This window comes from Candidatus Eisenbacteria bacterium, assembly GCA_013140805.1.
In the GTDB taxonomy this organism is placed as follows: domain Bacteria; phylum Eisenbacteria; class RBG-16-71-46; order RBG-16-71-46; family RBG-16-71-46; genus JABFRW01.
Genome location: JABFRW010000031.1, coordinates 1 through 52,098, shown reverse-complemented (window position 1 = coordinate 52,098; position 52,098 = coordinate 1). Strand labels below are relative to the sequence as shown.

Annotated in this window: 37 protein-coding genes; 23 read left to right on the top strand and 14 right to left on the bottom strand. The window is 65.6% G+C overall.

Translation table 11 applies throughout. The annotated features are described in order from the left end of the window. The 3 genes from HOP12_03325 to HOP12_03315 all read right to left on the bottom strand — a co-directional run. Positions 1–693 (bottom strand): hypothetical protein (locus HOP12_03325; protein ID NOT33181.1); only part of this gene is annotated, 693 nt, incomplete at its 3' end. Further along, a complete protein-coding gene (locus tag HOP12_03320) occupies positions 690–2,072 on the bottom strand; it encodes an MATE family efflux transporter (protein NOT33180.1) in 1,383 nt (460 codons plus the stop codon). The genes HOP12_03320 and HOP12_03325, both read right to left, overlap by 4 nt. A gap of 13 nt (positions 2,073–2,085) precedes the next feature. After that, a complete protein-coding gene (locus tag HOP12_03315; GenBank protein ID NOT33179.1) occupies positions 2,086–3,135 on the bottom strand; it encodes an NAD-dependent epimerase/dehydratase family protein in 1,050 nt (349 codons plus the stop codon). A 116-nt stretch (positions 3,136–3,251) separates the two neighbouring features. Here HOP12_03315 and HOP12_03310 point away from each other — a divergent pair, with 116 nt between their 5' ends. Continuing rightward, positions 3,252–11,831: a hypothetical protein gene (locus HOP12_03310; protein ID NOT33178.1), complete on the top strand. Its 8,580-nt coding sequence runs from the start codon at positions 3,252–3,254 to the stop codon at positions 11,829–11,831. Positions 11,832–11,894: 63 nt separating this feature from the next. Next, positions 11,895–15,218 carry a hypothetical protein gene (locus tag HOP12_03305; GenBank protein NOT33177.1) on the top strand — a complete coding sequence of 1,108 codons (3,324 nt, stop codon included), beginning with the start codon at positions 11,895–11,897 and terminating at the stop codon, positions 15,216–15,218. A gap of 4 nt (positions 15,219–15,222) precedes the next feature. On the opposite strand, the gene HOP12_03300 is transcribed toward HOP12_03305, so the two are convergent. Continuing rightward, positions 15,223–15,984, bottom strand: coding sequence for a response regulator transcription factor (locus HOP12_03300; GenBank protein NOT33176.1), 762 nt, complete (start codon positions 15,982–15,984; stop codon positions 15,223–15,225). Next, the gene (locus HOP12_03295) at positions 15,981–17,093 is read right to left on the bottom strand and encodes a sensor histidine kinase (protein NOT33175.1); all 1,113 of its coding nucleotides are present in this window, start codon (positions 17,091–17,093) and stop codon (positions 15,981–15,983) included. The genes HOP12_03300 and HOP12_03295 overlap by 4 nt, the downstream gene beginning before the upstream one ends. A gap of 142 nt (positions 17,094–17,235) precedes the next feature. Here HOP12_03295 and HOP12_03290 point away from each other — a divergent pair, with 142 nt between their 5' ends. Genes HOP12_03290 through HOP12_03280 form a run of 3 tightly spaced genes read left to right on the top strand, consistent with a single transcriptional unit; the run spans position 17,236 to position 20,864 of the window. Continuing rightward, complete coding sequence (locus HOP12_03290) at positions 17,236–17,937, top strand: ABC transporter ATP-binding protein (GenBank protein ID NOT33174.1); 702 nt, start codon at positions 17,236–17,238, stop codon at positions 17,935–17,937. Beyond that, the gene (locus HOP12_03285; protein ID NOT33173.1) at positions 17,934–20,318 is read left to right on the top strand and encodes an FtsX-like permease family protein; all 2,385 of its coding nucleotides are present in this window, start codon (positions 17,934–17,936) and stop codon (positions 20,316–20,318) included. The genes HOP12_03290 and HOP12_03285 overlap by 4 nt, the downstream gene beginning before the upstream one ends. A 60-nt stretch (positions 20,319–20,378) precedes the next feature. After that, a complete protein-coding gene (locus tag HOP12_03280; GenBank protein ID NOT33172.1) occupies positions 20,379–20,864 on the top strand; it encodes a hypothetical protein in 486 nt (161 codons plus the stop codon). 54 nt (positions 20,865–20,918) lie between these two features. On the opposite strand, the gene HOP12_03275 is transcribed toward HOP12_03280, so the two are convergent. Genes HOP12_03275 through HOP12_03265 form a run of 3 tightly spaced genes read right to left on the bottom strand, consistent with a single transcriptional unit; the run spans position 20,919 to position 25,173 of the window. Continuing rightward, a complete protein-coding gene (locus tag HOP12_03275; GenBank protein NOT33171.1) occupies positions 20,919–21,818 on the bottom strand; it encodes a glycosyltransferase family 2 protein in 900 nt (299 codons plus the stop codon). Then, complete coding sequence (locus tag HOP12_03270; protein ID NOT33170.1) at positions 21,815–23,074, bottom strand: FAD-dependent oxidoreductase; 1,260 nt, start codon at positions 23,072–23,074, stop codon at positions 21,815–21,817. Before HOP12_03270 ends, HOP12_03275 begins: the two co-directional genes overlap by 4 nt. A 26-nt stretch (positions 23,075–23,100) precedes the next feature. Then, complete coding sequence (locus HOP12_03265) at positions 23,101–25,173, bottom strand: M13 family metallopeptidase (GenBank protein ID NOT33169.1); 2,073 nt, start codon at positions 25,171–25,173, stop codon at positions 23,101–23,103. Between the two features lie 370 nt (positions 25,174–25,543). Here HOP12_03265 and HOP12_03260 point away from each other — a divergent pair, with 370 nt between their 5' ends. Continuing rightward, positions 25,544–28,315, top strand: a complete 2,772-nt coding sequence (locus HOP12_03260; protein NOT33168.1) for an insulinase family protein — start codon at positions 25,544–25,546, stop codon at positions 28,313–28,315. 74 nt (positions 28,316–28,389) lie between these two features. Here the strand turns inward: HOP12_03260 and HOP12_03255 are convergent, their stop codons facing one another. Beyond that, positions 28,390–28,533 (bottom strand): hypothetical protein, encoded by a 144-nt coding sequence (locus HOP12_03255; GenBank protein NOT33167.1) that lies wholly within the window; start codon positions 28,531–28,533, stop codon positions 28,390–28,392. Between the two features lie 353 nt (positions 28,534–28,886). On the opposite strand from HOP12_03255, the gene HOP12_03250 reads away from it, so the two are divergent. Together HOP12_03250 and HOP12_03245 are read left to right on the top strand one after the other, a co-directional pair. Continuing rightward, complete coding sequence (locus tag HOP12_03250) at positions 28,887–29,933, top strand: BON domain-containing protein (protein ID NOT33166.1); 1,047 nt, start codon at positions 28,887–28,889, stop codon at positions 29,931–29,933. 140 nt (positions 29,934–30,073) lie between these two features. Further along, positions 30,074–31,717 carry a phosphatase PAP2 family protein gene (locus HOP12_03245; GenBank protein ID NOT33165.1) on the top strand — a complete coding sequence of 548 codons (1,644 nt, stop codon included), beginning with the start codon at positions 30,074–30,076 and terminating at the stop codon, positions 31,715–31,717. A gap of 84 nt (positions 31,718–31,801) precedes the next feature. Here the strand turns inward: HOP12_03245 and HOP12_03240 are convergent, their stop codons facing one another. Next, complete coding sequence (locus HOP12_03240) at positions 31,802–32,107, bottom strand: YtxH domain-containing protein (protein NOT33164.1); 306 nt, start codon at positions 32,105–32,107, stop codon at positions 31,802–31,804. A gap of 369 nt (positions 32,108–32,476) precedes the next feature. On the opposite strand from HOP12_03240, the gene HOP12_03235 reads away from it, so the two are divergent. The 4 genes from HOP12_03235 (at position 32,477) to HOP12_03220 (ending at position 36,853) form a co-directional block, all read left to right on the top strand. Continuing rightward, a complete protein-coding gene (locus HOP12_03235) occupies positions 32,477–33,055 on the top strand; it encodes an outer membrane beta-barrel protein (protein ID NOT33163.1) in 579 nt (192 codons plus the stop codon). A gap of 224 nt (positions 33,056–33,279) precedes the next feature. Beyond that, positions 33,280–34,977 carry a hypothetical protein gene (locus HOP12_03230; GenBank protein NOT33162.1) on the top strand — a complete coding sequence of 566 codons (1,698 nt, stop codon included), beginning with the start codon at positions 33,280–33,282 and terminating at the stop codon, positions 34,975–34,977. Then, positions 34,974–35,417, top strand: coding sequence for a response regulator (locus HOP12_03225; GenBank protein NOT33161.1), 444 nt, complete (start codon positions 34,974–34,976; stop codon positions 35,415–35,417). Before HOP12_03230 ends, HOP12_03225 begins: the two co-directional genes overlap by 4 nt. Positions 35,418–35,431: 14 nt before the next feature. Then, complete coding sequence (locus HOP12_03220) at positions 35,432–36,853, top strand: sigma-54-dependent Fis family transcriptional regulator (protein NOT33160.1); 1,422 nt, start codon at positions 35,432–35,434, stop codon at positions 36,851–36,853. A gap of 10 nt (positions 36,854–36,863) precedes the next feature. Here HOP12_03220 and HOP12_03215 read toward each other — a convergent pair whose 3' ends face one another. Next, the gene (locus HOP12_03215) at positions 36,864–37,736 is read right to left on the bottom strand and encodes a hypothetical protein (GenBank protein NOT33159.1); all 873 of its coding nucleotides are present in this window, start codon (positions 37,734–37,736) and stop codon (positions 36,864–36,866) included. Positions 37,737–37,783: 47 nt separating this feature from the next. On the opposite strand from HOP12_03215, the gene HOP12_03210 reads away from it, so the two are divergent. The 5 genes from HOP12_03210 (at position 37,784) to HOP12_03190 (ending at position 42,114) form a co-directional block, all read left to right on the top strand. After that, the gene (locus HOP12_03210; protein ID NOT33158.1) at positions 37,784–38,347 is read left to right on the top strand and encodes a TOBE domain-containing protein; all 564 of its coding nucleotides are present in this window, start codon (positions 37,784–37,786) and stop codon (positions 38,345–38,347) included. 50 nt (positions 38,348–38,397) lie between these two features. Then, positions 38,398–39,165, top strand: coding sequence for a molybdate ABC transporter substrate-binding protein (modA, locus tag HOP12_03205; protein ID NOT33157.1), 768 nt, complete (start codon positions 38,398–38,400; stop codon positions 39,163–39,165). A gap of 8 nt (positions 39,166–39,173) precedes the next feature. Beyond that, positions 39,174–40,028, top strand: coding sequence for a molybdate ABC transporter permease subunit (gene modB, locus HOP12_03200; protein ID NOT33156.1), 855 nt, complete (start codon positions 39,174–39,176; stop codon positions 40,026–40,028). Further along, positions 39,994–41,073, top strand: coding sequence for an ABC transporter ATP-binding protein (locus tag HOP12_03195; protein NOT33155.1), 1,080 nt, complete (start codon positions 39,994–39,996; stop codon positions 41,071–41,073). The genes modB and HOP12_03195 overlap by 35 nt, the downstream gene beginning before the upstream one ends. Before the next feature lie 135 nt (positions 41,074–41,208). Then, positions 41,209–42,114, top strand: a complete 906-nt coding sequence (locus tag HOP12_03190; GenBank protein ID NOT33154.1) for a pirin family protein — start codon at positions 41,209–41,211, stop codon at positions 42,112–42,114. A 57-nt stretch (positions 42,115–42,171) separates the two neighbouring features. On the opposite strand, the gene HOP12_03185 is transcribed toward HOP12_03190, so the two are convergent. Beyond that, a complete protein-coding gene (locus HOP12_03185) occupies positions 42,172–43,218 on the bottom strand; it encodes a choice-of-anchor D domain-containing protein (protein NOT33153.1) in 1,047 nt (348 codons plus the stop codon). A gap of 415 nt (positions 43,219–43,633) precedes the next feature. Here HOP12_03185 and HOP12_03180 point away from each other — a divergent pair, with 415 nt between their 5' ends. Both HOP12_03180 and HOP12_03175 read left to right on the top strand, forming a co-directional pair. Continuing rightward, a complete protein-coding gene (locus HOP12_03180; protein NOT33152.1) occupies positions 43,634–44,176 on the top strand; it encodes an outer membrane beta-barrel protein in 543 nt (180 codons plus the stop codon). 12 nt (positions 44,177–44,188) lie between these two features. Then, positions 44,189–44,755 carry a hypothetical protein gene (locus tag HOP12_03175; protein ID NOT33151.1) on the top strand — a complete coding sequence of 189 codons (567 nt, stop codon included), beginning with the start codon at positions 44,189–44,191 and terminating at the stop codon, positions 44,753–44,755. 59 nt (positions 44,756–44,814) lie between these two features. Here the strand turns inward: HOP12_03175 and HOP12_03170 are convergent, their stop codons facing one another. Further along, the gene (locus HOP12_03170) at positions 44,815–45,720 is read right to left on the bottom strand and encodes a copper chaperone PCu(A)C (GenBank protein NOT33150.1); all 906 of its coding nucleotides are present in this window, start codon (positions 45,718–45,720) and stop codon (positions 44,815–44,817) included. A gap of 218 nt (positions 45,721–45,938) precedes the next feature. Between HOP12_03170 and HOP12_03165 the strand changes: the two genes are divergently transcribed. Genes HOP12_03165 through feoB form a run of 3 tightly spaced genes read left to right on the top strand, consistent with a single transcriptional unit; the run spans position 45,939 to position 48,917 of the window. Continuing rightward, positions 45,939–46,490 carry a metal-dependent transcriptional regulator gene (locus HOP12_03165; protein ID NOT33149.1) on the top strand — a complete coding sequence of 184 codons (552 nt, stop codon included), beginning with the start codon at positions 45,939–45,941 and terminating at the stop codon, positions 46,488–46,490. A gap of 32 nt (positions 46,491–46,522) precedes the next feature. Then, positions 46,523–46,747: a ferrous iron transport protein A gene (locus tag HOP12_03160; GenBank protein ID NOT33148.1), complete on the top strand. Its 225-nt coding sequence runs from the start codon at positions 46,523–46,525 to the stop codon at positions 46,745–46,747. Further along, the gene (gene feoB, locus HOP12_03155; protein NOT33147.1) at positions 46,731–48,917 is read left to right on the top strand and encodes a ferrous iron transport protein B; all 2,187 of its coding nucleotides are present in this window, start codon (positions 46,731–46,733) and stop codon (positions 48,915–48,917) included. Before HOP12_03160 ends, feoB begins: the two co-directional genes overlap by 17 nt. A gap of 253 nt (positions 48,918–49,170) precedes the next feature. Here feoB and HOP12_03150 read toward each other — a convergent pair whose 3' ends face one another. Next, a complete protein-coding gene (locus tag HOP12_03150; GenBank protein ID NOT33146.1) occupies positions 49,171–49,530 on the bottom strand; it encodes a hypothetical protein in 360 nt (119 codons plus the stop codon). Between the two features lie 272 nt (positions 49,531–49,802). Here HOP12_03150 and HOP12_03145 point away from each other — a divergent pair. Continuing rightward, the coding region (locus tag HOP12_03145) for a DUF11 domain-containing protein (protein ID NOT33145.1) at positions 49,803–52,098 on the top strand (2,296 nt) is incomplete at its 3' end.

The following is a 52,098-nucleotide window of genomic DNA, read 5'->3' as shown; positions in this document are numbered from 1 at the left end:
GTCATCGAGGGTCCGCTCGAGTTCGGCGAGTGATGCATCCCACTCACGGCGTTTCTGCATCACCAGTGCTCGACCCAGGCGCGCTGCGGCCCGAGCGCGACGGATCGATGAGGAGTCGCCCGTCGGCAGCGCCCCGAGGGCGCGGTCGAACAGAGATTCGGCGCGCGCGTGCTCCAGCATTTCGTGTGCTAGCCGCCCGGCCGCGAGCAGTTCCGGTACTACGCCAGAATCCCCGCCCGCGAGCCGCGTCCGGGTGAGCGAGTCGATGGCCGCCGACGCATCGCGCGCGCGCTCCCACGCGTATCGAGTGTCCCGCGCGTCCGGTGAATCGAAGTCCGCAAGTCGCGCCATGAGCGGTTCGAGCGCCGTGAAGTCCTGGATCGCGAGCCGTGCGCGGGCGCGCGCGACAACGGACGCCTCGTCCTCGACTCCCAGCCTGGTGGCTTCGCGCGCGGCCTGATCGGGCTGTCCGGAGTCCAGAAGCAGCCACACGCGCTCCGGGCTCGGTCGGACGGCGGGCAGGGCCGCCAGCAGTGCCCGTTGAGCTTCGAGCTGAGCGGCGACTGGGGAGAACAGTCCGGTGTCGGGCAGCGCGACCGCGACGGAGCGAGTCGCGGCTCGAGCGGCCACCGGGACGGTGGCGGCGCCCTGGAGCAGCGCATACGTGAAGATTGCGAGCGCGGCGCGCGTCATGAACCCGCGGCGATCGGGATCACGGGCGACGGCACGTTGACGGGACTGGAGAGTTTGCGCACGAATTCACGACGCAGCAACAGCAAACTGAGGATCATCTGCACCGTCACCGCGGCGACCGAGAGGTACCAGATCCAGTAGAGCTGGAACCCGTCCATGCGAGACAACAGGAGGCCCGGCACCACGAGCACCAGCAATCGTACGAACGAGCTGATCAACGATGGAATCGTGTTGCCGAGCGCCTGGAACATGCTCGAAACCACGAACACGATGCCGGCCGCCACGAAATTCCACGACACGATGCGCAGGTACTCGTCTCCCACCGCGACGACCTGCGGGTCGGATGAGAACAACCGGATCATGGCGGCCGGCGCGACATGGCACAGCAGCGCGAACACGGCCATCACGGCGATCGAGAGCAACACCGCCGAGCGAAACACTTCGCGCACCCGATTCAGATGATGTGCGCCGAAGTTCTGTCCCGCCACCGGGGCGACCGAGAAGCCGAGTGCCACGACGGGCATGAAGCCGGCCTGCATCACGCGCATTCCGATCCCGAACCCGGCCTGAGCGGCGGCACCGAACGGGCGGCTGATCGCATAGATGACGAATAGATAGACGGCCATGAGTGCGAACTCGGCGCCGGCCGGAAGCCCGATCTTGAGCAACTGTCCCCACAGGGCCAGCTGCGGCTTCCAATCGGCACGCATGAAGCGCAAGTAGGACTCGCGCGGAATGAAGTAGGTCAGCAGCCACGCGGTTCCGATCGCGATCGCAATCAGTGTCGCCAGCGCCGCCCCGGCCACACCCATGGGTCGATCCGTGAACCAGCCGAAGATCAGAAACGGCGCGAGGATCATGTTGAGCACCACGGTCGCCGACTGAACGATCATGCCGGGCATGAAGTTGCCGGTGCCGCGCAGTGCGGCAGCCATCGACACCATGGCGAACTGGAGTGCGGTCGCGGGGATGAACCACCGCAGGTACTCGTCCGCGAGGCGCGCGGTCTCGGCATCGGCGCTCAGATTGTCGACGTACACGCCACGCCCCAGCATGGCGATTGAGAAGAAGGCGATGCCGACGAACACCGACAGCACCTGCGACTGGTTGAAGACCAACAGCGCTCGATCGGGTTCCTTGCGCCCGGCTGCATGCGAGATCAGCGTGGTGGTCCCCACCCCCAGCATCTGAGTCATCGCGAGCACGACGAACATGAGATTGCCCGCCACTCCGACGCCGGCCACGGCTTCCTTGCCGAGCCTCCCCACCCAGTACAGATCGACGAGGAAGTAGAGCGTCTGAAACAGCATGGTGACGAGCATGAAGCCGCTGGTCTGCAGCAGATGCCGCGTCACCGAACCTGTGGTGAGATCTTTCAAGAGCCGGACTCCGCTAGAAGAACAGCCTGGCGATTCCGAGCGCGCCCTGTTTCCACGGCACCCGGTGTGAGACTCCCGAGCGGTTGGCGAACTCGCTTCGGTGAGCCAGATACCACTCGAAGTTGCGAACCAGCGCCTGCCGGTTGGAGTACTGAGATCGATAGCCCAACAGTCGCTCGGCCTTCTCGATCGAGACGAACGAGTCCTTACTGGCGGTCTCGTACACCCATTTGTAGAGCGGAGAGAGTCGCAGCGCGTCGAGGACCCGCAACGTCCAGATCAGCGGAGCGGACGGGAATCCGCGCACCCGCTTGCCGAACCCCGCGCGGTCGAGCACCGCCTGGTAGTCCTCGCGCATGGTCAGGAACTCCCGCGCACCGATGTTGAAGGTGTCGTTGACGATCGCGGTATCGAGCGTCAGGCAGCGCTCGATGGCCTGACACAAGTCGGCGACGTCGAGCAGCTGATAGCGATTCTTCCCGTTTCCGATCATCGGGAAGCTGCGCCCTTCCTGCGCCCAGTCGTATAACAGCGCGAATACGCCGAGTCGCTCGGGCCCGATGAAGCTCTTGGGGCGCAGAATCGGGACGCACATCCCCCGGGCGCGAAACTCGTGGCACACCGACTCGGCTTCGACCTTGGCCTTGCCGTAGGGACCCACGCCATCGAGTCGATCCGTCTCGAGCAGTGGATGGTGGTCCGGAATCCCGTAGACCGCAGTCGATGAGATGTGGACGAAGCGCTCGACTCGATTCCGTTCCGCGCTCTCGAGCAGCCGACGCGTGCCGTCGATCCCGGTGGTGAGGATTTCGTGCGAGGGGTAGAGCGGCAGCGCCATGGCGCAGTGCACGACCAGTCGAACTCCGCGCATAGCGGACTCGACGGTCTCGCGGTCGCGAATGTCGCCCTGGATCGCCTCGATGCGATCGCGACAATCGACGTAGTCGAACGACAGCAGGTCGAGCGAGCGCACTCGGTAGCCGCGCTCGAGCAGATGGCGGATCAGATTGATGCCGTTGAAGCCCGAGCCACCAGTGACCAAGATGAGCGGAGCGTCGTTCATTGCCGTGCATGTTGCCACACCGCTGGCCCGTCGACGAAGCCGGCCTGATAGTATGCGCAGGCCTCAATCCTGCGGCCGTGCCCACCACGGTCATCTCGCGGAAGGAGCGCACACCGTTGGCAGCGAGCCCTGCAACGAGCGAGCCTCACCTTCGTCCGATCGGTCTCGACTCGAGCCCCCTTCACGGGGAGCTGCTCGGCGTCGAGCGCCTCGAAGAACGCGCCCGCGCACTGGCGGCCGGGTTCACGTTGTCGCGCCATCCGCGGCGCGGGCCCTTGCTGCTGCGGCAACTCGATGCCGATGCTCGGGTGCTGCGCGATGCCTATCGCCGAATCGCCGCCGACGTGCGACATGGCGAGGCGATCGCGCCGGGCGCCGAGTGGTTGCTGGACAACTTCCATCTCATCGAGGGCGAGATCCGCGAGATCCGCCACCACCTCCCGACTCGCTACTACCAGGAACTGCCCAAGCTCGCGGCCCGTGATCGCGCGGGAATGGCTCGCATCTTCGCCATGGCGGTCGAGTTGCTGCGGTACAGCGACGCGCGACTCGACGCCCGCCGGCTCGATCGCTTCATGAATGCGTTTCAGACCGTTGCAAGCATCAGCATCGGCGAACTGTGGGCGTGGCCGAGCATGCTCAAGATGGCCCTGATCGGCCACTTGCGACGATTGGCTGAGGAACTGCTGGAGAGCCGTGACGGACGCCGAAGCGCGGACCGGCACTTCGCGGCATTTGAGCGTCATCACGGATCCGAACGGCCTGCCCCGCTGCCACGGCAGCTCCATGTCGCGTTCGTCGATCAGCTGCTGCAGCGGATGCGCGAGTACGGCGCGGCGGCGGCCGAGCTTCGATCGCAGCTGGAAGAGCGGCTCGGCCGGGGCGGCGTCACCGTCGAAGAGGCCGTGCGAGCCGAGCATCAGCGACAGGCGATGGGCAGCGTGTCGATGGGCAATTGCATCACGAGCCTGCGGCTGTGCGCGACGCTCGACTGGAATCAATACTTCGAGAGCGTCAGCCTCATCGAACAAATCCTCATGCGGGATCCGAACGGCACCTATGGCCGCATGGACTTCACGAGCCGCGACCGCTACCGGCACGCCGTCGAGGAGTTGGCCGAACCGACCGGCGAAGCTCAGGTTCGCGTCGCGCTGCGTGCGATCGAGAGCTCCCGCGAGGCCGCGGAAGCCAATGGCTTCGGATCACTCGCCGCCCACGTCGGCTATCACCTGATCGGTGGCGGGCGGCGCGGCTTCGAGGTCGATGTTGCGCACGCACCACGACTTCGCCTCCGATTCACTCGCGCGATTTTCGGGCACGCGACGACGTTCTATCTCGGAACCGTCGCCTCGTTGACCCTGCTGGGAGTCGCGCTCGCCGTCTGGGGCGCCCAAGCACAGGGCGCCGCCACCTCGAGCTTCGCGTGGGTGGCCGCGATCGCATTGCTGCCGGCCGCGAGCTTCGCGGTCGCGACCGTTCATCGCGTCGTGCATCGCATCGTCAAACCGCGACGCCTCCCGCGTCTCGACCTTCGTGATGGCATTCCCGTCTCGGCCCGCACGATGGTGGTGGTCCCGACCCTGCTCGCCTCGGTCGACGGGGCGCGCGCGCTGGTCGAGCATCTCGAGGTGCACGCGCTCGGGAACAACGATCCGAGTATTCACTTCGCGCTGCTGACCGATTTCGCCGACGCCGACGCCGAACACCTCGCGGGCGAACAGGAGACGCTCGAAGCGGCCATCGCCGGCATCGAGGCGCTGAACGTCCGCTACGGGGCGGGCCGAAGTGACCGCTTCTACCTGTTCCATCGCGCGAGAAGGTGGAACGCGAGTGAAGGCGTGTGGATGGGCTGGGAGCGAAAGCGTGGGAAGCTCGAGGAATTCAATCGCCTGCTGCGGGGAGCGACGGACACCAGCTTCGTGATCACGCGCGGCGAGCTCTCGATCCTCCCCCAGGTGCGCTACTGCATCACGCTCGACAGCGACACGCGGCTGCCGCGCGATTCCGCGCGTCAGTTGATCGGCGTGATCGAGCATCCGCTCAATCGCGCCGTGTTCGATCCCGCCCTGCGCCGTGTGGTGCGGGGATACGGCATGCTGCAGCCGCGCGTGAGCGTCACGATGGCGAGCGCCGCGGGATCCCTGTTCGCGCGAGTCTATGCAGGACACACCGGGATCGATCCCTACACCACCGCAGTCTCGGACACCTACCAGGACTTGTTCGGCGAGGGCACCTTCACCGGCAAGGGCCTCTACGACGTCGATGCGTTCGCCGCCGCACTCGAAGGGCGAGTGCCGGAGAACGCGATTCTCTCGCACGATCTGTTCGAGGGTCTGTATGCGCGTTGCGCGCTGGTGTCGGACGTCGAGCTGGTCGACGACTTCCCCTCCAGCGTCCTGGCGCACGCGCGGCGTCAGCATCGGTGGGTCCGCGGCGACTGGCAGATCCTGTTGTGGCTGCTGCCGGTGGTTCCGACGCGTCGCGGGCTCGAACGCAGCCGCCTGCCACTCATCAGCCGCTGGAAGATCCTCGACAACCTGAGACGCAGTCTCGAGGCTCCGGCGATGCTTGCGTTTCTGGCCTCCGCGTGGACCTGGATGCCGGGCTCTCCCCTGCCGTGGACGCTCGCGGCACTCGCAGTGCTCGCCTTCCCGATGTTCCCGGTCGGATTGCACTTCATTCGCGGTCCTCGGCCGCAGCAGCCTCTCGGCGTATTCCTGCACGACGTCTGGGCGGAGTTCCAGACGGCCGGTGCACAAGTCCTGCTCGAGATCGCGCTGCTCGCGTATCACGCCTACGAAATGCTGCACGCGATCGCCCTGACGCTGATTCGAATGGTGATCACGCAGCGTCGTCTGCTCGAGTGGGAAACCGCCGCGACGACCGCCGCGCGCGCGGCGCATCTTCTGGCCCGCGAGGGACGGCGCGCTTTCGTCGCCGAGATGTGGGCCGGGCCGGCGGTCGCGATGGTGGCGTTGCTCGGCCTCCTACCGTTGCGAGCCAGCGCGCTCCCGGCGGCCCTGCCATTTCTGCTGCTGTGGCTCGGCTCGCCGCTCGTCGCGTGGTGGTTGAGTCGGCCGGTCGTACCGCGGCGACTCGCTCCCAGCCCGGAGGATATCGCGCTGTTGCGACGCATCGCACGTCGCACCTGGCACTGGTTCGATCGCTTCCTGCACGAGCGCGATCACTGGTTGCCGCCCGACAACACCCAGGAGGATCGCGAGCCTCGCATTGCCCACCGCACTTCACCGACCAACATCGGGATGGGCCTTCTTTCGACGCTGGCCGCACACGACCTCGGCTATGTGCGCACGGCCCAACTGATCGAGCGGCTCGAGCGCATGCTCGGAACGGTCGAGAGCCTCGAGAGTCACGAAGGGCACATCCTCAACTGGTACGACACCGAAAACCTCGCTCCGCTGTTGCCGCGCTACGTCTCGACCGTCGACAGCGGCAATCTCGCCGGTGCGCTCATGACGCTGGCCGCCGGCCTTCGCATGCTGGGCGATGGCGCCGACGACGAGGAGCGCGTGCGATCGGGCGCTGCGGATGGTGCTGGGGTGCTGGTCGAACTGCTCACCTCGCTGCGGCGCGAGTCGCAAGGCGTGAAGGCGGCGCTGCAGTCGAGCAGCACTGCGCTGGGGATCGTCTACACGCTCCAGCAGCGCCTCACCCACGACGCGGAGGCGCATCGAACGACGTCGCACTCCGCAGAACTGAGGTCATTCGATCGCGAGTTGACCGCGGCGCTCGACGAAGTGGTGCGCTGGGGCGTTCCGGGTTCGACGCGGGACCAGATCGCGGAGTGGGGTGCTTCGCTCCACGAAGCGATCGAGCGCTGCCTCGAACCGCCGGGTGCGGGCGGCGCGGTACGCGAACGGCTCGAAGCACTCGCGGCGCGGTGTGATGCGCTGGTCGACCGGATGAGCTGGAAGTTTCTCTACGATCGCCCGCGCGGCATGTTCTCGATCGGTTTCCGGCTCGCGACTGCGGACGGCCCGGGGCGGCGAGACGCGTCGTTCTACGACCTGCTCGCTTCCGAGGCGCGACTCGCGAGCTTCATCGCGATCGCGCGTGACGAGGTCCCGCAGGAGCACTGGTTCCGCCTGTCACGCGCACTCCTGAGCGTCGAAGGGCGTGCGGCACTGGTTTCGTGGAGCGGATCGATGTTCGAGTACCTGATGCCGCTGCTCATCATGCGCAATCACCCGGACACGCTGCTCGAGAACACGCACCGTGCGGTGCTGCGCGCGCAGATCGCCTATGCCCAATCACAGCGCGTGCCGTGGGGCATCTCCGAATCGGCGTTCGATCTGGTGGACCAGCACGGCAACTACCAGTACAAGGCGTTCGGTGTCCCGGGACTGGCGCTCAAGCGCGGTCTGGCGGAGGACCTCGTCATCGCGCCGTACGCGACCGCGCTCGCGGCGATGGTGGATCCCGCGGCGGCCGCCGCGAACTTCCGAAGGCTGGCGCGCGAGGGTGCTCAGCGATCGTTCGGCTTCTACGAAGCGCTCGACTTCACGCCTCGTCAGCGTCCCGTCGACACGCCCCACGCCGCCGCCGTGACGGATCGTGTCCGTCTGGTGCGCGCGTTCTTCGCGCATCATCAAGGCATGAGCCTGGTCGCGCTCACCAACGCGGTACTCGGCAGCCCGATGGTGCGCCGCTTCCACTCGGATCCGCGCGTACAGGTCACCGAGCCGCTGTTGCAGGAGCGCGTGCCGCGCTACGTACCGGTCACGCGACCTCGCCCCGCAGAGTCCACACGCGTCGGGCCCCCCACGCTCGAGGCGGCACCGCGACGATTCCGGTCACCGCACACCAGTTTCCCGAGCGCGCACTTCCTCTCGAACGGCCAGTACACGGCGGTCGTGACGCACGCCGGTGGCGGAGCGAGCAGCTGGCGCGGGCGTTCCGTGACGCGACAGCGCGAGGACGCGACGTGCGACGCGGGCAGCCACTTCATCTACCTGCGGGACGTGCGCAGCGGCCTGCTGTGGTCCGCCGCGTATCAGCCGGTGTGTCGAGAACCCGAACGCTATGAGGTGCGCTTCCTCGCCGACGAAGCGGTGTTCCACCGCTCCGACGACGGGATCGTGACGCACCTCGAGATTACGGTGTCCCCGGAGGACGACGTCGAAGTACGACGCATTTCGCTCGTCAACACGACGGATCGGCTGCGCGAGATCGAGATCACGAGCCTCGTCGAGGTGGTGCTCGCACCTCCTTCCGAGGACCTCGCGCATCCGACCTTCCTCAAGCTGTTCCTCGAGACCGAGTATCGGCCGGAGTGCGGCGCGATCCTGTGCGGAAGACGGCCCCGCTCGCCCGACGAACCGGCACCGTGGGCCGTACATGTGCTCAGCGCCGAAGGCGGTGTGCATGGCGCGGTCGAATGGGAAACCGATCGCTCGCGCTTCGTCGGTCGCGGCCGCACACCGGCGAATCCACAGGCGCTCGACGGCCGGCCGTTGTCTGGAACGACTGGCGCGGTGCTCGATCCGGTGCTGAGCCTGAGGCGTCGCGTCCGAATCGCTCCCGGTGGACAGGTGCGACTCTCGTTCGCGACCGGTGTGGCGCTCAGCCATGCCGCCGCGATCGCCCTGGCGGAGAAGTACGACGATTCCGCGTCGGCATCACGAACGTTTGCACTCGCGACGACCCAGACCCAGATGCGACTCCGACATCTCGGGCTCTCGACCGATGAAGCGCAACTCTACGAACGACTGGCTTCGCGAGTGCTGTGGACCGATGCGTCGCTGCGTGCGGCACCGACCTTTCTCGAGGCCAATACGCTCGGGCAGTCGGGACTGTGGGCCCATGAGATCTCGGGCGATCTTCCGATCCTGCTGGCGCGTGTCGTCGAGGAGAACGATCTCGGACTGGTGCGGCAGGTGTTGAGAGCTCAGGAGTACTGGCGACTCAAGGGCCTCAACGCCGATTTGGTCATTCTGAACGATCATCCGGTGAGCTACCTGGACGAGATGCACGAGCGCTTGCAGGAGCTGCTGGAGAACGGCCCGTGGGCGGCGTGGAAGCATCGCCCGGGCGGCGTCTATCTGCTGCGGGGCGACGGCATGTCCGACGCGCAGCGCATTCTGCTCATGGCCTCGGCTCGCGCGGTACTGAGCGGAGAACTCGGCGAGCTGGCCGATCAGCTCGATCTGCCGCGTCCGATCCCCACGCTGCCCCGCGTCAAGTTCGCAGCGAAGGCGGAAGAGTCGACGCCGGTGGAATCGGACACCGAGATCGAGGCGCCGGTCTTGTCGCACTCGAACGAATTGGGCGGATTCGTCGCGAACGGTCGCGAGTATGCGGTGGTGTTGTCCGGCGATGCCGACACGCCTTTGCCGTGGGTCAACGTCATCGCCAATCCGAACTTCGGCACCGTGGTCGGTGCGACCGGTGCCGCGTGGACGTGGGCCGAGAACAGTCGGGAGAATCGCCTCACGCCGTTCGGAAACGATCCCGTCAGCGAGTTCAGCGGTGAAGCGATCTTCCTGCGGGACGAGGACTCGGGCCGCGTTTGGGGCGCCACTCCTGGCCCGCTTCCACGCTCGCCTCAGGGTGGGCGCTGGGTCACGCGACATGGCGCGGGGGTGACCCGTTTCGCCCATCGCGAACGCGGAATCGAGTGCACAACGGAAGTGTTCGTGCACCCGACCGAGTCGCTCAAACTCACGCTCATCACGCTCACCAACCACGGCGCGTCCGCGCGCAAGGTGGCCGTGTTCGCGTACAACGAGTGGGCACTGTGCCCACCGCGGGCGGGCGAGCAGCGCTTCGTGATCACCGAACGCGATCGGGAAAGCGGGGTGATCCTGGCTCGCAATCCCTACAACACCGACTTCGCGAGTCGGGTGGCCTTCGCAGCCTCGCATCCCGCCGCCACCTCCGCGACCGGCGATCGCCTCGAATTCCTCGGCCGCAACGGCTCGCTGCAACGGCCCGCCGCCCTTACGCGTGAGCGATTGGGTGAACGATTCGGCGCTGGCCTCGACCCGTGCGCGGCGCTCCAGGTACCGGTGGCGCTCGCCCCGGGCGAGTCGAAGCAAGTCGTACTGTCGCTCGGTCAGGCTCCATCTCGGGAGCGCGCGATGGATCTCGCGCGTCGCTTCGCAACCCCCGCCGCTGCGGTAGAGGTGCTCGCGCAGGTCGGCCGCGCATGGGACGAGATTCTCGACACCATCCAGGTTCGAACTCCAGACGATTCCTTCGATCTGTTGATGAATCGGTGGTTGCTCTATCAGTCGCTGGGCTCACGGGTGTGGGGACGCACCGGCTTCCATCAACCGGGCGGAGCGTTCGGCTTCCGCGACCAGCTTCAGGACCTGATGGCGTTCACGTTCGCCGGTCCCGAGCTGTTGCGGGCCCACCTCCTGCGCGCCGCCGCGCGTCAGTTTGTCGAGGGTGACGTGCAACATTGGTGGCACGACCACTCGGGGCGAGGCGTTCGGACCCATTGCTCCGACGATCGGCTGTGGCTTCCGTTCGCGGTTTCCCATTACCTCGCCACCGTGGACGATCCTGCGGTGCTCGACGAACGGATCGCGTTTCTCGAAGCGCCGCCGCTCGGAGCGGGTGAGCCGGATGCTTATGGACAGCCCGAGCGATCCGCGCAGAGCGGTTCGCTCTACGAACACTGTGTGCGCGCGATCGAGCGTAGCCTTACCATGGGCGCACACGGCCTGCCCCTGATCGGTAGCGGGGACTGGAACGACGGCATGAATCGCGTCGGGCATCGTGGCCGCGGCGAGAGCGTTTGGCTCGGCTGGTTCCTGTCACGGGTCCTGCGTGAGTTCGCGGCCGTCGCTGAAGCGCGCGGAGACGCCGAACGAGCGGTGAGATGGCGCGGAGAGTGCGAATTGCTCGGCCGCGCACTCGAGCAGGCCTGGGATGGCGAGTGGTATCGGCGCGCGTACTTCGATGATGGCTCCCCGCTCGGTTCCGCGCAGTCGGCGGAGTGCCGGATCGACGCCATTTCGCAGAGTTGGGCAGCGCTCTCGGGCACCGCTCCCACTCGCCGCGCGGAACGCGCGATGGATGCCGTGCGCATGCAGTTGTTGCGGCGTGACGCCGGTGTGATTCAGCTCCTCACGCCGCCGTTCGACCGCGCGCCGCTCGACCCCGGTTACATCAAGGGGTATCTGCCCGGAGTACGCGAGAACGGCGGACAGTACACACACGCCGCCTTGTGGACGGTGATGGCGATGGCGCGCCTTGGCAGCGGCGACGAGGCCGTCGAACTGTTCCACATGATCAATCCGATCAATCACACGCGCACCCGGGCCGACGTCGATCGCTACAAAGTCGAGCCGTACGTGGTTGCCGCCGACGTCTACACGCATCCCTCCCACATGGGCCGCGGGGGCTGGACCTGGTACACCGGCTCCGCGGCGTGGATGTATCGCCTCGGGCTCGAGTCGATTCTCGGCATCGAACGCCGGGGCTCAGCATTCGCCATCGCTCCGTGCATTCCAGCCGCGTGGGACGGCTTCTCGGTCGAGTGGCGGTACGGCACGGCCCGCTACGACATTCGCGTCGAGAACCCGGCACACCGCAACCGCGGAGTCGCGGAGGTCGAGTTGGACGGCGTCGCGGTGAACGCAGCCGCGATCCCGCTGGTTTCGGATGGTCGAACTCACCACGTCCGTGTCGTTTTGGGAGAGCCGGTCCCGGTAGGAAGTGTATAGTCGGTCACCGCGAAGCGGGCTATGAGATTCGCTCCGAGGCTGCGACACCCGAGGTCAGGTCACATGCGCCGGAATCTCTCGCATCATTTGCTGTCTCTGGGCTTCGGCACTCTGCTGGCCGTGCCCCTGTTGATCGGAGTGCTCGGCCGCGAAGCGTCCGGCGCGCCGGTGTTCTCGCGCGCCGCGCCGGCGAGCCGAACTCGTCTCGCTGCGGACGCCGAGTCGAACGGTCGAGACGTCACGATTCTGAATCTGGATCTTGCCGAGCTGACCGCGTTTCGAGGCGCCGGAGGCGGTCGGCTGAGCCTGCCGACGAATGCCGGCGAAGTGCGTCTCGTGTTGAAACCATTCGATGTATTGGGCGGCGGGCAGGTGACGTTGAGCGGCGCGACCGGCACTCGTCCGGCGGGCGCGAACGTTTCGTTGTTTCGCGGCCAGGTCGATGGAGATGCGGATTCCTGGGCCGTGATTGCCATGTCGCCGACGGGAGTCAACGGCACCTTCGAGTCCAACGGGCGCCGCAGGGTGCTGGCGCCGCTCGGAGCGACCGTTGCGGGAGCCGCGCCGCAGCTGGTACTGGCCGACGACACTCGTGATGAGTCCCTCAGCGCGGCGCGCTGGCAGTGTGGCGTCGAGGGCGCCGACGCCGAGCGAGCGCTCCGAGATCCCGCCCGAGCGGGGCGTGATCGATTGCGACTTCCCGGCGCCGAGGCGCTGGCGACCAGCAGTCGCCTGCAATTGAAGATCGCGGTGGATTGCGACTTCGAGATGTTCGCGAAGCTCGGCGGCGAGCCCACCGCTGCAGCGCGCTACATGCTCGTCGTGCTCGGTACCATTTCACTGATCTACGAACGAGACGTGAACTGCAATTTGATCTTTCCGTATCTCAACTTTTGGACCGACTCGAACGATCCTTACACGGCCAGCACGACCCAGGCACAGCTCCCGCAGTTCCGGAACTACTGGAACGCCAATCGCAGCGGTGTCAGCCGCTCGCTCGCGCACCTGGTATCGGGTCGCAATCTGGGTGGCGGCATCGCGTATCTCGATGTCCTGTGTGGTTCTTTCGGATACGGAGTGAGTGCGATCGACGGCAACTACACCTATCCGAACAACGCGACCACCTGGGACATCGAGGTCATCGCCCACGAACTGGGTCACAACTTCGGCTCGCCACACACACACAGCTGCGATTGGCAGGCGGGCGGCTTCGTCCCGGTCGGCGCCCTGCTCGACACTTGCAACACCGCGGAGGGCTCCTGTAATTCGGCTTCACCTCGTGTGCCCCCCGACAAGGGGACGATCATGAGTTACTGCCACCTGCTGTCTGCGGGGATCAGTAACATCCGGCTCGATTTCCATCCGGCATGCAAGACCGTAATGCGCATGGCGGCCGAGGATGCGACGTGCGAAACCGTCGTGGCGCTGCAGCCCCCCACGGAGCTGATCGGTACTCCGACCTCGACCGGAGTCCAATTGAGCTGGACGCCGGGCACCACGAGCGGCGTGACGTCCTACGACGTGCACCGCAGCCGCTATCAGCTGGACGTCGCAAGCCCGAAGCGCGGCAGCACGAGCTCTCTCGGTTTCACGGACGAGGGATTCGGCACCTATTTCTACCGCGTCCGTTCGATCGGAGCAGCCGATTCCTCGCAATTCAGTGGCGAGCTGAAGGTCACGGCGTGCGGACTCGCAACCGCCAGCTCATTTCCGACCGGCGGTGGACCGATCGCTGCGACGCGAGGCGACTTCAATGAGGACGGAATCGAGGACCTCGCGACTCCGAACTTCGTGGACGGCACGGTCTCGGTCCTGTTGGGCGAGGGAGTCGGCGGAGTCGGTGCCGGATCATTCGCCTCTCCGCTCACCTATTTCGCCGGAGCGTTGCCCTCGTGTGCGGTGAGCGGGGACTGGAACGGAGACGGCATCGCCGATCTCGCAATCGGCAACAATGGAAGCTCGAACGTGTCGATCCTGTTCGGCAAGGGCAGCGCCGGGATCGGCAATGGACAATTCATGTCGAGCTCGACGGTGTCCGGCGTGAGCGCGCCCATGGACCTCGCCAAGGGCGACTTCAATGAGGACGGCATTCTCGATCTGGTCGCGGTGGGAGGCGCGAGCACCGCGACCCTCCTGTTCGGCAATGGAGCGTCCGGGGTCGGCAATGGCACGTTCAGCGTCGGGCCGACGCTCACGGATCTCATTTCACCGCGCGCCGTCCAGGTCGCGGACTTCGACGAGGACGGCATCTGGGACCTCGCGATCGCCCACGATCCTGGCGCCCGTGTGTATCGGGGCGCTGGTACCGGTGGTAAGGGCAACGGCACGTTCGGGCCCGGCACCACCTACCCGTGCGGCGTGACGCCCTTCAGCATCGCCGCGTCCGACTTCGACGCGGACGGCATCGTCGATCTGGCGATCGGAAACATCACATCGAACAACATCTCGATCCTGATCGGTCAGGGGAACGGCGGCATCGGAACCGGAGCGTTCGTCGCGGGCGGCAGCTTCCCGGCCAACGATGCGCCCTACGGCGTGAAGGTCGCCGACTGGAGTGGAGACGGCATCGTCGATCTGGTGGTCGCCAACAACACGTCGGCGCGAAGCGTATCGATCCTGGTCGGCGGCGGCTCCGCAAGCGTCGGCGACGGCTCGTTCGACGCCCCCACCACGTTTGCGACGACCGGCCCTCCTCGCAACACGCAGGTGGGAGACTTCGATGAGGACGGCGCGACCGATGTCGTGTCGGTCAACGCCTCGAGTTCGAGTGTGAACCTGCTCGAAGCCTCATGCCTGCCGACTCTGACTCCGAGCCTCGCGCTCGTGCAGCCCGACGGCGGCGAAGTGTGGCTGACGGGCGAGGAGCGCGAGATCCAGTGGGCACTGGGCCCGGGCGTGGTTGCGGTCCATCTCGAAGTTTCGAGAGATGGCGGCGTCAACTGGCAGCGCATCGCCGAACACCTGATCGGCACCTCCTTTCCGTGGACCGTGACGGAGCCGTTCACCAGTTCGGCCCGCGTCCGTGTGGTCGATGCCGTGTTCGCGAGTCGATCCGACGCGAGCGACACGACGTTCACCATCGTTTCGCCGGCCGCGGTCGCGGCTCCGACGCCACCGCGACCGCGACTTGCGCTCGCCGGCGCGTGGCCGAACCCCGCTCGGCGGCAACTGACGGTTGCGATCTCGCTGCCGGACGGAGCGCCGGCCACACTCGAGCTGCTCGATCTCGCGGGCCGTCGCCTCGCCGGTCGCTCGGTGGGTGGCCTCGGTGCCGGCACTCACCAGGTCAGTCTCCTCCCCGAACGCGTGTTGCCTCAGGGCGTCTACCTGTTGCGACTCGCGCGCGCAGGCGAAACGCGTTCCTGCAAGGTCGCATTCGTTCAGTAGGTCGTCAGGCCAGCAGCCTCGAACGAAAGCGGCGGCTCAGTTTGAGCGTGGTGCCGTCGTCCAGCACCACGTCGTAGTCGCCGTGGCTGGCTGGAATCACTTCACGAACACAGTCGACGCGCACGATCGTACCGCGATGAATGCGCGCGAATCGTTCCGGATCGAGTCCGCGCTCCAAGTCCGAGAGTGTCGTGCGCACCAGGTGCGAGTGCCCTTGCAGGTGCAGTTCCGCGTAGTTCGATGCTGCGCCGATCCAGCGCACTTCCATGGCGGGCACGATCACGAATCGATCGCGGGTTCGCACCGCGAAGCGATGAATCTGACGTCGGCCATCGGCCGTGGCCGCTCCTCGAACGTGGTCGAGCAGCGCAGAAAGTCGCCCCGGTCCCTCACGCGCTTCCCCGCGTGCCAGTTCGAGACGGGCGCGTTCGAGTGCCTGGCGAAATCGCTCTTCGCGTACCGGTTTGAGCAGAAAGTCGACTGCGGCGAGATCGAACGCTCGCAACGCGTGGCGCTCGTGAGCGGTCACGAACACGACTTCGGGAAGATGTTCGCCACCCACGGCTTCGATCACGTCGAATCCATCTCCCTCCGGCATCTGCACGTCGAGGAACAGCAGGTCCGGCTGCTCACGTAGCACCATGCGAGTCGCATCCGCGGGCGTGCCGGCTTCGCCGACGATCCGCACGTCGGGCTCGCTGGCCAGCCACAGCCGCAGTCCTTCGCGGGCAACCGGTTCGTCGTCGACGATCGCGACCCGGATCACGTCGCAATCTCCGTGCGATCGACGGTGCGCCACGGAATGCGAACGCGCACCCTTCCCCCGCCTGCGGGCGCGTCCCCACACGTGAGTTCCCCGGCCGCCCCGTAGAGGAGTTGCAGCCGTTCGCGGATGTTTGCGAGCCCGATCCCACTCGCGTCGGCGGCCATCGCGGCGCCGAATCCGGGTCCGTCATCCGCGACCTCGATCTGCAGCACCCCGGCGTCGCGCCGCGCCGAGATACGCAACCGCCCTCCGCGGGCGGTCGCGAGCCCATGCTCCAGGGCATTCTCCACCAGGGGTTGCACGAGCAAGGCCGGAACGCGGGCGTCGAGTGTCTCCGCGTCGATCTGCAGGTCGACCGCCAGTCGGTCGGGGAAGCGGAGCCGCTGAAGACTCAAGTAGCGTTCGACGAATGCGATCTCTTCGGCGAGCGAGAGTTCGTGGCGGCCCGGCGATTCGAACGAAGCTCGAAGCATCGCGCCGAGGTCGCCGATCGCCCGATCGACCGCCGGGCCGTCACCGCGGCGCGCCAGCACCGCGAGGGTATTGAGCGTGTTGAACAGGAAGTGCGGATGAATCTGCGCCTGAAGGCTTTCGAGCCGCGCGGCGGTGACGGACTGTGCCAGGCGGGCGGTTGCGACTTCGCGCTCGGCGGCCTCGCGACGCGCCTGCAGAAGCAACAGCACCATGACGATCGCGGCGTAGACGCTCATTTCCATCCCGACGTAGAACGCATACATGTGGAGCAATCGATGGCCGGTCGGCAGATCCACGATCGCGTTGGAACCGAATCGCGCATTCGCCATCACCCAGTGGAACAGCAGAATCAGGCTCAGATGCAGCGCCACGAACACACCCGCGCCTCCGAAGTGGGCGAACAGGGTGCGGGCGGTGCGGCCCGGCCGGAACGGGAAGCGTGAGGTCATGAACGCACACCACGGCGAGGCGATCACCACGGTGACCCACATCGGAATCACGCGATGCAGAAACTCGGGACCGGTCGCCGGGTTGCCCTCGAGGATGCGGGTCAGCGTGGTGCGGAAGAGCTCGAGTAACGCGAGCAGCGCGGCAATGGACAGCGCCGTGGCGGTGGTGCGAAGGGGTTGACGCATGCAACCCGATCCTAGCATCGGTGCCGATCCGCACCGCGCGGTCGCAATCCCGCTCGTCCCCGTGCCGATCCCGCCCATCCCGACGCAGTAGCCGCAGCCGGCAGAGGCCATCACTTTGAGCGACGCCACCACGCGTCGACCGATGCGCGCGAAGGCATCCCTTTCGTGGAGGAACACCGTGATCGCCGTTCGCGACCTCACCCGTCAGTTCGTGACGCCGGCTGGCAAGTTTCAGGCATTGAGCGGCGTCACGCTCGAGGTCCGGGCCGGGGAGTTCATGGCGATCGTCGGCCGATCCGGGAGCGGAAAGTCGACACTCCTCAATCTGATGGCGGGCCTCGATCGACCGACGTCCGGAACCGTCTCGATCGGAGGCAATTCGATTCACCAGCTCTCGAATGATCACCTCGCGCGCTGGCGAGGGCGGACGGTGGGGGTGGTCTTCCAGTTCTTCCAGCTCCTGCCGACGCTCACGGTGGCAGAAAACGTAATGCTGCCCATGGACTTCGCCGGCACGCATCCGGGCGGCATGCGGCGCGCGCGCGCCCTCGAGTTGCTGAGCCGCGTCGGCGTCTCGGATCAGGCGGACAAGCTTCCGGCGGCGCTATCCGGCGGGCAGCAGCAGCGTGTCGCGATCGCGCGTGCGCTCGCGAACGACCCTCCTCTGATCCTCGCGGACGAACCGACGGGGAATCTCGATTCGGCGACCAGCGCCGCGATCTTCGGCCTGTTCCGAGACCTCGTGGAGGCTGGAAAGACCATGGTGGTGGTCACGCACGAGCGCGAGGCCGTATCGGGGGTCGGTCGTACCCTGACGCTGGCCGACGGATGCGTCGCCTCGTGAGTGCGCCGCGATGGAAAAAGGTGTGGCGGGATTTGTTCGGACGACGCGGGCGCTCGGTGCTGGTGATGCTGGCGCTCGCCGCCGGGATCTTTCAGATCGGCGTCATGCTCTACAAGTACGCGGTGCTGCAGCCGGAACTGGGCGCCATGTACAGCCGCACCCAGCCGGCCTCGGCGACCTTCGTGGTCGACTCCCTCGACGATGCGCTGATCGCCGCGGTCGGTGCGCTTCGCGGCGTCGCGCTCGCGGAAGCTCGTCCGCTCGTGATCGCGCGGATCCGGGTCGGCCCCGACGAATGGATTCCCGCCATCCTTCAGGTGGTGCGCGACTTCGATCGACTACGCATCGACACCTTTCGTCGCGACCAGGGACGCTGGCCGCCCGCGGCGGGCGAGGTCCTGCTCGAGCGCAGCGCGCTCCAGGTTGCGAAGGCCGCGATCGGAGACTCCGTGGCGATTCGTCTCGACGGAGGCGACCAGGTCTCGCTGACGGTCGCGGGGACGGTTCATGCCGAGGGCCTGCCGCCCGCCTGGATGGAACACATGGTGCCGGGCTTTGTCGGCTGGGACTCGGCGGTACGCGGCCGGACGCACGGCGAGTCCTCGCAGCTGCGCATCGTCGTCGCCGAGCACCCGCTCGACGAAGGCTACGTCCGTGAGGTCGCCGATTCGGTCAAGGCGCTGCTCGAACGGAGCGGGCGCACCGTCGAACGTGTCACGATTCCGACTCTCGGGCGCCATCCTCACGCCGATCAGATGCAGGCGTTCCTCTACCTGCTCCTCGCGTTCGGCATCCTGAGCTTCGGGCTTAGCGCCGTGCTGGTGACCTCGATGGTGCACGCCCACATGAGCGAGCAGCTCCGCCAGATCGGTGTCATGAAAGCGATCGGCGCAACTTCCCGACAGATCGCCGGCCTCTACCTCGGAGAGGTCGCCGTGCTGGCCCTAGGCTCGCTCGCGGTCGGCGTCCCGCTCGGCATCGTGGTCGGAAGGGCCTACGCCAGCTTCGCTGCCGGAGTGCTCAACGCCGACATCTCGCGTGCACCCTTCCCCTACTGGGTGATCGCGATCGAGATCGGCGTCGGCGTGCTGATCCCGCTGCTCATCGCGTGGGTCCCGGTGCAGCGCGCCGCCCGCATCACCGTTCTCGAGGCGCTGAATGACGCTCCGGGTCGGAGGCCGTTCGGAACCCGCCGCTCGGATCGATGGCTGATGCGCAGCACCTGGTTGCCTAGGGCCTTTCTGCTCTCGATGCGCGGCACCCTCGTTCAGCGAGGCCGTCTCGCCCTGACACTGGGCATGCTGGCGATCGGTGGCGCGGCCTTCATCTCCGCGCTCAATGTGGCCGAAGCGTGGACGCGAGCGGTGAATGATGATTTTCGAGTGCGGCGCTACGACCTGGCGCTCCGGCTTGCGCGCCCCACCTCGGTCGAACGAGTTCGCACCCTGCTTGGGGAACTTCCGCTCATCGAGCGCGTCGAGTTCTGGCTCGGAGCCGGGCCCTATCTGATCGGCCCGAGCGGAGTACCCGGATCGACACTCGCGCTTCTCGGACTTCCCGCCGGCTCGACGATGCTGGCGCTCCCGCTGGTGGCCGGGCGGTGGCTGGAGTCCGGCGACTCGCTCGCGGCCGTCGTCAACAACGGCGTGCTCGCGCGCCATCCCGGCCTGCAGATCGGAGATCAGGTGCGACTCCGACTCGCCGGCCGCACACTGGAGTTGCCGATCGTCGGCATCGTCAAGGAACTCACGCCGATGGCGACCGTCTATGCGCCGCGCGAGCTGGTTCGCGACGCGATCGGGCAACCGGATTCCCTGGTGCGACTGATTCAGGTCGTCACCCGCGCGCATGACGACGCCACTCAGCGAAGCGTCGCGCGCAGCATCGAAAGTGCCGCCGAGAGTCACGGCATCGAGGTCGCCGGGATGCACCGCATGCTGGACGTACGACAGGGCATCCTCGATCACCTCGTGATCATCCTGAGTGTTCTGACGATGGCATCGCTGGTCGTGGTGCTGGTGGGCGGCCTCGGCCTCGCCTCCTCGATGACGCTCCAGGTCGTTCAGCGCACTCGGGAGTTCGGCATTCTCGGCACGATCGGCGCCACGCCCTCGACCATCGCGCGACACGTCTGGTTCGAGAGCCTTCTGGTCGCAGTCATCAGCTGGGTCTTCGCGATGCTGCTGGCGGCGCCGATCAGCTATGTGCTCGAGGCCGCATGCGGAAACATCTTTTTCAAGTCCCCGCTGAACTTCCACCTGTCGCTCGTCGCGCCGCTGTGGTGGTTGCTGCTGCTGCTCGTCGTCGCGTCGCTGAGCAGCTTCTATCCGGCTCGCCGTGCCGCCCGGCTCACGGTGAGAGAGGCCCTGACCCATGCCTGACCCGCCATCCTTGGCGATCACTCGATGCGATCGCCGACCGCTCAACACGGAGGATCGATCATGAGATGCATTCGCTTCACGGCTCTGGTCCTGTCACTGCAGTGCCTCGGCGTCGCGGCAGTGGCCGCTGCACCGCCTTCGACCTCCGGCAAGGCCGTGACGTCAGCCATCGAGGATCGCGAGGGCTGGCCGGACACACGTGCCGCAGAGCGCGGCCGCCGCTGGGTGCGCGCGTTCTCGACCGGCGAGGCGGCCATGCGTGAATTCAATACGCGTGAGCTCGCCAGGGAGAGCATCAAGGCAAAGGGCGTCGAGGCCCGCGTCGAGAGCTATCGCAATCTTCGGGAACGATTCGGAAAGCTGGTGCTGGGATCGGTGGTCGAGTCGACTCCGTATCGGATCACGGTCAAACTGCTCGCGTCCGACGCCACCTCGCACGAATTCATCTTCACGGTCGAAGATCGCACGCCCTTCAAGCTGAAGTCGGTCGGCATGCGTGAGCCCGGGCACGGTGGGCACGGCCTCAAGGACTGGTTTCACCACTGATGATGCGGACGCGACACACGTGCGCCGCGGCAATCACCCGCGTGCTACCTGCACTCATCTGCCGAGCTGTTCGGGAACCGGCGCCGCGGGGCGCAGTCCGAGTCGACGCAGAGCGCTTCCCGCCGCTCGGCGAACCTTGCGCCACATCCGATTTCGCACCACGTCCGTGAGCGCCAGCGAGACGGACCACTTTTCGCGAGTGGTGATCCCGCTCTCCCACACTGTCGCGAGCGCCGACTCCGTCACGGCACTCCACGACCGCACTCCGAAGTCCCAGCTCCGCGACAGACTGCGTGCCTGGTAGATCTTCGTGACGAGCGGACCGGGCACCCGTACGAATTCTCCGAGCAGGCTCATGTGAATCAGCCACGGCCAATCGGCCGAGAATTCGCCACCGCGGTGGCGCCTGAGGCCCCCGATGGTGGTGGCGGCGCTCGCTCGAAACACGCCGCGATTCGGAATCCACCACGATCCTTCGATGCGTGCGATCGAACGCGCCCGCTCCGCGCGGCTCGTCGCTCGCTCGAGTGCCAGGTAGCGCTTCTCCGTGCGGCTGCCATCCTGCTCGATCAACTCCACGTCCGAGTAGGCGAGAATCGCGGTCGGATGTGACTCGAGTGCGGCGACGCACTCTTCGATGTAGGTCGGCGCGGGCAGGTCGTCCTGAAAGGCAAAGGTCAGATAGTCAGCCCGTGCCGCCTCCAGCAGCGCGTTCACGTTTCCGACCCAGCCCAGATTGCGAGCCTGACGCATCACCCGAAAGCGTGGGTCGCGTGCCGCGAATCGCTCGCAGATCGCAGCGGTTGCGTCAGGTGACGCGTCGTCCGAGATCAGGAACTCGACGTTCGGATAGGTCTGCCGGGCCAGCGTCTCGAGCGTCTGCTCGATGAACTCCTCGGCGCTCCAGGTGGGAATCAGTGCCACCACGCGCGGCCGGACGCCGATGTCCGTCATTGCGACCCGGCGCCGCGGCGTGTCCGCGCCTCAACGCGGTTCGCGACCTCGACGGCGAACAGCGGCGCAGTGGTCAGCTTGCCGGTATTCACCGAATGGTAGCCATCGTCAGACTCGACTCCGATGCGGGTGCGATCGTGCAGCGCGCTCGCGGCGTCGTCCACGTCGCTGCGGCCGATCGCGACGATTGCGCCCGCGTCGACCCGCAACGTCTCGGAGTCAGCGACACCGGGAAACCAGGCATCGATTCCCGCGAGAATCTGATCGCGGATCTCATTCGCGAGCGCCGTCGGAGTCTCGCCGCGGCACGGTGCGTCCCAATCCTCCGGGGGAACGAGTTCGTGGCTCCAGCCGCGCAGCCCCGCCGGATACCACGAGAGGAAGGCGGCACCACCGCGGCGAACGACGATGTCTCCGTAGCGTCCCAGCACCATCGAGACCGAAGGCGCGCCGTGCAGTCGTGTCGGCAATTGCGCGATCACGCGATACTTGAGGCGATGGAGCAGATCCGCGGGCGGCGCGACGCCGAGCTGGCGATCGAACGCGAGGCGGTGCTCCCAAGTCGCGTTCACGACCTGCTCCGAGTCGATCCGCCACGTCCCGCTCGGGCTCTCTCCCTCGACGCGAAAGCCGTGGCGACCGCGCGTGATCGAGCGAGCGAGGTGCGCGGGCAGGAACGTCACGAGCGGGGAGTCGGCGAGTGAGCGTCGAACGTGCATGGCCAGCACGTCGGTGTCGATTGCGAGCTCCGCGGTCGCGAAACCCGCTTCGAGTCGGCTCGGTTCGAAGAAGGCGGCCAGCTCCGTAGCGGCGAGCGGACGTACCAGCTGATCGAGCCGAAGGCCGAGGTAATCGAGCCCCTCGTCCCCTCGCAGCCACTCGTGATGGCGCGCCTCGACCGCGGCGTAGTGGGAAGCCAGGTCATGCGCCGCGACGACCGAGTCCGCGGCGACGAGATACTGAAACGGCGTCGAGCGTTCGAGCCAGTCGTCGGATCCGTTCATCCAGCTCGCAACGATGCGACGAAACCGCAACGCGCCCTCGAGCTGCAGATCGGCGGTTGCGAGTGAGCGATCGTTTGCGTAGATGAATCCGAGGTGAATCTTGCCTTCGTTGCGAAGGCTCGCCCGATGAATGGCGCAAGCGTCACGTTCGATCAAGGTGCTCGGAAGTCCGCGACGTGCGAGCTCCAGGGCAACCCCGGCGCCCTGGAGCCCGGCGCCGAGCACGATCGTTGAGGCACGAGTCCCGACCATAGGACTCGCACTCTACTCCGTGCCGTTCACCACACCCGAACGCGGGCTTCGGCGGGGCGCCACATCGGGTCGCCCTCCCGAATCCCGAATGCCTCGTAGAACTCCGGCAGATTCGCCATCGGCCCCAGCACTCGCCACTTGGCGGGCGCGTGCACGTCGCTGAGAAGCCGAGCCCTCAGGCGTTCCTCTCGTTGATGCGACATCCAACCGAGCGCGTAGCCGAGAAAGTAGCGCTGAACGGGCGTGAGACCGCCGATCGATTTCCCCTCACGATACTGACGCGTCTTCTTGAACGCCTGCAGCCCCAGCACTACCCCGCCGAAGTCGGCGAGGTTCTCTCCCAGCGACGCTCGCCCGTTGATGTGCAGGCCCGGTAGCGGTTCGTAGAGATCGAACTGCCGCGACATCACTTCGGCGCGCGCCTTGAAACTGCTCTCGTCGGCCGCCGTCCACCAGTTCGAGAGATTGCCGGCCACGTCGTACTGACGTCCGTCGTCGTCGAAGCCGTGGGTGATCTCGTGGCCGATGGTCGACGCGCCCGCGTAGCCATAGACCAGCGCGTCGTCGGCTTCGTCGTCCTTGAGGCCGGGAATCAGAAAGATGCCCGCCGGCAGTACGATCTCATTGTTCGATGCGTTGTAGTACGCGTTGTATGTCTGAGGAGTCATGACCCACTCGGTGCGGTCCACCGGTTTTCCGAACTTGCTGACGGCATCGTCGAACTGCCACACGATTCCCGCCCGAACGTTGGCGGCATAGGAGTCGCGGTTGATTCTCAGCGTCGAGAAGTCCTTCCATCGCGCCGGATATCCGACCTTCTTCGTCATGCGATCCAGCTTCTCGGTCGCTCGCCGTTTGGTCACCGCGCTCATCCACTCGAGCCCTGCGATGCGCTCCCGATAGCTGTCACGGATGACTTCCACGAGCTTGTCGTAACGAGCCTTGGTTCGTGGCGGAAAATAGGCGCTCACGAACAGCTTCCCCATCACCATGCCGAGCGCGTCCTCCTGCGCGTCGAGGGCGCGTTTCCAGTGGGGGCGCTGAGTCGTGCGCCCGTCGAGGATCGTGCCGTAGAACGCAAAGTTCTGCTGGTCGAGTGCGTGGCCAAGATAAGGCGCGTACGTCGAAAGCAGCTGGTAGCGAAGGTAGTGCCGGAGATCCGCAACCGGCGTCGCCATGACGAGGCTGTCCAGCGCGGTCAGGAACTCCGGTTGGCGAATGATCAGGGTGTCGACTTTCGAGAGCCCGTAGCCATCGAGGATCGATCGCCATGCGATGTGCGGAGTGAGCCTCGATGCGACTTCCGCGACGCTTCGTTTGTTGTAGTTCTTGTAGGGGTCGCGTCGATCCTCGAGCTTGCGGCTCGCCGTGGCGAGTGCAGTCTCGAAACTCAGCACCGCGGCCGCTCCACGCTGCGCTTCGCCTGGTTCTGCACCGGCCAACTCGAGCATGCGCGCGACGTGTTTGGGGTATTCGGTGCGAGCCCTGACGACTCCGGCCTCGGGATTGAAGTAGTAGTCGCGATCGGGTAGTCCGAGGCCACCCTGCGATACGAACACCGCGATCACATCGCTGCGCATATCGTCCTGGCCGATGCCGAATGACCACAGGCACCCGGCTCCCTGGCGATTGAGGAACGCGGCGACCTCGACCACTTCGACACCAGAGCGTATTGCGTCGATGCGTCTCAGTTCGCGTTCGAGCGGGGCCGCGCCAAGCTGATCAGTGCGAAGCGTGTCCATCGCCGCAAGCCAGAAGTCGCCGATCTTCTGTGAATCGGAGCCGGGCACCGCGCCTGCACCGGCGGCCGTCTCGCTGATCGAGCGCTTGCGAAGGTAGAGCTCCTCATTGACCTGATTGCCGATTCCCCACGCCGATTCACTGGCGGGAATGGGATGCCGTGCGAGCCAGCCACCATTGGCGTACTGAAAGAAGTCGTGTGCGGGAGACACCGTGGTGTCGCGATTGGCCGCCAGAAGATCCTGGCTCGACGTCGCGGCGGACGCCCCATGGATCGCAACCGCACCCAGCAGCATCACGGCCGCTGCCGCGACGCACGCACTCCATCCGACAGGCTTCGACTTCGACTCCGATGTCATGGCGCCCTTTCGTCGTGACGGCCGGCTTCCTCGCGCTCGGATCGAGCGACGCGGCGCAGCCCCCTCCGTACCCCTTCGATCCTCAGCATAGCCGCACGTCAGGCCGTCACCTCGCGCACGCCGTCACAAGTGCGGTGGATTCGCGACCGAAGTCGGAAAACGGCCGGCGAGCGTGAGAGGTCGCGAATCACGGCGCGCAACCTGCGCTTGCCTGCGCCTGTCGCCCTGCCGCCGCGCCCGGCAGGTGAGGTTGTCGCGCGTTCGGCGGAGGGGCGAAACTGCGGGCTCGTGATCACCCCGCACTTCCTGGAGACCTCTCATGCCTGCATCGTTGCCTATCTCCGTGGCTCGTTTCACTCGCGCGGCCCTCTTGATCGGTTGCATCGCCGCGTTCGCCGGTTGCGACCCGGCACCGAGCAGCGGACCGCCTCACGTCGCTCTCGCGTTCGAAACGTACACCTTGCCGAATGGTCTCGAAGTGATCCTGCGTCGCGATGCGCGGCTACCGATCGCCGCGGTCAACCTCTGGTACCACGTCGGACCGGCGAACGAAGCCGCGGGCCGAACCGGGTTCGCTCATCTGTTCGAACACATGATGTTCCAGGCCTCGGGGCATGTTCCGGAAGATCAGTACTTTGCGATCCTCGAGGGTGCGGGATCCTCATTCGTGAACGCCACGACGGACTTCGATCGCACCAACTATCTCGAGGACGTGCCTTCGAATCAGCTCGAGCTGGCACTGTGGCTCGAGAGTGACCGCATGGGCTTCCTGCTCGATCGGCTGGACGCTGCAAGCCTCGCGAATCAGCAGGACGTGGTGCGCAACGAACGTCGTGAAGCCGTCGAGAACACCCCGTACCAGCTCGCAGAGGAGCGATTGTTCCAACGGTTGTTCCCGAAGGAGCATCCGTACTACGCATGGGTGATCGGCTCCCATGACGACATTCAGGCCGCGAAGCTCGAGGACGTGCGTGAATTTTTCCGCAGCTTCTACGGGCCCAACAATGCGAGCCTCGCAATCGTCGGCGACATCGACGTCGCGCAGACCAAGCAGTGGGTCGATAAGTATTTCGGCACCCTTGCGCGAGGCCCCGAGGTTGCGGTCCCGACCGCGAAGGCGCCGGTGATCACATCCGAGGTGCGTGACACGGTTCCGGATCGGATCGAATTGCCGAAAGTGCTGATGGGCTGGATCACGCCGAATGCATTCCAGCCCGGCGACGCCGAGGCGATCGTCACTGCGCGGCTGCTCGGAGGCGGCAAGTCGAGCAGGCTCTATCGGTCACTCGTCTACGATCAGAAGATCGCTCAGAGTGTCAGTGCTTCGCAGCAGTCGCTGAGCCTCGGGTCGGTGTTCGAGGTCACCCTGACGGCAAAACCAGGGCACTCCGCGGCCGAGTTGGAGCAGCAGTTCGATGGCGAGCTGGGGCGCTTTGCCTCGGAGGGACCGAGCGCAGCCGAGCTGCGCGCAGCCAAGACCGCGCTCTATTCGCAGATGGTCGAACAGCTGCAGCACGTCGGCGGGCTCGACGGAGTCGCGAATGCCTTCAATCGCTACAACCAGTACGTTCAGGACCCGGGATTCCTTCAGAAGGATCTCGAGCGTCTCGACGCCGTCACCGCGAGTGGAGTGAAGCGCTTCGTGACCGAACAGCTCGCTCGCGACCGCCGCGTCGTCATTCACTGCATTCCAGGCGAGAAACGACTTCCTCCCGGACCTCCGACGCCCGCGGCACCAGCGAAGAGCGATCAAACCATTGTGTCGGCGGAACCGTGGCGCAACGAACGCCCGAAAGCCGGCGCGCTCTCGACCACGCCCTTGCCGGCGCCACTGCAGTTCCAACTCGAAAACGGCCTCACGGTGCTGCTCGTCGAACAGCACGGACTGCCGGTCGTCGCAGCCGAACTGGTCGTGCGTTCAGGAAGCGCCGCAGACCCGACGGCCCAACCCGGCCTCGCCGGCTTCACGGCGTCGATGCTCGATGAAGGTGCGGGCAAGCGCGATGCGCTCGGAATCGCACGCGAACTCGAGGCCCTGGGTGCCAGCCTCGGCACCATCGCCTACACCGACGGCAGCGTCGCCTCGGTGAGTTCACTCAAGGGTCAGGCTGCGGCCGCACTCGGCATCATGGCCGACGTGGTGACCTCGCCGACCTTCCCCGCCGGCGAAGTCGATCGGGTGCGCAACGACCGGCTCACCGCCCTGGTCGAACAGGAATCGCAGCCGATGCAGACTGCGATGCGGGTCATGGCGCGCTGTGTGTTCGGCCAGGCGCACCCCTACGGACATCTGTCGCTGGGGTCGTCCGACGCGTTGAAGGCAATCCGGCGCGAGGACCTCGAAGCGTTCTACCGAGGCTCGTACTCGCCCCGCAATGCGGCGCTGGTACTCGCCGGAGACCTCACGGAGTCCGAGGCGCGGCGACTGGCTCGCGGCGCTTTCGGGAGCTGGAGCGGCGATGCGCCGCAATCCCCGGCGCCCGGTGCCGGCGAGCCGACGGACGTACGCATCACCGTTGTCGATCTTCCCGGCGCTTCACAGACCGCGCTGGTGTGCGCGCAGCCGGCGGTCGCGCGCTCGGATCCCGACTACGAAAAACTCAACATCATGAACCAGGTGCTCGGCGGGCTGGTCTCGAGCCGCGTCAACATCAATCTGCGCGAGAAGCACGGCTACTCGTACGGCGCGTTCTCGTTCATTCGGGAGAACCGCGGCGTGGCCCCACTGGTCGTCGGTGCCATGGTCCGAGGAGATGCCACGGCCCCCGCCCTTCGCGAGATCATGCTCGAAGTGGCCGGCATGAAGGCCAGGCCAATGTCCACCGCCGAACTCGAGCTGGCGCGCGAGTCCATCGCTCGCGGCCTGCCCGCATTGTTCGAGACCGCGGCGGACGTCTCCGGCACCGTCAGCTGGCTGTTCCTCTACGACCAGTCGTTGGACTACTACGCGAAGATGCCGGAGCGGCTTGCTTCGCTCACTCCGGCGTCGGTGTTCGAAGCGACACAGCGGGTCCTCGACCCGGATGCGATGCGCGTGATTGCGGTCGGCGACCGCAAGTCGATCGAGCCCGCACTCGTACGTCTCGGACTCGGAGTCGTCACGACCCGGAACTCACAGGGCGGCGAACCGATTCGACCCTGAGCGTCACGCAGCGAGTGGCTCGAAGCCCCCGGTCCCCGGACCGGGGGCTTCGTCACGTCGTCGAATCGTCAGGCTTAGGCAGCGCGCTGTTCCGGATTCGCAATCTGCTCTCCGTCTTTCCATGTTGTCAGCGCGGCGAGCAATCCCTCGATGCAGTCGCTGTCGAGCCCAACCCCGCATTCCCGTTCGAGGATCACGTGCGCCGCCTCGTGACTCATCGGGCGGCATCCTTGAGCAACGCGGGGTGATACAGCGTCTGGCATTCGGTGAGGGCCAGGTGCGGAGCTCGCGGAGTAGAGACTACAAATCCGATGGCACCTGTTACATCCCTGCGGCGCTCGATCGCGGGATGCCGACGCCTCGAGCTCGTGTTTACCGCGACTTCGCTGCGAACCACGGTTGGCATGGAAGGTGCGCTTGTCAGACCCGGCTGGATGCTTCGGACCGACTGCTCACGGTGGGTGTGCAGTCAACCCAGGACGCTTCGGCGCGATGGGCGATCGAAGCACCAGCCGCGTTTATTTCACCGACTTTCTCCCGGCCCTCGTGGCCGCTGATTCAGGAGGAACCCATGAAGCGCAGCCTGATGGTTTCACTGCTGCGATGTGCCGTTGTCACCGTCGCTCTCGGTTGGGCGGCTAGCAGTTCAGCGGCGCCCGATCCCTGGGTGACCGCCAAGGTCAAGATTGCGCTGATGACCTCGAGTGAAGTCTCCGGCCTCCCGATCGACGTCGACACCTTCGACGGGCGCGTGACGCTGCACGGCAAGGTCGCGACCAGGCAGGAACAATCGAATGCCGCGGTCGTCGCCGGCCGCGTCGGCGGAGTGCGTTCGGTTCGCAATCTGCTGCAGGTCGTTTCGTCGAAGGATCGCAAGGTCGTGAACGAGAGCGACGCCAACCTCAAGGATGCGGTCGCGACCGCGCTCAAGAACGAACACGAACTCGACGACAGCCAGGTGAGCGTCAAGTCGGTCAACAAGGGCCTCGTGTTGCTCGCAGGAAATGCGGAGACCCTCGCGGATCACCTGCGGGCGCTCGAGACTGCGGCCCAGGTTGGCGGCGTGAAGCGTCTCGCCTCCGAGATCAAGAGTCCGGATCGCTTCGCCGACCGTGAAATCTGGGATGAGAAGAACCCGCCATCCCCCGGGAACCCGGTCTCCGATGCCTGGATCACGACCGAAACCAAGACGCGATTCATCTTCGATTCGGACATTCCGGCCAGCGACATCAATGTCGACACGCATCGTGGCCAGGTCATTCTCTTCGGGGTGGTCCCGAGCCAGAGCGTGAAGGACAAGGCGCTGCAGATCGCGAAGGACGTGTCGGGTGGAAAGGATGCCAAGGACGAGCTCCAGATCGTCCCGCCGACGATGCAGGCGCGAGCCACGGCGGACGACTCCGAACTCGAGAAGTCGATTCGGACCCGCATCACAGACGCCAGACTCGAAGGGGCGAACGTCTCGGTCGAAGTGAAGGCGGCGGTTGCGCGTCTCACCGGCACCTACAGCAAGCTCGGGGATCGCTACGAGGCACTCCTGATCGCGCGCTCGACCCCCGGAGTGAGTGGTGTGAAGGACGATATGCGGCGAGAGGAAGGCCGCGCGAGCCGCGACTGACCTTCCCACTCACCGGCAACGGCATGAACATTCGGCAGGTCGCGACACGCAGGCGTGGCTCCGGCGGCACCGGGGCCACGCCGTCGCGTTCGGCGCCGCGCGGCCAGAGGCCTCGTGATTCGCGAGGTACGGATGTGCTCGTGGTGCTCAATCCCGCTTCCGCGCGCACCGACGGCAACACACTTCACACCGCGGTTCGCGCCGCGCTGCTTCGACAGCGACTGCGATTCCGGATCGTGCGAATCGAACCCGGCGCGGCCGGTAGCCGCTCTCTCGCCACCACCGTCCGGCGCGCACTGCGAGACGGCTGTGACCGGGTCATCGCGGCCGGCGGAGACGGAACCATCGGCCTGGTTGCGAGCTGCATGTGTGCTCGATCGCGAAGCCGCACGGCGCTCGCGATCATTCCGACCGGAACCGCGAACGTGCTGGCGCGCGAGCTCGGCATTCCCACCACCGTTCCCGAGGCAATCGCGCTCGCCGTGGAATCGCAGACGACCCTCGAACTGGACGCCATGAAAGTCGGGGAGCGACTGATCCTGACACAGCTCGGAATCGGGGCGGACGCACTGATGATCTCCGACACCCGCCGCGCGCAGCAGGAGCGGTACGGCCGGCTCGCCTATCTGCTGGCATTCATTCGTCAGGCGGCTTCATTCCGAAGCATTCACTTTCGATTGAGCATCGACGGAGCCGCGCTCAAGGCACGGGCCTGGCAGCTCATCGTTGCGAATGCCGGGAGTGCGGGAGCACCGCCCTTTTCTTACGGCCCCGGCGTCGATCCAGCGGATGGCGAGGTGGATCTGTGCCTGTTCGACCTGCGCGGATGGCTCGGGGGCGCAACTGTATTCTGGCGGATTCTCACGGGTCGACATCGCCGCGACAACAACACCAGCTACTACCCGGTTCGCGACTCGCTCACGATCGACACCCGTCGCAGTGTGGCGGTCCAGGGTGACGGCGAGCTGATCGGCACGACCCCGATCACGCTGACGGTAGTTCCGCGTGCGATTCGCGTCGTGGTTCCGAAGTCCGGAGCGACACTCGAGGATCATCCCGACGTGGCGGGCACGGCCGACATTCCGCGCGAAGTCTCCAGTGCGACCGCGGAGTCCGCTCCCCTCGCCGCAAACGGCGTGGTCCCCACCACTCCGGCTGCCGCGACGTTGGCCGAGGATCTGAGCGCGATGGTGGCTCAGCATTCGAAGACCTGGGTTCTGCACGGAATGGCCCGGCATCCCATCGCGGCACTCAGTGCGCTCGACGCCGCGATCTACATTCGACTCAATCGCCTCGCGTTCGGCCCTCCGTGGGACTCGCTGCTCATCTGGACCTCGCGTCTCATGCACTACGGAGAGGGTTGGGCCGTCGCCGCGCTCATTCTGGTCGTCCGCAGTCCCGCGCAGGGGGTGCGCGCCGCGGCCGAAATGCTCCCGGTACTGTGGCTGACCATGCTGACCATGAACTATCCGCTCAAACGCCTGTTCCGGCGACGACGGCCGTTCGTGGCCTTCGTCGAAGTGAGAGTCCTCGGACCGCGGCCGCGCGACTTCTCGTTCCCGTCCGGACACTCGGCGGCGGCGTTCGCGGGGGCACTGCTGATGTCGGCGCACGCACCGGGATGGTCACCGTGGTTGTTCGCCGTCGCGACGGTGGTCGGATTCTCGCGGGTTTACCTCGGCGTTCACTATCCCAGTGACGTATTGATTGGTGCGGCCGGGGGCATGGGGCTCGCGGTGCTGTTTCGGCTGCTCCTGCATCGCCTGGTCGAATTCGCTTTCTGAAAACGAAAGGGCCGCGCCAGTTCCGTGACGCGGCCCCCCGCATGCTCGGACTCCCCAGCCGAGCAATCTTCACACTCGGATTCGTCAGACCGATTCGGTCCCCGTCGTCGACTTCACCGTCGAGCGCGCCTTCGAGAGCAATTCGCGTCCGGCCTGTGCCGCGCTCTCGAGTCCCGGCTCCACTTCGTCGGCGATTCGCTTCGCACCGTTCTTCAGGTCGGAGACGCGATCGCGAAGCTCTCCGCTCCAGTCGCGAGCCTTGTCACGGAGCAACTTCCGATTCTCGGCTCCGTTCGAAGGCGACACGAGCAATGCGACGCCTGCGCCGACTACTGCCCCGAGCACGAATCCCAGGATCATCTCGCCATTGCGATCATTGAAGTCAGACATGACGTCATTCCTTTCAGAGTGAGTCGCACGGTGCTGATGACTTTCGCGACCTGCGCGAGGGTCACCACCACGATGCAGCGAAGGCATGAATTGGACATCGATCGGCGACGAATGACTGCACGGTGTCGTACTGCAATCTCGGGGCCACGACCCATATCCGTTGAAATCAAGGGAACTACGGCGATTGAGAGGTGTTCGACAGCCGACTCTCTTGTAAGAACGGGTGTCACGAGGCGCAGAAATGGGGGTCTCACGCGTCATGCCCAGGTCAGCCGGGCAGTGCCGCAACGAGTTCGGCGCGTGGCATGTCGATTGCGCTTAGCTCGTGTACCCCACCGCAACCTCCCTGAACTGCCAAGGAGTTCAACCATGCATCGCATACGACCCCTCACGAATCTGGAGCTGCTCAGCAGATCCGCCATCGGTACGGCGCTGGTGATCTCTTTGACTCTCGTAGGTTCACTTGCGCGGGCCACCGAGATCATTCCCTCGATCGGCATGACCAATGCCGTGGACGAAGGTGACGAGAGCGCGCGTGTGCTCGTCGGCCTGGCGCTCCGACAGAACTTCGGGCCCATCACACCCGAAATCGGGATCACTTACCGCACCGAGGAGCGCTTCGATGGAGTGCTGCGTCAGCGGATGTGGCCGGTGACCGCGTCGCTGTGGCTCACGCCGATCCCGGTGCTCTACGCAGGAGCGGGGGTGGGTTGGTACTACACCACCTTCGACTTCGATCAGGATCGCGTGCCGCTCCTGCAGGACGAGACCCGCCAGGACTTCGGCGTCCACGTCGGCGGCGGGTTGCGATTCCCGATCGCGCCGGCGGCGACACTCGACGTTCACGGCCGTTACGTGATGATGCAGGACCAGGACAGCCGCCTGGTACCGGAGACCTTCGACCCTGACTTCTGGTCACTATCGGCGGGGCTCGGTTTCAACTTCTAAGGGGACCGCAGACGCGATTCGACTGACTCGGCCCCGCCTGGCTCGGTCCCGGCGGGGCCAGTCTTTGCAGCCCTTGCGCGGGGGCGCGTAGGATTTACAATCTCCGTCGCATCGATGTCGGTCTATCGCGGGGGATTTCTCCACAGACCCCCAAGAAACCTCGGAATCCGACGGCTGTTCTCTACCCGGCCGTCGTGGCATGGGGCGTGCCCTTGGAGCCTCACATGATGGACGACCCCGCGCTCTCCCGACTCTCACGTGACTCCATGGCACGGGTCCGAAGAGCCTGGACGCGCACCGGGATGTTCCTGCCGATTCTCATCGGTGTCATCGGGATCGGCACGACCGGCGTGGCATGGTGGCGGGCACGCGAGGCCGCGCAAGCTCAGCAGTCCAGCTTGATGTCGAGCCTCGCCAAGTCCCATCGCGGACGCGTCTACGAAATCGTTCGACGTGATCTGTGGGACTTTCGTGCGCTCGCCGACATGTGGCGAATTCTCGGCGTTCCCGAGCAGGGTAAGTGGGCGTTCGAGATCGAGCTGTTCCTCGCGACTCATCCGAGCGTGGTTTCGGTCGGGTGGGTCGATTCGATGGGAACCCTCAATCGGTTCGCATCGCGCGACACGACACTCGTGTCTCTCAGCACCGAGCAACTCACGCTCGCGGCGACCCACTTGCGCCGGCCCACTCCCGAAGCTGCACGCACCGACACGACCAGCCAGGAATTGACGTATCTCCTTGCGGTCCGCACGCCCGCCGACAGTCTCGGAGTGGCTGTCGCGACTCTGAGTCCACGCGCGTTGTTCACGCAGCTGGGTGCCTCGGCCTCTCCGCTCGTCTCCTTTCGCGTTCGAACCGCATCGGGCAGCGAGGTGTTTCATTCCGCTACCGCGGCGCCCGGGGTCCCGCCGTGGTTGCGTCGCTCGATGGAGTTCACGACGATTCTGGGCTCGGACTGGACGATCGAATACGAGCCGACCCGCGAATTCATGGCGAGCGTCGCGTCACAATGGCCTTCGTTCCTGTTGCTCACGGGATTCCTGTTGTCACTGGCGTCGTTCGCGATCGGATTCCAGATGCTGCGGCTGCACGACTACTCGCGGGCCCTGCGCGAGTCGAACGAGGAACTGGGCGTTCAGCTCGCCTCGCTGTCGACCCGCGACCAGGCGCTTCGTCAGCTCAACGATGATCTGGAGCTGCGAGTCGAACAGCGCACCGGCGAGTTGCGTGAGGCCGTCATCGAGTTGGAGGCGTTCACGCACTCGATCTCTCACGATCTGCGCTCGCCCATCGGCGCGATTCAGAATCTCGCCGCCGTGATCGAAGAAGACTATCGCGAACGTCTCGATCCGGAGGGTCATCGCCTGCTGCTTCGCATCCGAACGGCCGGTGACAGCGCAACACGACTCCTCGATCGACTCACTCAGTTCGCGTGGATTGGCGGGCGCCAGGTCTCCAGAGTTCGGCTGGACATGACGCAGATCGCCCGCGAGTCATTCGCGGTCGTGTCCTCGGGTCCGGTGGTTTCGGGCCCGGTGCGTTTCGAGCTGGCGGAATTGCCTCCGGCGATGGGCGATCCGGAACTGCTCGAAAGCATCTTCGAGAATCTCTTCAGCAATGCGATCAAGTTCACGCGCGATCAACCGACGCCGACCGTGGTCGTGCGAGCCGAGCGGGGCGAGACGGAGAACACCTACGTGGTCTCCGACAATGGCATCGGATTCGATCCCGATGCGGCAGACAGCCTGTTCGAACCATTTCGCAAGTTGCATTCGACCAAGGAATACCAGGGTTCAGGGCTCGGGCTCGCGATCGTCGCAAAGAGCGTACGTCGCCTGTCGGGGCGCATCTGGGCCGAAAGCAACGGCGCAGGCGGCGCGAAGTTCTACTTCGTGTTGCCCGGTGCGCCAGAGCACTCATGAAACCACAGCCGATCATTCTGCTCGTCGACGACGACGATGATTTCCTCATGGTGGCGCGCCGCGCCATCCAACGAGAGGGCGTGCGGGCCGACGTGGTGGTCGCGCACGACGGGCTCGAGGCGCTTCGCACGCTCGGACTCGAGGACGAGGCAGGTGCATCCCCGCGCGCCCGCGACGTCGAGCTGATCATCCTGGATTTGCGCATGCCTTCGATGAGCGGCTGGGACGTCATCCACCGCATTCGCGAGGCACGGCGGACCAGAATGATCCCGATCGTCGTCATGTCGTCCTCGGATCGCCCAGACGATGCGGCGCGGTGCTACGCATTGGGCGCGAACAGTTTCGTGCTGAAGCGATTCGACCCCCGCGGCCCCGGCAGTTACGTCGCCGATGTCGCTCGCTACTGGACTCAATTGAATCACTCGGCCCGGTCCGAGTAACTCGGAGACACACCATGGCGCCCGTCTCGGTATTGATCGTCGATGACGACGAAGAGTTTCGCAGCAGTCTCGCGTTGCTGTTGAACCGTGAGGGTCACTCGATTCGCGAGGCCGGCAGTCTCGAGGACGCGAAGCGACTGCTTGCCGAGTCTACGCCCGACGTGGTGCTCGTCGATCTGGGCCTCCCGGACGGCGATGGCGCCTCCCTGCTCAAGGACGAAGCGGTCGCCGCCCAGTCGGAACTGGTCGTGATCACGGGGAACGCCAGCGTGCCATCCGCGATCGAGGCGCTTCGGCACGGAGCGACCGACTATCTCGTGAAGCCGGTCGAACGCTCGCGCCTGCGGGCGATCTTCGCCAACGTGACTCGAACGCGCGAGCTCAAGACGGAGATTCGCGGACTCAAGCACGAGCTGCGGGATCTCGGACGCTTCGGACGATTGGTGGGCCACTCTCCCGCAATGCAGCGTGTGTTCGACCTGATCGACCGCGTCACGCGCACCAATGCGAGCGTACTCATCACAGGGGAAAGCGGCACCGGGAAGGAAGTCGTGGCGGAGACGATTCATCGCATGGGCTCCCGCAAGGCCGCACGGTTCCTGGCCGTCAATTGCGGCGCGATCGCTCCGTCGCTCATGGAGAGCGAGTTGTTCGGACACCAGAAGGGCAGCTTTACGAGCGCCGATCGGGAGCGGCGAGGCCACTTCGAGGAAGCCAACGGCGGAACGCTGTTTCTCGACGAAGTCACGGAGATGCCGATCGAACTTCAGGTCAAACTCCTGCGCGTGCTCGAGACCGGCACCATCACCCGCGTCGGCTCGTCCGAGGTGATTCCAGTCGACGTGCGGGTGATCGCCGCCACGAATCAGGATCCCCTCGAGGCCATCAAAGCGCGTGCGCTTCGCGAGGACCTCTACTACCGACTCAACGTCTTTCCGATCCAGCTTCCGCCGCTGCGCGATCGCGGGGAGGACCTGGTCATGCTGGCGAACCAGTTCCTCGCGGAAGCCACGGAGCGCCATGGCGTCGAGTGTCGTTGGAGCTCGGAAGCGACTGAGCGCCTCACGAACTATGCCTGGCCAGGCAACGTGCGCGAGCTTCGCAATGCGGTCGAACGCGCGGTCATCCTCTCGGATGGTGTGATTCGACCCGAGTCGCTGCCCGCGTCGGCTCCGATCGACCGGCACGCGACCCATGGGCCGACGCTCGAGGTGCGGGTGGGCGCATCGATCGAGGAGGTCGAGCGACGGTTGATCTTCGCGACCCTCGACCAGCTCAAAGGAGACAAGCGGCGGGCGGCCAAGATCCTCGGCGTCAGCCTCAAGACGCTCTACAACCGACTCAACGCCTACGAGCTGGCCGATCCTCGCGGACACGGCGAGTCCGCTGCGGCCGGCAACGGCACTTCCGGCCAGCTCGCGGCCGAGAGCGCGTAAGCGTCTCGCATCAGAAGCGTGCCTGCAGCTGCGCGATGAGGACGTCGGATCGATTCCTCTGGGCGCCGGTACGGCGACGCACTCCATCGACCAGCAGTCGAATGCGATTCGGAACCAGCTCGACGATGCCTCCGAGCGTCGCGGCCTCGACTCGTCGCGTGGGTCCGAAGGCAGGTCGCTCGAAACGTTCCGCTCGGGCGACCAGTTGGAGCTGCGGCACGACGCGATAGGCCGCCAGCAGGTACCAGCCGAAGTCGTCCCGATCGTGCGCGCGACCGCGGCGATGTCGAAGGATGTACTCGCCGCGCAACAGGCCCCCCTGCTGTTCGATATTCGCCTCGATACCCCACCGCAAGCTGTCGGGACCGTCGCGCGCGAAACTCGCACCCAGCCCGACCTGCGCCACCGGCCGTGCGACGATCCGTGCCACCGCGAGCACCAGGGAGTCGCGGTTGGCGATCGCGTTCTGGCCCTCTCCGTTGAAGACGCCGAGCGAGAGCGTCGCAAACGGTCCAAAGGCGTATTCGCCCATCAATCCGACGTCACAGCGCGGTGCGAGCGAGTCCACCACCGCGGCGAAGTCGGGAGTCTCGAGCACCGGCACCGGCAGCAGGTACTCGCGACTGAACGGGGTCTTGAACTGACCTGCGGTGAGGCCGAACGATCCTCGCGACCATCTGACGATCGCTTCGCGCAGACTGACCATGGCCGGGTTTCGGGCTCCCGCGGAAGCCTCGAACTCGGCAAGCAGTCGATACGAAAATCCGCTCGCCGCGTTGCCATCGACGGAGATCCGCGCGCGATTCAGGGATGCCGTCAGCCCCACGCGCTCCTGCGCGACCTCCCGCAACTGAATGTAGCCGCCGATGCGGGGCAGCTGCACCGCCGGTGTCTACGCGTCGCAACGGTGAAATCCGACAACCAACATCAGTGCCACGGCGAGCGGCCAAGCCCCTTTGGACACGTCGATCCCCCCGTTCTGAACCTGAAGTCACCCCTTGCCGGCAGTGCGCTAAGTACTGCAATATACTGTCGCAACCAGACGGTGAGCACATTAGCATCACTTATCCCAAGCTCCACCGGAGAATTACCACCCTGAACACTCTCGACGTACGCGAGGCCGCGGCCCTGCTTCACCTGGATGTTCGACGCGTTCAGAGCCTTGCTCGAAAGGGAAAACTCCCTGCCGTTCGCGTGGGACGAAAGTGGCTGTTCCATCGCGATCAGTTGGAGCGATTGCTCGGCCTCTCCGAATCCACACCCGCGCCTGACTCATTCTCGATCAGCGCACGAAACCGCCTGCGCGGTCGCATCTCAACGCTTCGAACCGACGGACTGATGGCCGAGGTCACCGTACGGATCGGCGATCAGGAACTGGTTGCCGTGATCACGCGTTCCTCCGCCGAATCGATGGACCTCCGCATTGGGGACGAGGCCTTCGCCGTGATCAAGGCCACCGAGGTCATCGTCGGCAAGCACCGAAAGGAGTCGTGACGGTGGACTGGCAACCGACCGTGAGAGCGCTGCTGGTGGCGTGGTGCGCGATGGTCCTCAATCCCGGTGACGCAATCGCGGAACGCGTGCCGCGGAACGCGCTCCGCGTCTTCGCAGCGGCGTCACTCGCAGAGTCGTTCGGCGAACTGGCGCGACATTTCGAAGACGTGAATCCCGCAGTTCGAGTTCAGCTGAATCTCGCCGGCTCACAGCAGCTCGCTGCGCAACTCGAGCAGGGCGCGATTGCCGACGTCTTCGCCTCCGCCGACGAACGCTGGATGGACCACGTTCGACAGGTCGGGCTGGTGATGGGGACGCCCGCACACTTCGCGCGTAATCGACTGGTCGTCATCGTGCCGCGAACCAATCCCGCGCGCATCGCGCGACTTCAGGACTTGGCGCGACGCGGAATCAAGCTGGTCATGGGTGCGGAATCGGTCCCGGTCGGCCGCTATGGCCGGGAGATGCTCCGCAATCTGGCGAGCGTCACGGGGTTCGATCCCGACTTCGCACGCCGTGTCCTCGCGAATGTGGTCTCTGAAGAGGAAAACGTGAAGGCGGTGGTCGGCAAGGTCCAGCTCGGAGAGGCCGATGCGGGCATCGTCTATCGTTCGGATGTGACGCCGGCGCTGTCGCGATTCGTTCGAACGTTCGAGATTCCCGACTCCGCAAACGTCTTGACGCTCTATCCGATCGCGGTACTCGCAGGCACGCGAGCTCCCGAGCTGTCGCGAGCCTTCGTCGAACTGGTGAGGTCGCCCGAAGGGCAACGCATCCTTGCAGAGCGCGGGATGATCCCGGTCGTCGCGGCGCCGTGAGCCCGACCATTACCTCCGGACGACCGAAGCGCCGGCCCGCGCCGCCGCTCCTTCCCGGCCTCGCGCTCGCGGGCGTTCTGGTGCTGACGGCATTTCTCGCCCTGCCATTCATCGGCCTGCTCGCGCGAGTCTCCCCCGGCCTCATCCTGCAGCGACTCGCCGAACCATCGGTGCAGGCGGCACTGAAACTCAGCCTGCTGACGAGCTTCGCCGCGACCGCGATCGTCGTGGTGCTGGGACTCCCCACCGCGTATCTGCTCGCAACCCGAGAATTTCCGGGCAAGCGCCTGCTCGAAGTCCTGATCGACCTGCCGATGGTGCTGCCCCCCACGGTGGCCGGCTTCGCGCTCCTGTTGGCCTTCGGACGCATGGGACTCGCGGGCCACCTGCTGAGCGGAATCGGTGTTGCGATTCCCTTCACGACACTCGCCGTGGTGCTCGCCCAGATTTTCATGGCGGCACCGTTCTTCGTCTCGCCCGCTCGCGCGGGTTTCGCCCGCGTGGACCCGCGACTGCTCGAGGTTGCCGCCACATTGGGGGCCTCCGAAGCGCGGCGATTCTTCCGCGTCATGGTGCCGCTCTCCCTGCCGTCTCTGATCGCGGGTGTCGCCATGAGCGCCGCTCGTTCGCTGGGTGAATTCGGCGCGACCATCACGTTCGCCGGAAATCTGCCGGGCGTGACACAGACCATGCCGCTGGCGGTCTATCTCGAGCTGCAGTCGGACCTCGACACGGCGGTCGTCCTCTCGATTCTTCTGCTCGCCTTCTCGTTCATCCTGCTGCTCGGTTTGCGCTCAGCACCCGCAGGCTGGTGGGGGGATCGCTCGTTTGCTCCAGCTCGAGGTACGACGGCGGCTCGGTAGCTTTCAGCTCGACGCCTCGCTCACCGCACTCCCGGGAGAGATCACGGTGCTGGTCGGCGAGAGTGGCTCTGGAAAGAGCACGCTCCTGCGATTGGTCGCCGGCATCATCGAACCCGATGCGGGGCGCATCGTGCTCGATGAGGTCGTCCTGTCCGACTCGGAGACACGGCAGTTCGTCGCCCCGGAATCGCGCTCGGTCGGCTACCTCCCGCAGGACCTCGCCCTGTTTCCGCATCTCGACGCCTTCGGGAACATCGCGTTCGGGCTTCGCGCATCCGGAGTGGGAGCACGCGAAGTACGGGACCGCACTCGCCAGATCAGCGAGCGGTTCGAATTGTCGGCGCTTCTCGATCGACGGCCGGCACAGCTCTCGGGCGGGCAGCAGCAACGAGTGGCGCTCGCCCGCGCGCTGATCCTGGACCCTGCGGTCTTGCTCCTCGACGAACCGCTCTCGGCGCTCGATGTCGGGACACGTCGCACGGTGCGAGGTGAGCTCAAGCGAGTTCTCGATGGACTCGCATGCGTCACGCTCCTCGTCACGCATCACCCCGCCGAAGCGCTTGCGCTCGGCCATCGCATTGCCGTGTTCGAAGGCGGGCGCATCACTCAGACCGGCACCCGCGAGGCATTCGTACGACATCCGCGCTCGCAGTACGTCGCAGCATTTCTCGGAGTGAATCTATTCAGCGGCGAACTGACGCACTCGAATCCCGACGGACTCGCCACCGTGAACTTAGGCGATTCCACGCTCACGGTCCCGGATCCGGGACGAACCGGTCGCGTTCAGCTCGTCGTTCATCCGCACGACATCGTCCTGTCGGTGACCCCGCCGGTCGGCAGCGCGCGGAACATCATGGAAGGCGCAGTGACCGAGCTGATTCCCGAACCTCCGAAGGGGGATCGGGTTCGAGTCATGCTCGACAGTCGCCCCCCGCTTGCGGCTCAGGTCACGGCCTCGGCGATCGCTGAACTCGGACTTCGCCCCGGCGTACACGCCTTCGCGTCGTTCAAGGCCACCGGCGTCGAAGTCCTGCCCGAACCCTGACGTCACGGCTCTCGAGTTCGAATGTCAGCAAGGCGTCAGCACGTCGTGACTCCGTCGATCCATTGACCTCGTGAAGCATCTCAGCCTCATCGGCCATTTGGGCCGCACGCGGTCCCGCCCCACCCTGGAGGCGTCATGTCGATCCGGCCCGTCAAACGCATCGTCGAGTCTCAGCCGACGCTCGAGGGCGCCGGAGTCAAACTGCGTCGAGCATTTGGCTTCGGAGATACGACCGAGACTGATCCGTTCCTGCTGTTCGATGACTTTCGCAATGAGCGCCCGGTGGACTACATCGCCGGCTTTCCGTGGCATCCTCATCGTGGCATCGAAACCATCACCTACGTGCTCTCGGGGTCGGTCTCGCATGGCGACAGCCTCGGCAACCAGGGGACACTCGGCGCCGGCGACGTTCAGTGGATGACGGCCGGTCGCGGCATCCTGCACCAGGAAATGCCGCAGGGCGACTCCACGGGACGCATGCACGGATTCCAGTTGTGGGCGAACCTTCCCGCTTCGCTCAAGCTCACGGCTCCCCGCTACCAGGATGTCGTCGGCAGCGAAATTCCGGTCATCACGGACGATGACGGCACTCGCGTGCGCGTCGTGTGCGGAAGTTTCTGGGGTCGTCGGGGACCCGTCGACGGAATCGCTGCGGACCCGAGCTATCTCGACGTGTGGGTGCCGGCGGGACGACGCAAGACGCTCCCGGTGGAGATGAATCGGAGCGCGTTCGCCTACGTCTTCGAGGGCAGCGGCTCGTTTCGAGACGCCTCCCCGCCTCTCGGCGTGCTCACTGAGCAACCCGGCCCGACCGAAACCCTTCTGCGTGAGCAGACCGGCGACCGTTCGCTCGTGGTGTTCGATCGTGGCGATGAGGTGACCGTGCAGGCCGGGGAGCACGGGATCCGATTCCTGCTCGTGTCCGGCAAACCGATCGAAGAACCGGTGGCGTGGTACGGACCGATCGTGATGAACACGAAATCCGAGCTGCAGCAGGCCATCGCGGAACTTCGCGACGGGACGTTCATTCGCGAGACTTGACGAGTCGCAGGTGTGGGCGGTCACGCCGGCTCGCGCGGCCGCCCTTCCGACCGCCGACTAGCGGATGACGACCACACGCCGAGTCCCCAATACGCGACCGTCAAGCGCAAGCCGAACGAAGTACACGCCTGCCTTCGGCGACCACTCGACGCCTTCCCGCCAGGTGACCGTGCGTACCCCGGCAACGGACTCGATCGAAGTCGATCGCCCCACGACGCGCCCCGAAAGATCGCAGACCTGCAGGTCGACGCGACCCGGTCGTGCAATCGAATACTCGATCGCCAGCGGGCCGCGGGTCGGCGACGGATGGACGCCACGGAGTCGCGTCGCCGAAGCGTCCTCTCCGACATCGGCGGTCTGAGAAGTTCCGATGCCGTTCAGATTCACCGTTCGGTCGGGATCGCCGGGCAGATCGCTGTCGAGCGCGAGTGTCAGCACATCGTTCCGCACGCCCACTGCGATCGGATTGAAGATCACCGGAACCAGCGCCGTGTCGCCCGGCGAGATCGGAAACGATGTCGCTCCGAGTGCGTAGTCGAGGCCGGCGTTGAGCGTTCGAATCAGATTCGTCGACCCGATCGCCTCGCTGCCGTTGTTCTGAATCAGGATGTTCTTGGTCTCGCCGGTGCCGGTATCCCAGGCCTGATTCGCAAACGTCAATGCGTTCGGTGGCGTTGGAACGGTCACGATCAACAGCGGCGCCACTCCGGTACCGCTGACGCCGAACGCATCCACCGCCGCATTGCCATCCTCGAGCGTGAATGTGCAGGCATCCGCGCCGCGGTTCACGGGATCGTAGCTGACGTTGACGTTGAACGATTGTCCGTCGGTCAGAAACGCAGGCGTCTTCGGCGTGACGGGAAGGCCTTCGAAGAAAGCATCCGCCGTGAACTCCGAGCAACCGCTTCCGGAGATGAATCCAAGAATGATCGTCGCGCTGCCGTGATTCGTGATCGTCACCGAAGTCGACGCGAGCGGCCCCGAGATCGATACACTCCCGAACGCCACCGACGGCGGTGAGATCGTCAAGGTGCCCGAGAATGCTTCGGGCGCCAGGGTGAGTGCACCGGCGAGTGATGCCATCCATCGCCATGTTCGACGCATACGGACCTCCGTGTCTTGATGCGTATCCGAGACTGCCAGTGACGCAGTCTAGGGCGACTGCGGCGCACCAGCAACCGCCTCGCGGGGCGCCCGCCACCTCAACAGGAGCATGAAGTGCATCGCTCAACTCGTATTGTGACAAAGCGATGAGTGCAATCACGAATACTGCGAGCAGGTCCGGGACTCCGGCACTAGAATCCCCGCGCTGGCCGCGTCTTCGAGCGCGCCGCCGCCGGGTGTGATTTCAAGGCGGCCGCGGGATCCCAACTCTCGCCGGATCTCGGGCTTGAAGATTCCTCCATCACGGATGGAGCCAGAGTGATTCCTGCCCTCACGCGGGCGCGCCCGCGTGCTGTGGTTGCTTTCGTGTGTGTTCGCGCCAAGCCGCCGCGAACCGACTCCGAGGAGGAAGTAGATGAAGCGTTGGTCATGGTCGGCGGTGGTACTCGCCGCGCTGATGCCGTGTCTCGCCCAGGCGGGAATGATCGGAATCGGTGCCTACGGCGGCCTCAGCATTCCGATTGCTCAAGACGACAACGGGCAGGGCCCGATCTTCGGCCTGAGGGTGCCGGTTCGTCTGGCGCCGATGTTCACCGTCGAGCCGTTCTTCGCGATGACGCAAGCGGGTGACGCCGATCAGGAAATCGGTGGCATCCAGTACACGCGGGACGGATTCGAGGCCACCGGCTTCGGCGCTAATCTGCTCCTGACGTTCGGCGACAAGATTCAGTTCTACCCGTTCGGCGGACTGTCGATGAGCACTCTGAGCCGAGAGGGATCCGAGGATCTCGAGCTGACTGGTTTCAATTTCGGACTCGGACTCGGCGTCTCGCCGGTCGAGAAGGTCCGCCTCCACCTGCGCGGTGAGGGTCAGTCATTGATCAAGGACGAGCGCGGTCGGATGTTCGGCAATGTGACCGTCGGCGTCTCGTACGATCTCTTCCCCTTCGGACAATAAAGGAGGCCGCACATGATTCGACGTCAGAAGTTGTTCGTGCTCGTCGGCCTCGCGCTGACCCTGCTGTTGAACACCGGATGCCTTCGCGCGATCAAGCTGTTCTCCGTCAACCTCGACAATCTCTCGGCCGTGAACGGAAATCCGGCGGCCGGCTTCTTCGTGGACCTCGCGGAAGAGAGCAGCGAGTACGCCGACAATCAGGACAAGATCAAGGCGGTCGAGGAGTACACCCTGCTCGGCGACGTTCGCAACAACCTGGCAACGCCCGTCGAAGCCGAGGTGTGGATCGTTCAGGATCCTGGCTCGCCGACGCTGCTGGTGGACAAGGCCGATGTAGTGACGGCCGGCGGCGTCAAGCTCATGACGTTGACGCTCGCCGCCAACGAGACCAAGTCGATCGAGTGGAGTCGCAATCCCCTCGGCTGGCTGTTCGCCTCGTTCGGGGGGTCGACGGATCCTGTCGTCAACGAGCTGGAGGGCGATGGGCTGTTCGAGCTTTACGTGTTCGGCAGCACCGGGACGTACAACGTGGATGTCCTGAGTGCATCGTTCGTCGTGACCGTCGACGTCGGACCGTAGTCGCCGTCGGATCCCGATCGAGAGCACAGCGCCGGGCTCGTGATTCGAGCCCGGCGTTTTCACGGGTCCTGCACCGTCACGGGTACGCGCTGTGTCGCGCCGTAGCGGTAGCGCAAGGTGAGCGCAAAGGTGTCTCCAGCCACGAGCGGCCGCACCAGATTGAGCAGCATCACGTGCATTCCTCCGGGCTCGAATGAAACGCGATCGCCCGCGCGCAGGTGGATGGAAGCGCGCCGCCTCATGCCCACGCGTCCTTCCGCGTCGCGCGTCGCCTCATGAAACTCCGCACGACTCGCAACGCGTTTTGGCACCTCCACCCCGAGCAGCTCATCGGGCAGCCTCGAGGAGAGCGACAAGTAGACCGCGCCATGGGCCGCGTTCGGAGCCGTGCTCCTCGCCCACGCTGAAGTCGCCTCCGGAGACTTGCGCTTTGGTAGAGCAATCGAACCCTGGCCGCTGCCGATCGAAGCCTTCGAGCGGGCGCCGAGCATCCGCATGAGATCGCTCGCCATCGCGTCGGGTGTCGTTCCGTGCTCCCACTCGAGAACGACATCGCCGTGATCGTTCACGAGGTAGCAAGAACCGGTGTGGCTCACCTCGAGCACGCCGCGCGGACTTCGCGTCACGACCGAGGACGCTCCGAACGCCGACTCGGCCTCGGCCAGAGCACGCGGCGATTCAGGACGCAGCGCATGACCGTTCGCGACGAATGACACGACGTAAGGCGCGAGCACCGGCAAGGAGTCTCGAGCCAGATCGACCGTGATGAACGCGAGTTCGACCCGCTCGCGCCCGGCAGGGAGTCGAGCCAGGGCATGTCGGACATCCGCGAGTGTCGTCGGGCAGATGTCGGGGCAGTTCACGAATCCGAAGAACACGATCAGGAAACGGCCGGACGATGGACGCAGATCGAAGGGTCGAGCCGCACCCTCGGCGAGCGCTTCCATCATTCCCGCGGATGGCACCGACCGTCCCTCCACGACATGCCCGTTGAATGGCGTCGACGAGGGACGAGAAGCACAACCGGACAGCGCGAGGAGCGCCGCAAGTGACACGCAGAGGCGAGCCCATTGCAGGGACCTCTCAGACAAGTTAAGTTGCCTCAACACTGCTCAACTCTCTCTTTCTCGGCCCTCGATCTTCGATGTGGCGCCGTGCGACTCCGAATGCGAGGTGCGACTCGATGGAAACGTGGAAGCGATTCGGTGAGCAGGAAGTCTCGCACTCGATGGCGCATTATCTTCAAGCCGTCGCAACACTCAAGCGCGGCAAGGGACACGCTCGGGTGGGCGACATCGCCGAGCACCTCGGAGTTTCGAAGAGTGGCGTGACCTCGATGCTTCGCTCCCTGCAGGCACGGGGTCTGGTGGCACACGAGCGTTATGGAAGTGTCGAACTGACCCCCAGCGGTGAACTCCTCGCCGATCGCACCGAGTCGAGTCGCAGGGTCCTCACGTTGTTCCTCACCGAGATTCTCGGGATCGCGGAACCGGTCGCGAATGAGGATGCCTGCATGATCGAGCATCTCGTGAGTCCGGAAGTCTCGATCGAGCTGCTGCGCCTCACGAACTTCATGCGTTCCGAACATCCGGCGGTTCGCGAGTTCATGGCCGCCTATCGCGAAACGCCCAGCGCTTGCAACGATCATGGCGCGCGCAGCTGTCGGTCCTGCGGTCCCACCTGCCTGCACGAGTCGCTGGTGCGCGAGGTCGGTGAGGCCGGGCAGCACGCGTGAGCGACCACGGCAGAACCGAATTGCCCGAGGACATGACGGCCGATCGGCTGGAGCCCGGGGAACCGGCCACGATCCTTCGTATCGATGGCGAGCCCAGCCTCGTGCGTCGACTGATGGAACTCGGGCTGGTGCCGGGCACCGTCCTCACTCTGGTGCGGCGCGCTCCGATGGGCGACCCGATCGAGGTCGCGGCCCGCGGGATCCATCTCTCTCTGCGACTCTCGGAGGCGAGCCGTATTCATGTCGCGAGTCACTGAACTGCAAACGGCGCTCCGCACGGTTGCGATCCTCGGAAATCCGAACGCCGGCAAATCGACGTTGTTCAATCAACTGACTGGCCTTCGCCAGAAAGTCGGCAACTACCCCGGTGTGACGGTCGAGAAGAAGACCGGCCGCTGCGAACTTCCTTCCGGTCGCAGCGTTCAGATTCTCGACCTGCCGGGCAGTTACAGCCTGCAACCCAACTCGCCGGACGAGATGATCGTGCGAGACGTCCTGCTCGGGCTTCAGGACGATACGCCCCCACCGGACCTGATCATCTTCGTCGTCGATGTCACGAACCTCGGCCGCCACCTGTACCTGGCCCTTCAGGTGATCGAGCTGGGGCGACCGCTGGTACTGGCGCTCAACATGATGGACGCAGCGCGCGCCCAGGGTCTTCTGATCGACGAAGCGGCGCTCGAGCGGGAGCTCGGCGTACCAGTGGTCGGCATCGCGGCTGCGCGTGGCGAGGGTCTCGGAAGTCTGCGGCGACTCATGGATCGCGAGGTCGAGCCCTCCGCGAGACGCTTTCGGCAGTGGCCACCGCACCTCGAGCGGGTGCTCCAGCGACTCGCATCGCGGTTGCCCCGACACCCCGAGCTCCCCGAACGCGCCCGTCACGATCTGGCACTCGCGCTGCTGCTCGACGACGGCGAAGACGATGCCCTCGCCCGCCACGCCCCCGCGGACGTCCTGGACGATGCCCGCACGCTCGCGCGGCGACTGGACATCCAATCCCCTGCGTGGCGCTCCGACGAGGTCGAGGGTCGCTACGAAGCGATTCACGAGATCGTTCAGCGCGCGACGGTTCAGCAGGGGGCGATTCGCGATCGAACTCGTGAACGCGTGGATCGAGTGCTCACCCACCGGATCTTCGGTCCCGTGATCTTCGTGCTCCTCATGGGTGCGGCATTTCAATCGGTGTTCGCTTGGGCCCAACCCGGAATGGATCTGATCGACGCGCTGGTCGGGCGATTCTCGCTGCTGGTGAGCAGCCTGTTGCCCGCCGGGCCGCTTCGCTCGCTGCTCGTCGATGGCGTCATCGCGGGCGTCGGCACCACGCTCACGTTCATTCCGCAGATCGCGATTCTCTTCTTGTTCATCAGCGTGCTCGAGGACAGCGGCTACATGGCGCGGGCGGCGTTCATCATGGATCGACTGATGGGACGGGTCGGCCTTTCCGGCCGGGCGTTCATCCCGATGCTTTCGTCGTTCGCCTGCGCGATCCCCGGCGTGATGGCGACTCGCACGATCGACAACCGGCGCGATCGACTCGCAACCATCATGGTCGCCCCGTTCATGTCGTGCAGTGCCCGCCTGCCGGTCTACGCATTGCTGATCGGCGCGTTCATTCCCCATCGCTGGGTCGGTCCGGTGACGCTCGCAGGCCTGACCCTGTTCTCGATGTATCTCCTCGGCGTTCTCGCAGCCATCGTGGTCGCCGCGATTCTCAAACGCACCGTGCTGCGAGGGGGCAATCCCCTCTACGTGATGGAGCTGCCGCCCTATCGCATGCCCTCGTGGCGTTCCGTACTCGCGACGGTTCGCGAGCGCTGCGTGCTGTTCGTGCGCAAGGCGGGCTCGGTGATTCTCGCGGTTTCAGTGGTGCTCTGGTTTCTCGCGTCCTACCCGCGCGGCGGCCCGGAGATCTCGAGTCTCTCCGCCCAGATTTCCGCCGCCGAGACTGCCGGTGACGTTGCGGGCGCACGCGCGCTGGAGCGACGTATGGCGGGCGTGGCGCTCGAGAACTCGTTCGCGGGCAGAGTGGGGCGGTTCCTCGAGCCCGCAATCGCACCGCTCGGTTTCGACTGGCGGATCGGCATCGGACTCGTGACGTCCTTCGCCGCGCGGGAGGTGATGGTCTCGACCATGGCGACGGTCTTCCAACTCGGGGATGCCGACGAATCGTCCGAGAGCCTGCGCGATCAGATTCGCAACGCGAGCGATGCTCGGACCGGGCGCCCGGCCTACTCGCCGCTCATGGGGGTGAGTCTCATGGTGTTCTTCGTGCTCGCCTGCCAGTGCATGTCCACGGTCGCCGTGGTGAAGCGGGAGACCAACTCGTGGCGCTGGCCGATCTTCATGCTGGTCATGATGAACGCCCTGGCGTGGCTGGCCTCATTCGCTGTCTACCAGGGCGGCCGCCTGCTGGGATTCCCGGCGTGAGCCCCTTCGGACTCCAGGACGCCACGGTCGCCCTCGTTGCGCTGCTCGCCGCAGGCTGGCTGGTCCGCCGCCGATTTCGGAGCCGGCCGACTGACGCGACGTGCGAAGGTTGCCCCTCGGCTGAGGATTCATCGGCGGCGCGCCCCGCGCCCCAGGCCACTTTTCTGGTGGGGATCTCGGAGCCCGGCGCGATCGCCGGGCCCCGGCTGCCGGTTCGAGATCCGGATGGAGCCCCGACCGCCGCTCCTCCGCCTCAGGGGGTGTAGCGCTTCTTCTCTACGATCGCTGCGACCGTTCTCGTTCCGAGAGTGAACGCCGAGCGGAACTCGCCCTGAACTCCGACGTCGGCCCCCTCTCGAGGCGCTCCGTTGTCCTTGCTGACCACTGGTATGGACCCGGTCCCGTCGTTGATCTCGTAGGCGCCGTATCCGAACACGCCGATCGATTGGGTCACTTTCCCCGCCACGCGAACCGTCTGTTTGTCGAATCGTGAAGGGTCGTCGAGCAGGGTCTTGATGGTCGTGACGCCGGCGGCGCCCTTGCAGCCGGACATCAGGACGATGGTCAGAATTGCGACACCCAGCAGGGCACTTCGGAGCGGCAGGCGCGTCATGGCGTCTCCCCGGATTGAGTTTGAGTCGGTGGGTGTGCAGGTGAGCAGCGACCCTAGCACTGCGAGTCATTTTCCCCGACCTCACGATTCTCTCCATCTGGCTTGCTCCGACAGCCCCCTCTCGGTAGAGTATTCGGCAGCGAAGCGGAGTTGCAGTCCTCAAATAGGCTGATCGACGGATAGACCAGCCACGGCAAGGCCCACGCCCATCAAGCGTTGCAGCGGTTCCTTCGTGGATCGCATCCGCTTGATGCCGAGGATTGTCCCCCCCAATGTCATTCCTCCGCCGCTTCGCGCGTGCGCTTCAGCGCACGTCTCCGATCGTCACGACCCTGGTTCTCGCTCTCATCTTCGCGCTCACGACCTCCGTGGCGCGGGCAAGTCTGCGCGTACCCGGGGCGACCTGTCGGCTCGCGACGGAGGACTTGGACTCGTCTGGCGCTTCAGGCCGGTCGGACGTCCAACCTGGTCCGTCGTTCGATAACTGGACGGCTGTTTCCAGTTCGCCGCAAGGCGACGAAACGACCGACTCGGGCCTGAGCTCCTCCCCGGCGGAGACCACGGGACACAACTCCCACCTCCCCGACCTCAGCATCGACAAGCGGCATGTCGTCGACTTCGAGGTCGGGCAGAACGCGAGCTTCACGCTCGCGGTCCGAAACGTCGGAGACGCCGCGAGCAATGGAACGATCACCCTGGTGGACGCCCTGCCGTCCGGGCTGACGTTTGTCTCGGCAACGGGTTCCGGTTGGACCGTCTCCACCTCGGGCAGGACGGTCACCGCCCGATTCGGTTCGGCGATCGCGAGGGGAGACAGCGCCGTGCTGGTTCTCGTCGTCGCGGTCGGTCCCTCCGCCGCTCCCCGAGTCATCAACTCGGCGACTATTTCGGGTGGCGGCGACTGCAATTCTGACAACAACTGCGACACCGACAAGGTCGACGTTCGGGGTACCCCCGACCTCAAGATTTCGCTGAAGCAGAAGAATCACCCGTGCGTCGGTGATACCGCTCGGTACCTGGTGACGGTCGAGAACTGCGGTAGTTCGCCCACCTCGGGAGTCATCACCGTCCTCGACACGCTCCCCGCCGGCCTGACGTTCGTTCGCGGGTCGGGTTCGGGCTGGAGCTTCGAAGTCGACGGCCAGGTCGTCCGTGCCACCCACCCAGGCCCGATCGCTCCCGGCAGCTCGCGTAGTTACACGCTCTACCTCGCGGTCGACGTGAGGGCGTATCCCGAAGTCCTGCACGTCGTGAACGTGTCGGGCGGCGGCGACCGGAACCCAGCGAACAACCGCGCCGTCGACAAGCTCGACGTATGCGGCAAGCCCGACCTGAGAATCGACAAGCAGCACGCGGAGGACTTCAGGGTCGGCGAGAACGGTCAATTCACGATTGTTGTTTCGAATGAGGGGGTCGTGCCGACGACCGGCACCATCACGGTCCGCGACACGCTGCCCAACTCCCTCACCTTCGTGAGTGCCAGCGGCGCCGGCTGGACGTTCACGAACAGTGGCCAGATCGTCACCGCAACGTACCCTGGACCGCTCGATCCCGGAGCAAGTGCGAGCTTCACTCTGATCGTCTCCGTCGGACCCGGCGCGGCGCCCGAAGTCTGCAACGCGGCCACCGTTTTCGGTGGAGGCGACTGCGATCGCAAGAACGATCGCGACGAGGACTGCGTCAAGGTCGAAGGCGGCAAGCCGGATCTGATCGTCGACATCAAGCACAAGAACTCGCCGTGCGTCGGCGACACAGCGCGCTACCTGGTTCGCGTTACGAATCGCGGCACGGCTACCACGACCGGAAGCATCGTCGTGGTCGATACCCTTCCGCCCGGACTCTCGTTCGTCCGGGGCGCGGGAGTCGGCTGGACGTTCAGCGTCGATGGTAATGTCGTTCGCGCCTCGCATCCTGGGCCGATCCCCCCCGGCTCGACGCTCGACTTTCAGCTCTATCTCCTGGTCGGCCCCGCCGCATATCCGAGCGTCACGACCACGGTGACAGTCAGCGGCGGCGGGGACGCCAACGATGACAACAACCGGGATAGCGATTCGCAGCCCATCTGCGGCAGGCCCGACCTGTCGATTCGACTGACTCACGAGAATCAACCGTGCGTCGGAGATCTCGCGCGCTTCCGCGTCGTCGTCCTCAACGTCGGCACCGGGCCGACGGTCGGCTTGATCACCGTGCGAGACACGCTGCCGACCGGACTCATGTTCGTGAGCGGCAGTGGCAGCGGGTGGACGATCGGGAACGCCGGGCAAGTGGTGATCGCGACGCACCCTGGCCCTCTCGAGGCTGGCGACTCGCTGGGCTTCACGTTCGAAGCGCTCGTCGGCGAGGCGGCGCAGCCGAGCGTGGTGACGGCTGCAACCGTGAGCGGCGGCGGCGATCGCAATCGCCTCAACGACCGAGATACCGACCTGCTAAAGGTCTGCGGCCCGCAGTCGCCCGACCTCGCGATCGACAAGCGTCACACCGCTGACTTCGTGGTCGGTCAGAACGGGCTCTACACCATCGTCGTGACCAACGTCGGCACGCTTGCGACCACGGGAACGATCACGGTGC

Coding starts and splice junctions, on each gene's coding strand:
- HOP12_03315 (NOT33179.1), bottom strand. CDS start 3,135: ATGAACGACGCTCCGCTCATCTTGGTCACTGGTGGCTCGGGCTTCAAC.
- HOP12_03305 (NOT33177.1), top strand. CDS start 11,895: ATGCGCCGGAATCTCTCGCATCATTTGCTGTCTCTGGGCTTCGGCACT.
- HOP12_03295 (NOT33175.1), bottom strand. CDS start 17,093: ATGCGTCAACCCCTTCGCACCACCGCCACGGCGCTGTCCATTGCCGCG.
- HOP12_03290 (NOT33174.1), top strand. CDS start 17,236: ATGCGCGCGAAGGCATCCCTTTCGTGGAGGAACACCGTGATCGCCGTT.
- HOP12_03280 (NOT33172.1), top strand. CDS start 20,379: ATGAGATGCATTCGCTTCACGGCTCTGGTCCTGTCACTGCAGTGCCTC.
- HOP12_03275 (NOT33171.1), bottom strand. CDS start 21,818: ATGACGGACATCGGCGTCCGGCCGCGCGTGGTGGCACTGATTCCCACC.
- HOP12_03270 (NOT33170.1), bottom strand. CDS start 23,074: ATGGTCGGGACTCGTGCCTCAACGATCGTGCTCGGCGCCGGGCTCCAG.
- HOP12_03265 (NOT33169.1), bottom strand. CDS start 25,173: ATGACATCGGAGTCGAAGTCGAAGCCTGTCGGATGGAGTGCGTGCGTC.
- HOP12_03255 (NOT33167.1), bottom strand. CDS start 28,533: ATGAGTCACGAGGCGGCGCACGTGATCCTCGAACGGGAATGCGGGGTT.
- HOP12_03250 (NOT33166.1), top strand. CDS start 28,887: ATGAAGCGCAGCCTGATGGTTTCACTGCTGCGATGTGCCGTTGTCACC.
- HOP12_03240 (NOT33164.1), bottom strand. CDS start 32,107: ATGTCTGACTTCAATGATCGCAATGGCGAGATGATCCTGGGATTCGTG.
- HOP12_03235 (NOT33163.1), top strand. CDS start 32,477: ATGCATCGCATACGACCCCTCACGAATCTGGAGCTGCTCAGCAGATCC.
- HOP12_03230 (NOT33162.1), top strand. CDS start 33,280: ATGATGGACGACCCCGCGCTCTCCCGACTCTCACGTGACTCCATGGCA.
- HOP12_03225 (NOT33161.1), top strand. CDS start 34,974: ATGAAACCACAGCCGATCATTCTGCTCGTCGACGACGACGATGATTTC.
- HOP12_03220 (NOT33160.1), top strand. CDS start 35,432: ATGGCGCCCGTCTCGGTATTGATCGTCGATGACGACGAAGAGTTTCGC.
- modA (NOT33157.1), top strand. CDS start 38,398: ATGGTCCTCAATCCCGGTGACGCAATCGCGGAACGCGTGCCGCGGAAC.
- HOP12_03190 (NOT33154.1), top strand. CDS start 41,209: ATGTCGATCCGGCCCGTCAAACGCATCGTCGAGTCTCAGCCGACGCTC.
- HOP12_03185 (NOT33153.1), bottom strand. CDS start 43,218: ATGCGTCGAACATGGCGATGGATGGCATCACTCGCCGGTGCACTCACC.
- HOP12_03180 (NOT33152.1), top strand. CDS start 43,634: ATGAAGCGTTGGTCATGGTCGGCGGTGGTACTCGCCGCGCTGATGCCG.
- HOP12_03175 (NOT33151.1), top strand. CDS start 44,189: ATGATTCGACGTCAGAAGTTGTTCGTGCTCGTCGGCCTCGCGCTGACC.
- HOP12_03165 (NOT33149.1), top strand. CDS start 45,939: ATGGAAACGTGGAAGCGATTCGGTGAGCAGGAAGTCTCGCACTCGATG.
- HOP12_03160 (NOT33148.1), top strand. CDS start 46,523: ATGACGGCCGATCGGCTGGAGCCCGGGGAACCGGCCACGATCCTTCGT.
- feoB (NOT33147.1), top strand. CDS start 46,731: ATGTCGCGAGTCACTGAACTGCAAACGGCGCTCCGCACGGTTGCGATC.
- HOP12_03150 (NOT33146.1), bottom strand. CDS start 49,530: ATGACGCGCCTGCCGCTCCGAAGTGCCCTGCTGGGTGTCGCAATTCTG.